At 45.8% G+C, this 49267-nt stretch carries 46 protein-coding genes, 1 tRNA gene and 1 pseudogene (1 of these 48 running past the window's edge); 41 read left to right on the forward strand and 7 right to left on the reverse strand.

The annotated features are described in order from the left end of the window. The 3 genes from BMZ71_RS03725 to BMZ71_RS03735 all read right to left on the reverse strand — a co-directional run. Window positions 1-42: the start of a flavin reductase family protein gene (locus BMZ71_RS03725; protein ID WP_086988217.1), read on the reverse strand. It extends 576 nt beyond the left edge of the window; 42 of the gene's 618 nt are visible here — the first part of the coding sequence; the start codon lies at window positions 40-42; the stop codon falls past the left edge of the window. Between the two features lie 4 nt (window positions 43-46). Then, a complete protein-coding gene (locus BMZ71_RS03730) occupies window positions 47-949 on the reverse strand; it encodes a VOC family protein (protein WP_086988216.1) in 903 nt (300 codons plus the stop codon). Window positions 950-1089: 140 nt separating this feature from the next. Then, entirely contained in the window at window positions 1090-2121 is a 1032-nt protein-coding gene (locus BMZ71_RS03735) for a lactonase family protein (protein ID WP_068561701.1), read from the reverse strand. Between the two features lie 174 nt (window positions 2122-2295). On the opposite strand from BMZ71_RS03735, the gene BMZ71_RS03740 reads away from it, so the two are divergent. From BMZ71_RS03740 to BMZ71_RS03765, 6 genes are all read left to right on the forward strand, one after another. Next, a complete protein-coding gene (locus tag BMZ71_RS03740) occupies window positions 2296-2655 on the forward strand; it encodes a PTS glucitol/sorbitol transporter subunit IIA (RefSeq protein ID WP_177187484.1) in 360 nt (119 codons plus the stop codon). An 11-nt stretch (window positions 2656-2666) separates the two neighbouring features. Beyond that, the gene (locus BMZ71_RS03745; protein WP_086988214.1) at window positions 2667-3863 is read left to right on the forward strand and encodes an AI-2E family transporter; all 1197 of its coding nucleotides are present in this window, start codon (window positions 2667-2669) and stop codon (window positions 3861-3863) included. Between the two features lie 24 nt (window positions 3864-3887). Then, the gene (gene sppA / locus BMZ71_RS03750; protein WP_086988213.1) at window positions 3888-4928 is read left to right on the forward strand and encodes a signal peptide peptidase SppA; all 1041 of its coding nucleotides are present in this window, start codon (window positions 3888-3890) and stop codon (window positions 4926-4928) included. Further along, entirely contained in the window at window positions 4928-5494 is a 567-nt protein-coding gene (locus BMZ71_RS03755) for an RDD family protein (protein ID WP_086988212.1), read from the forward strand. Before sppA ends, BMZ71_RS03755 begins: the two co-directional genes overlap by 1 nt. A gap of 306 nt (window positions 5495-5800) precedes the next feature. Then, window positions 5801-6202 carry a GntR family transcriptional regulator gene (locus BMZ71_RS03760; protein ID WP_086988211.1) on the forward strand — a complete coding sequence of 134 codons (402 nt, stop codon included), beginning with the start codon at window positions 5801-5803 and terminating at the stop codon, window positions 6200-6202. Continuing rightward, on the forward strand, window positions 6189-7325 hold the full coding sequence (locus tag BMZ71_RS03765; RefSeq protein ID WP_086988210.1) for a DUF1648 domain-containing protein: 1137 nt from the start codon (window positions 6189-6191) through the stop codon (window positions 7323-7325). Before BMZ71_RS03760 ends, BMZ71_RS03765 begins: the two co-directional genes overlap by 14 nt. 58 nt (window positions 7326-7383) lie before the next feature. Here BMZ71_RS03765 and BMZ71_RS14795 read toward each other — a convergent pair whose 3' ends face one another. Both BMZ71_RS14795 and BMZ71_RS14800 read right to left on the reverse strand, forming a co-directional pair. After that, entirely contained in the window at window positions 7384-8046 is a 663-nt protein-coding gene (locus BMZ71_RS14795; protein ID WP_086988209.1) for a type 1 glutamine amidotransferase, read from the reverse strand. Beyond that, window positions 8047-9399 (reverse strand): Mur ligase family protein, encoded by a 1353-nt coding sequence (locus tag BMZ71_RS14800; protein ID WP_086988208.1) that lies wholly within the window; start codon window positions 9397-9399, stop codon window positions 8047-8049. A gap of 375 nt (window positions 9400-9774) precedes the next feature. Between BMZ71_RS14800 and BMZ71_RS03775 the strand changes: the two genes are divergently transcribed. The 18 genes and pseudogenes from BMZ71_RS03775 to BMZ71_RS03860 all read left to right on the forward strand — a co-directional run bounded on the left by BMZ71_RS03775 (window position 9775) and on the right by BMZ71_RS03860 (window position 25959). Continuing rightward, the gene (locus BMZ71_RS03775; RefSeq protein ID WP_068561753.1) at window positions 9775-10347 is read left to right on the forward strand and encodes a thymidine kinase; all 573 of its coding nucleotides are present in this window, start codon (window positions 9775-9777) and stop codon (window positions 10345-10347) included. 40 nt (window positions 10348-10387) lie between these two features. Then, a complete protein-coding gene (gene prfA / locus BMZ71_RS03780) occupies window positions 10388-11467 on the forward strand; it encodes a peptide chain release factor 1 (RefSeq protein ID WP_086988207.1) in 1080 nt (359 codons plus the stop codon). Further along, window positions 11454-12302: a peptide chain release factor N(5)-glutamine methyltransferase gene (gene prmC / locus BMZ71_RS03785; RefSeq protein WP_086988206.1), complete on the forward strand. Its 849-nt coding sequence runs from the start codon at window positions 11454-11456 to the stop codon at window positions 12300-12302. Before prfA ends, prmC begins: the two co-directional genes overlap by 14 nt. A gap of 197 nt (window positions 12303-12499) precedes the next feature. After that, window positions 12500-13519: an L-threonylcarbamoyladenylate synthase gene (locus tag BMZ71_RS03790; RefSeq protein ID WP_086988205.1), complete on the forward strand. Its 1020-nt coding sequence runs from the start codon at window positions 12500-12502 to the stop codon at window positions 13517-13519. 159 nt (window positions 13520-13678) lie between these two features. After that, window positions 13679-14917, forward strand: a complete 1239-nt coding sequence (gene glyA, locus BMZ71_RS03795; RefSeq protein WP_086988204.1) for a serine hydroxymethyltransferase — start codon at window positions 13679-13681, stop codon at window positions 14915-14917. Between the two features lie 130 nt (window positions 14918-15047). Further along, window positions 15048-15683, forward strand: a complete 636-nt coding sequence (gene upp / locus BMZ71_RS03800) for a uracil phosphoribosyltransferase (protein WP_086988203.1) — start codon at window positions 15048-15050, stop codon at window positions 15681-15683. A gap of 600 nt (window positions 15684-16283) precedes the next feature. Beyond that, complete coding sequence (gene atpB / locus BMZ71_RS03805; protein ID WP_068561688.1) at window positions 16284-17000, forward strand: F0F1 ATP synthase subunit A; 717 nt, start codon at window positions 16284-16286, stop codon at window positions 16998-17000. 62 nt (window positions 17001-17062) lie between these two features. Beyond that, window positions 17063-17275 (forward strand): F0F1 ATP synthase subunit C, encoded by a 213-nt coding sequence (gene atpE, locus BMZ71_RS03810; RefSeq protein ID WP_068561687.1) that lies wholly within the window; start codon window positions 17063-17065, stop codon window positions 17273-17275. A 39-nt stretch (window positions 17276-17314) separates the two neighbouring features. After that, on the forward strand, window positions 17315-17818 hold the full coding sequence (gene atpF / locus BMZ71_RS03815; RefSeq protein ID WP_068561686.1) for a F0F1 ATP synthase subunit B: 504 nt from the start codon (window positions 17315-17317) through the stop codon (window positions 17816-17818). Beyond that, a complete protein-coding gene (locus BMZ71_RS03820; RefSeq protein WP_086988202.1) occupies window positions 17811-18338 on the forward strand; it encodes a F0F1 ATP synthase subunit delta in 528 nt (175 codons plus the stop codon). Before atpF ends, BMZ71_RS03820 begins: the two co-directional genes overlap by 8 nt. A gap of 22 nt (window positions 18339-18360) precedes the next feature. Beyond that, on the forward strand, window positions 18361-19872 hold the full coding sequence (gene atpA, locus BMZ71_RS03825; protein ID WP_086988201.1) for a F0F1 ATP synthase subunit alpha: 1512 nt from the start codon (window positions 18361-18363) through the stop codon (window positions 19870-19872). A gap of 37 nt (window positions 19873-19909) precedes the next feature. After that, window positions 19910-20830 carry a F0F1 ATP synthase subunit gamma gene (locus BMZ71_RS03830; protein ID WP_086988200.1) on the forward strand — a complete coding sequence of 307 codons (921 nt, stop codon included), beginning with the start codon at window positions 19910-19912 and terminating at the stop codon, window positions 20828-20830. A gap of 18 nt (window positions 20831-20848) precedes the next feature. Continuing rightward, a complete protein-coding gene (gene atpD, locus BMZ71_RS03835; protein WP_086988267.1) occupies window positions 20849-22282 on the forward strand; it encodes a F0F1 ATP synthase subunit beta in 1434 nt (477 codons plus the stop codon). 1 nt (window position 22283) lies between these two features. Continuing rightward, window positions 22284-22709, forward strand: coding sequence for a F0F1 ATP synthase subunit epsilon (locus BMZ71_RS03840; protein WP_086988199.1), 426 nt, complete (start codon window positions 22284-22286; stop codon window positions 22707-22709). 256 nt (window positions 22710-22965) lie between these two features. Then, window positions 22966-23220 carry a DUF1146 family protein gene (locus BMZ71_RS03845; RefSeq protein ID WP_086988198.1) on the forward strand — a complete coding sequence of 85 codons (255 nt, stop codon included), beginning with the start codon at window positions 22966-22968 and terminating at the stop codon, window positions 23218-23220. A 119-nt stretch (window positions 23221-23339) separates the two neighbouring features. Then, window positions 23340-24653 (forward strand): UDP-N-acetylglucosamine 1-carboxyvinyltransferase, encoded by a 1314-nt coding sequence (murA, locus tag BMZ71_RS03850; protein ID WP_086988197.1) that lies wholly within the window; start codon window positions 23340-23342, stop codon window positions 24651-24653. Between the two features lie 64 nt (window positions 24654-24717). Further along, window positions 24718-25689 (forward strand): annotated as a pseudogene (mreB, locus tag BMZ71_RS03855) (rod shape-determining protein MreB); the annotation flags it as partial. 81 nt (window positions 25690-25770) lie between these two features. After that, on the forward strand, window positions 25771-25959 hold the full coding sequence (locus BMZ71_RS03860) for a DNA-directed RNA polymerase subunit beta (RefSeq protein WP_068561070.1): 189 nt from the start codon (window positions 25771-25773) through the stop codon (window positions 25957-25959). A 380-nt stretch (window positions 25960-26339) separates the two neighbouring features. Here BMZ71_RS03860 and clpP read toward each other — a convergent pair whose 3' ends face one another. Next, entirely contained in the window at window positions 26340-26987 is a 648-nt protein-coding gene (gene clpP, locus BMZ71_RS03865) for an ATP-dependent Clp endopeptidase proteolytic subunit ClpP (protein WP_256957849.1), read from the reverse strand. A 253-nt stretch (window positions 26988-27240) separates the two neighbouring features. Continuing rightward, window positions 27241-27312: transfer RNA gene (locus BMZ71_RS03870), tRNA-Arg, on the reverse strand. Between the two features lie 225 nt (window positions 27313-27537). Between BMZ71_RS03870 and BMZ71_RS03875 the strand changes: the two genes are divergently transcribed. The 17 genes from BMZ71_RS03875 to carB form a co-directional block, all read left to right on the forward strand. After that, window positions 27538-28632: an RNA polymerase factor sigma-54 gene (locus BMZ71_RS03875; protein ID WP_177187485.1), complete on the forward strand. Its 1095-nt coding sequence runs from the start codon at window positions 27538-27540 to the stop codon at window positions 28630-28632. Between the two features lie 368 nt (window positions 28633-29000). Further along, a complete protein-coding gene (locus tag BMZ71_RS03880) occupies window positions 29001-30038 on the forward strand; it encodes a sugar-binding transcriptional regulator (RefSeq protein ID WP_086988193.1) in 1038 nt (345 codons plus the stop codon). Between the two features lie 39 nt (window positions 30039-30077). After that, the gene (gene gap, locus BMZ71_RS03885; RefSeq protein ID WP_086988192.1) at window positions 30078-31079 is read left to right on the forward strand and encodes a type I glyceraldehyde-3-phosphate dehydrogenase; all 1002 of its coding nucleotides are present in this window, start codon (window positions 30078-30080) and stop codon (window positions 31077-31079) included. A 110-nt stretch (window positions 31080-31189) separates the two neighbouring features. Then, a complete protein-coding gene (locus BMZ71_RS03890; RefSeq protein WP_086988191.1) occupies window positions 31190-32380 on the forward strand; it encodes a phosphoglycerate kinase in 1191 nt (396 codons plus the stop codon). Window positions 32381-32406: 26 nt separating this feature from the next. Beyond that, window positions 32407-33162, forward strand: coding sequence for a triose-phosphate isomerase (gene tpiA, locus BMZ71_RS03895; protein WP_068561076.1), 756 nt, complete (start codon window positions 32407-32409; stop codon window positions 33160-33162). After that, on the forward strand, window positions 33162-34694 hold the full coding sequence (gene gpmI / locus BMZ71_RS03900) for a 2,3-bisphosphoglycerate-independent phosphoglycerate mutase (protein WP_086988190.1): 1533 nt from the start codon (window positions 33162-33164) through the stop codon (window positions 34692-34694). Before tpiA ends, gpmI begins: the two co-directional genes overlap by 1 nt. A 94-nt stretch (window positions 34695-34788) precedes the next feature. Next, window positions 34789-36087 (forward strand): phosphopyruvate hydratase, encoded by a 1299-nt coding sequence (eno, locus tag BMZ71_RS03905; protein ID WP_068561078.1) that lies wholly within the window; start codon window positions 34789-34791, stop codon window positions 36085-36087. A 322-nt stretch (window positions 36088-36409) separates the two neighbouring features. Next, entirely contained in the window at window positions 36410-37495 is a 1086-nt protein-coding gene (gene serC, locus BMZ71_RS03910) for a 3-phosphoserine/phosphohydroxythreonine transaminase (protein WP_086988189.1), read from the forward strand. Continuing rightward, a complete protein-coding gene (locus BMZ71_RS03915) occupies window positions 37495-38664 on the forward strand; it encodes a phosphoglycerate dehydrogenase (RefSeq protein ID WP_086988188.1) in 1170 nt (389 codons plus the stop codon). The genes serC and BMZ71_RS03915 overlap by 1 nt, the downstream gene beginning before the upstream one ends. Before the next feature lie 336 nt (window positions 38665-39000). Further along, complete coding sequence (secG, locus tag BMZ71_RS03920; protein WP_068561081.1) at window positions 39001-39240, forward strand: preprotein translocase subunit SecG; 240 nt, start codon at window positions 39001-39003, stop codon at window positions 39238-39240. Between the two features lie 235 nt (window positions 39241-39475). Further along, entirely contained in the window at window positions 39476-40234 is a 759-nt protein-coding gene (locus BMZ71_RS03925; protein WP_086988187.1) for an alpha/beta hydrolase, read from the forward strand. A 2-nt stretch (window positions 40235-40236) separates the two neighbouring features. Next, complete coding sequence (gene rnr / locus BMZ71_RS03930) at window positions 40237-42603, forward strand: ribonuclease R (RefSeq protein WP_086988186.1); 2367 nt, start codon at window positions 40237-40239, stop codon at window positions 42601-42603. 25 nt (window positions 42604-42628) lie between these two features. Then, the gene (smpB, locus tag BMZ71_RS03935) at window positions 42629-43087 is read left to right on the forward strand and encodes an SsrA-binding protein SmpB (protein WP_086988185.1); all 459 of its coding nucleotides are present in this window, start codon (window positions 42629-42631) and stop codon (window positions 43085-43087) included. Window positions 43088-43522: 435 nt separating this feature from the next. Next, window positions 43523-45508 carry a fructose-1,6-bisphosphatase gene (locus tag BMZ71_RS03940; protein WP_086988184.1) on the forward strand — a complete coding sequence of 662 codons (1986 nt, stop codon included), beginning with the start codon at window positions 43523-43525 and terminating at the stop codon, window positions 45506-45508. A 99-nt stretch (window positions 45509-45607) separates the two neighbouring features. After that, entirely contained in the window at window positions 45608-46360 is a 753-nt protein-coding gene (locus BMZ71_RS03945; protein ID WP_086988183.1) for a histidine phosphatase family protein, read from the forward strand. 346 nt (window positions 46361-46706) lie between these two features. Further along, a complete protein-coding gene (carA, locus tag BMZ71_RS03950; protein WP_086988182.1) occupies window positions 46707-47807 on the forward strand; it encodes a glutamine-hydrolyzing carbamoyl-phosphate synthase small subunit in 1101 nt (366 codons plus the stop codon). Further along, the coding region (gene carB / locus BMZ71_RS03955) for a carbamoyl-phosphate synthase large subunit (RefSeq protein ID WP_093234114.1) at window positions 47800-49267 on the forward strand (1468 nt) is incomplete at its 3' end. The genes carA and carB, both read left to right, overlap by 8 nt.

Genomic DNA, 49267 nt, shown 5'->3' on the forward strand with positions numbered 1-49267 from the left:
CATTTGTTTTGTGTTGAGTTCTTTAGTATTGAAATGCTGCATATGCTCACTTCTTTCTTTTAAGGATATTGGCTTCGATTGCCTTTCGCTTTGGTTCCAGAAAATCAGGGAGAGCGAACGTTTCCCCGAGTTTTTCCAAAGGTTCGTCAAGTGTGAAGCCTGGATAATCGGTCGCTATTTCGATGCGTAATCCGTTTGGTTCCCGTAAGTAAAGACTTTGGAAATAACCGCGGTCGATGATTTTTTCAACGGTGATCTGCCTGTATTTTGCCTTATCCAGAATCAAATCAAGGTCTTTGCGTTCAGGCACGCTGTAGGCGATGTGGTCGATGGCGCCTTTGCCTAAACGGGAACGCCTCAGTCTAGTGGACTGGATCAGCCGACTTTCCCCATCCAATGCAGAAATCGGGCGAGCAACATGATCCAACAGGCTCATGCCGAGCACGTCACGAAAAAAAGCCTCCGTTGTTCCGAGGTCGGCCACAGTGTAATGGATGCCCAGTATACCGATGATCTGGTATTGGGCGGGCACGTCGCTGTGGCGTGTCGCCTGCTCGAGTGCTATCACTTCAGCTGCTTCAACCAGAGTGATTTTCATGTCGTCCGGGTCCAAGAAAGAACAGCTTACTTCATCGTTTGCAATCAAACGAACAGCCTTTGACGTAAGTCGTTTTTTCCAGAACGGCAGACTGCCTTGGGGGATTTTCAGCAGCACTTCATGGATGAAGCTGTCTTCTTCGTGGCGTTGGCCGACTCTGGGCAGCTCGAAAAAAGTCAAAATCGTACCAGGAGTTCCCTTGTAGTCCCCATAAAAAAAGTGAGGATCGGTCAAGTTTTCCTGATTGACCGTCTGTTTGACGAGACGCAAACCCAGGGTATCGGTGTAAAAGGTTTTGTTCTTCTCCGCATCTTTGGTGATGGCGGTGAGATGGTGAAAACCGGTAATCATATAAGCTCCAACCTCCGTTCAAAAGATACATATAACGAGTATACAGGAGAGCGCCTCAGCGAGGTAACTATTTTGCTCAGCTGTGCCAATAACCAAAAACCCCCCAAGTTCATCCGAACGTGGAGGGAAATGTATGAAGTCTAGTAGAACACGCAAACGCACTCAGGCGCGTAGACGTCCTTTTGCAGCAACGTCAATTTACCTGTTTCTGCATCGCGCTCGAACAAAGTCAGGTTATCGGAATCCTGATGAGCTACAATCACGAATTGGCCGCTTGGATCCAGGTTGAAGTCACGGGGGATGTTTCCTTCGGTAGGGACATATTCCACTAACGACAATGTTTCGCCGTCTTCGGATACCGCATAGACGACCAATGAGTCATGACCACGGTTGGAAGCATAAACGAATTTTCCGTCTGCGGAAATGCGGATAGCCGCGCCACCGTTGAAACCGGTATGCTCTTCAGGGATGGTCGTGATGACTTGCAATAACGAGAACGTGCCTGTTGTTGCATCATAAGCCAACACCTCAACATCGCTGCTCAACTCACCGAACATGTAAGCCACTTTACCGTTTGGATGGAAAACCAAGTGACGCGGGCCTGTCCCTGGAGTCGCTTTATAACGGGCAACTTCCGCCAGTTTGCCTTCATCAGAAACCGTGTAGGTGTAAACTTCGTCGGTACCCAAATCGCAAGCCAACAAGAATTTCTTGTCTGGAGATAGCGCGCTGTAATGCACATGCGGAATTGTTTGATTTTCATGGATGCTCGAACCCTCATGTTGTGCGCGGTCTGTCATTGTGAATGAACCATCAGCGTTCTCTTTGTAGACAGTCAAGTAACCACCGTGGTAATTGGCAGTGAAGATCAATTTTTTGTCTTCGTCGAAGTAGATATAGCAAGGCGCAGATCCTTCAGCAGAAATTTCAGCCACCTTGTCATAGCTTCCGTTTTCATTTTTTTTGAAAGAAGTGATGCCACCACCTTCATCCGTTTTGGAAATCGCGTACAGCGTTTCTTTGTCCGCAGATAAGTCCAGATAAGTAGGGCTGTCGACTTCCGCAATCAAGCGATAATCACGTAATTCTTTTTTATCGGTGTCCAAAATGATTTGATGAACCCCTTTACTCTCTCTTTTTGTGTAAGAGCCAAGATATAAAACTTGTTCCATCCAAAGACCTCCTAAATATTATGATAATTCCATTATAACAAATGCCCTCCACAATGACAGGGAAAAAACCTTGCGAAGTAAATAAAGTTAGATTCAACGGCATAATCGATGGTTTGCCAAAAAAACTGTGATAGAATAGAAATTGTAAAAAGTGTCTGAAAAGGGGAAATGTACATGCAAAGCAAAGTAATTCAAATTGGAGAAAAAGCAATAGATATAAAAGAACCAATGATCATTCTGTTCGATGACAGCGCAACGGAGCCCTTGCAGCAAGTTTCCGTCATCCATCGTTTCATCGAACCCCAGGAATGGTTCGAACTGGCGGACGGAGACCGGATTTTGTTTGATGAACAGGAATACCGCATATCCTATATCGGTAACCATGTCCTCAGAAATTTACAGTCAATCGGTCACACCACCATGATTTTCAAAAATTGGGATGAAGAACGCCTGGAAACAAGCATTTATTTAACCCCTCACATTTTACCGACAATAACGGATGGCACGATCATTTCCTATAGGAAGAAAGATTGAAGGTGAGTCCAATGGAAAGAGCCCCACGTAAAGGAACGTCTAGGAATCGTTTGTCGTGGTTCGAAAAATGGTTTCTGAACAACAAGTTCGTGACTGTTCTATTGATTACTCTGCTCATTCTTCTGATTGTTTTGGTATTTTCAAAAATCTCTTATCTTTTAGGGCCAATCGGCAGCTTCTTCAGTGTCATCGGCTTTCCGCTGGTAATGGCGGGTATTTTCTTTTACATGCTGAACCCTTTTGTAACGCTGTTGGAGAAGAGAGGGATAAAACGATTCGTAGGTATTTGGATTGCCTTCGTGCTGGTGCTGTTGATGATGATTTGGGGTTTTGCAATCCTGATTCCGATCATCCGCGATCAGACGATAGGGATAGTCCGCGAATTTCCTACTTATTGGCAGGCAATCGAGAGCATGACGATTGAATTGATCAACTATGATTGGTTCACTTCCTTGCAGGAACAGATCAGCGAAATCAATGCAGATATCTTCAATAGCGTCTCCGAGAAGCTGAACGAGGTGTTGTCGAACACGGTCAGCGGATTAGGCAGCGTTGTGGGACTTTTGACGAATGCGTTTGTAGGAATCGTCACGATGCCTATCATCTTGTATTATCTACTGAAGGAAGGAGATAAATTGCCAATGACTTTTCTGCAATTATTTCCTACAAACCTACGGGAGTCGATCGGGGACTTGCTGAAGAAAGTCAACACGCAGATCAGCCAGTATGTGCGCGGTCAGATTACGGTTGCGTTCTTTGTCGGGTTGATGTTCGTCATCGGTTATGCCATCATCGGAATGAAATTCGGAATCGTGCTTGGGATATTCGCCGGATTCCTGAACATCATTCCTTATATGGGTTCCTTCATTGCGATGGTGCCCGCGGTGATTGTTGCGATAGTGGATTCTCCGCTGATGCTGGCAAAAGTGCTGCTGGTTTTCTCAATCGAGCAATTCATTGAAGGACGCGTCATTTCACCGCATATACTCGGCAGCAATCTCGAGGTCCATCCCGTCACGATCATCTTTGTATTGCTTACGGCAGGAAAACTGTTCGGTCTGACCGGTTTTATCTTGGGTATTCCCGGCTATGCTGTTCTTAAAGTGCTGTTCATGCATATTTTTGAATGGTACAAGGAAATATCCGGATTGTATTTGGATGAACCTGAAATCGAAGAAGATTCTGAGGAGGATTATCTTCAAGAATAATCGAAATGAAAAGGGGAATGCTTGATGAACAAAAAGAGATGGATTGCGGTAGCGATCGCGCTGATTCTTTTCGTGGCATCGCTTGGTTCACAATTTCTGTCGACCCGGTTGGCTGACCAAACGGAAGACTCCCTCAGCCAGCTTACCGGCAATCTGATACCAGGAACGAACTTGCAGGAAAACGTTATGGAAAGTGGCGATGCCAGCAATCGGATTGCGGTTCTGCATATCGAAGGGACGATTCAATCAGGTGCGGGCAGTGTGCTGACGGACGGCTCCAGTTACGATCATGACCTTTTTTTGGAGCAGTTGAAAGCCATCGAAGAGGATGACACAATCAAAGGGATCTTCTTGATAGTCGACAGCCCGGGCGGCGGGGTCTATGAAAGTGCGGAGGCGCACGATAAATTGTACCGCATTGCTGCTGAAAAGGAACTTCCGGTCTATGCATCCATGCAAGCAACTGCTGCAAGTGGGGGCTACTACATTTCCGCTGGTGCGGACAAGATTTATGCCACTGCTGAAACGACTACCGGTTCGATCGGCGTCATCATGCAGGCGATCGAATACTCAGGGCTGCTTGAAAAGCTGGGTATCGAATACAACACAATCAAGTCGGGCAGCCTCAAGGACATCGGGTCGCCGGATCGGGATATGACAGAGGAAGAACGCGCGTTGCTGCAAGCCTACGTCGATGAGGCTTATCAGCGTTTCGTCACTGTCGTTTCAACGGGAAGGGATATGCCGGAAGAAGAGGTCCGCGCTGTTGCGAATGGCATGATTTATTCCGGCACACAGGCTCAAGCACTTGGATTGGTGGATGAGATAGCCTACACGGATGATGCACTGAAAGCGATGAAAACCGCTTATGGCCTCGAGGATGCGGAAGTATTCGACTATACTTCGACACCTGGCCTGTTTTCCGATTTTTCTTGGTTGTTCGCTCAAGCGGCTGCCAAACTGACGAGCCAGGAAAATCAGACGCTTTCTGAACTGCAGTTGCTACGCGACACTTTCGGGACAACCGCCGCGCCGAGATTGCTTTATCTCTACGGAGGTGAGTGATGATGGAAGAGCAAACCACTACGCATGAAGAACGTTTGGAAGAAATCCGCAAAAAGAAAATAGCCTGGGAGGAAGCCGAACGCTATTCCGACCAGCAGGAACGCCCGTTTCACCGCTATCCGGATTACGTATTCGCCGGTTTTTGGATCAGGTTGTTTGCCTACCTCGTCGACTTGCTGATTGTGCAGGCATTGGTAGGGATTTTGATCAAGCCGATTTTCGCTTTGGGCGGCATCAGTATGCTAGGGAACAATCCCTTGACCTTATTCGGATTTCTTCAGTTGTTGATCCTTGTCGGATATTTCATGCTGACGACGAAATATACAAACGGCCAAACAGTTGGGAAAATGATTTTCGGCATCCGTGTCGTCTGCTTCAAGGAAGAAAACCTCAGTTGGCAGACCGTCTTGATCCGCGAAGGCGTTGGCCGCTACATTGGCAAAACTGTGGCAGTCATCTATCTGGTCGCTGCTTTCCAAAGCAAGAAACAACATCCGATCGATTTGCTTTGCGATACTTCGGTCGTGACGGAAAACAGTGTCCGTGCGTTGCAAGAAAGTTACTAGTAGAGAGAACAAATGTGGAAAAACGGCATGCGACCGGTTTTTATCGGTCGCATGCCGTTTTTTGTGTTGTGTTTGGGGCCGTATAATAATGTGGAACTCCGGCGACGCCGTCGTTCGCCGGAGTAGAGCGGTAAACCGCAGAATGTCCTCCGGTTAGGACCTGCTCATCGGAGGATACCTATCCATCTTACCGACTCCTCCGGGGGAAGACTGCCTTAACCGGAAAAGACGGCAGCACACCTATTCCGGCTTGCAAATTCCGCCATATTTGTTATACTTGTTATATAACGGACAGGAGGGGTAAATATGTTCATCGAAATTCTTCCGAACAGCGATACGCCGATCTACACGCAATTGATGTACCAGATCAAAATAGGCATCCTTAAAAGGGAATGGTCATTTGGCGATGGATTGCCGAGCGTGCGGAGTTTGGCCAGTGAATTGGGCATCAACATGCACACCGTAAATAAGGCATACAATCTGTTGGCGGACGAAGGCGTCCTGGTTAAAAATCAGAAAGGCTATTTTGTCAGTGAGCGTGCAATGATAGCGTCCAATGAGGCCACGAAAGCGGCGATGCAGGATAAGCTCAAGGAGATCTTGATCGATAAACAGATTTTTGAGGTCACTGACGAAATATTCCGTGAATGGCTGAATGAAATCGAGAAAGCGTTGAAAGGAGAGGGGAAGACACATGCTGATCTTTAGTTGGTTTATGGTGATATTATTTTTGATTATTGGGGTCGTCAACGGCATTACGCCCTATTATAGCAGGTTAGGTACACCGTTTGGAGTGACGGTTCCGACCTCGCATCAGAAAGACCCTTATGTTTTGAAGCTGAAAAAAGCCTATTTTTACCAAAATGTGATTGGGAGCATCCTGCATGCTGCGCCAATATTTTTCTTTCTTTTCTGGGAAGATGGAGAGAAAGTGGAGATGGTCACCAGCATCTATGTGACGGTCGCGATGTTTGCCTTCATCTTCCTTTCCTTCCTGCTGTATCTGCAGAAACGGAAACAGATCCGTAGTTGGAAAATAGCCAACGATATCAAAATTGAACCTAAAAAAGCCAAAATCGTCATCGATACCGCCTATCAGAAAGATCTGAAAGTAGTCTCCCATTCGGTTTTCGTTTCGGCTCAATTGTTCATCTTGTTGGTGACGGTAGCGGTCACGCTCTATTTTTATGACCTGATACCCGAGCGATTCCCCGTTCACTGGAACAGTTCGAATGAACCGGATCGGATCGTTGATAAAACGTATGTGAATGTATTCATGCTGCCTGCGATACAATTGTTGATGATTCCGATGATGTTTTTCAGTCATTATTCCTTCATCAAATCGAAACAGAAGATTTCCCCTTATCTGTCCGATCTTTCCAGCAAACAGAGTAAATTATTCCGCCAGGCTTGGTCTTATTACTTCCTGATCGTGACGGTGCTGACGCAACTTTTGCTGAGCGGCATTCATTTCTTCTCCTTGTTCTTCGCAGACAAGGGAGCCCAGTGGATCATCGGTATGACCATTCCGTTCGTGGTCATCATCGTTGGGTACAGCGTCTATCTGACCTGGAAATACGGCCAAGGAGGCGAAAAATTGTTTCTGAATGAAGCGGGCGAATTACCGGATGAAGTGACGGAGACGGACGAAGAGCGCTTCTGGAAATGGGGCGTATTGTATTACAATCCGGAAGATCCGTCGCTATTTGTCGAAAAACGTTTCGGCATCGGCAGCACGTTGAATATGGCCAGATGGCAAGCCTGGTTGTTCATCGCCGGCCTGTTGGCATTCGTAGTGCTGACGATCGTGCTTTCGTTCATGATGGAATAACAGTAAGCATAGACAAAAACAGAGGCCAGGACATTTGTCCCGACCTCTGTTTTTCGATTTATTTTTCAAGCTTTTTGTTATGCTGGGCAATGGCCATATCAACGATGCGGTTAGCCAAGTGGATGTTGCGGACCAACAGGGGACCATGGAAATAGGAGCAGAAGACATTTTTATAGCGGGCGCCCTCGGTTTTGTCTTCTCCATTGTTGCCCATGCCTTTTTCGACTTTTCCGAGCGGACGCATGTTTTCGCCAAGGAAGGTGCGTCCGTTATGATTTTCGAATCCTTCGTAGGTCTCGTTGAATTCTTCGCTGCGGATGGTGATGTCGCCGATGAACCGGTTATTGTCCTGGCTCAGGGTATAATGGTCGAGCGCGCTGATGCCGGATATTTTATTGCCGGACGCATCCATGTAATAGTGTCCCAATAATTGGTAGCCGCCACAGATGGCCAACAGAACGCCATCGTTTTCGATGTATGCTTTGATTCCTGCTGCTTTAGCCTGAATGTCTTTGGAGACGATGAACTGTTCGTAATCCTGACCTCCCCCAAAAAAGACGAGATCATACTTATTGGGATCGAACGGTTGGTCCAAGCTGATGATTTCGGTTTCGAAATCGACGCCTTTTTCCCGGGCGCAGTACTGGAGCATCAAAAGATTGCCATTATCGCCGTATGTATTCAGTAGGTTGCCGTACAAGTGGCAAATACGTAGTCGCATTTATTTCATCCTTTCCGCTATATAGCCCTGGTTCGCCAGCTCTTTACGGAGTTGCAGCACAGCGGTATAAGTTGCCATCACATAGATTTTTTTCGTTGGAGCATTTTTGAAAGTTTTGATGACATCGGAGATTTCCGGAACCACTTCCAGCTTATCTTCCGGAATGCCGGCAACCTTCATCCGTAGGGTCAGCTCTTTTTGGCGGATGCCGCTGACGGTCACTTTCGGGATATCAAAATCCAAAAATTTCTCGTAATTTCCGTCCCAGATCCAGCTGACATCGGTTCCGTCTGCCGGGCGGTCATTCAGGATCGACACGACGCTGAATGGTTCCTCTTCGTAGTGCAAGAGATCGATTACCTGATTCAGGCCGACTGGATTTTTGATCAGATTCAGGATGATTTCCTTGTCGTTCACGGTGATCGTTTCTTGACGTCCAAATTTTTGTTGTGCCGCCGAGAAACCGGCCTGGATCTCTTCGGGTGTCAATCCGAAATGCTTGCCGACCGAATAAGCAGCCAAGGCATTGTAGACATTGTAGAGTCCCGCAACATTTGTCTGGAACGGATGACCATCGATCTCAAAAGAAGAGCTTTTGTGCGTCAGCTTATCGACTTTGGTGACAGCATAAGTCAATTCTGGCCGTTTGAAATCGCAATGCGGGCAGTAGTATTTCCCAAGGTTGCTGTAGGTATTGAATTTATAGCGCAAAATGTGTTGGCATTTCGGACAAAGCACGCCGTCCGTGTTGTAATGCGCCAAGGTGTCTCCATCCGGTTCATGATTGAAGCCGAAATAGATTTGTTTATTGACCAACTCTTTTGAGTTGAAGATCGGGCTGTCCCCATTCGCGAGAATGACGGCATCAGGTGCCAATGCAGCGCCATCGACCATCTTCTGGTAGATTGTATAGATTTCTCCGAATCGGTCCATCTGATCGCGGAAAACATTCGTATTGACGATGACTTTCGGCTTGATGAACTTCGTAACCTTAACGAGGCTGGCTTCGTCGACCTCAAGGACAGCAAAGGCTCTTTCCTTTTTGACTTTGCGCGAATATCCTTCCAAGAAAGAGGAAATGATGCCTTGCTCCATGTTGGCCCCCGTTGGATTCGTCAAAATATGCGGATACTTTTGCTGCAGAACATGATAAGTCAAAGATGTCGTCAATGTTTTGCCGTTCGTGCCGGTGATGATGACAACATCAAAATTTTCGGAAAGATGTTGTAATACGTCGGGATCCAATTTGACGGCCAGTTTGCCGGGCAGACTTGTTCCGCCTTTGGTGAATGTCTGAAGACCCCACTGGGCGATCTTGCCGATATTGATTGCTAGTGAACCGCGGATAGTCAAATAAATTCGCTCCTTACTTATATTTCTCTTGCCATCATAGCATATAACAAGGCTTTTTTCGATAGCGTTAGTATAGCAGAATTTACCGGGAATGAATATTTTTAGATTACGCCTCGTGTCAGAAACAGGGCTTTCGATTGCTGAAGGACAGTCGGTAATCGTGAATTTTATTGACTTTGCAGCCATTTCCTACTATCATTATACGGGATGTTATTCAGTTTTTTCCGCTCCGGTAATCTTGATCGGAGCGGAATGATGAAGGTGAGATAATAGCGGGGTCGGAAGCAGGATGACATAAGTGCATCCTTTCTTTTTGCAAGGAATTCCGATCGATGGATGAAAAGTAGGCAAGAGGCTGTTTGAAAGGTGGACATGATGGCACAGTTATTTTTTAAATACGGGGCGATGAACAGCGGTAAATCGATCGAGATCCTGAAGGTCGCCTATAATTATGAAGAGCAGAACAAGTCGGTAATGATTTTCACAAGCGCGCTTGATGATCGTGATGGTATCGGATATGTTTCTAGTCGGATCGGATTGAAGCGCGAAGCTATCCCGATTGCAGATGATATGGATGTATTCTTGGAAGTCGCCAAAAATCCGAAAAGACCCGCTTGTATCTTGATAGATGAATCCCAATTCCTGTCCAAAGCGCATGTCATCCAACTGGCGCGCATCGTCGACGAACTGGCGATTCCGGTGATGGCGTTCGGATTGAAGAATGATTTTCAGAACGAATTGTTTGCAGGCTCGAAATATCTGTTGCTTTACGCGGATAAGATAGAAGAGATAAAAACCATCTGCTGGTATTGTCATAAAAAAGCAATCATGAATATGCGTGTCGTGGATGGAAAACCAGTATATGCAGGTGAACAAATCCAGATCGGCGGAAATGAATCCTATCTTCCCGTCTGTCGCAATCATTACCATCATCCGCCATTGGCCTAAAACAAATAATCAGAAACAAAAAAAGGGGTTTGAAAAAGTTATGTATGATCAATTAGATGCATTCATTATCCGTTATGAAGAACTTTCCGAATTGTTGAGCGATCCGGAAGTTCTTTCTGATACAAAACGATTCCTGGAATTAACTAAAGAAGAAGCAGGGCTGAGGGAGAAAGTTGCGACCTTCAAGCGTTACAAAGAAGTGGAAGGCGAAATAGCCGATACCGAAGAGATGTTGTCGGAAAATTTGGACGAGGATATGGCGGCTATGGCTAAAGAAGAATTGAGCGACTTGAAGAAAGAAAAAACGGAACTTGAGGAGCGCATTAAAGTCTTGTTGTTGCCTAGCGATCCGAACGATGACAAAAACATCATCATGGAAATCCGAGGGGCTGCCGGAGGGGATGAAGCTGCACTGTTCGCGGGTACGTTATTCACGATGTACAGCAAATTTGCAGAAAGCCAAGGGTGGAGAGTCGAGGTCATGGACGCGAATATCACCGGCATCGGTGGTTACAAAGAAATCATCCTGATGATCAGCGGCCAAGGAGCTTACTCCAAACTGAAATATGAGAGTGGCGCGCACCGTGTCCAACGTGTTCCGGAAACAGAATCACAAGGGCGTGTGCATACGTCAACTGCTACCGTAGTCGTCATGCCGGAAGCGGAAGATGTTGAATTGAACATCGAAGATAAAGATATCCGCACAGATATCTACCATGCCAGCGGAGCCGGCGGGCAGCATGTCAACAAGACTGCATCGGCTGTCCGTTTGACCCACTTACCGACAGGCATTGCCGTTGCGATGCAGGACGAACGTTCCCAAATCAAAAACCGCGAGAAAGCGATGAAAATTTTGCGTACGCGTGTATATGACAAAATCTCTTCGGAAGCACAATCCGAATATGATGCAACGCGTAAATCCGCAGTCGGGACGGGTGATCGTTCTGAACGGATCCGTACCTACAACTTTCCGCAAAACCGCGTTACGGATCACCGGATCGGCTTGACCCTGCAAAAATTGGATACGATTTTGAGCGGAAAGCTGGACGAAGTCATCGATGCGTTGATAATGGCCGATCAGACGCAAAAATTGGAGTCCCTGAACAATGGATCAATCTAACGAGCTCAGTTACCAGCAAGCTTTGCAGAATGGTGCGCTTTTTTTGGAACAGCATGAAAAAAGTCCGTTGGCCGCTGAAAGATTACTTTTGGATCGTTTAGGCTGGACAAAGACGGATCTGTTGATGCGTTTTGCCGATCCGATCACGGATCAGGAATACAAGCAGTATTTCAGTGACATCAAAGAGTATGTTTCGGGCAAACCGATACAATATATCGTAGGTGTCGAATGGTTTTACGGATACCCTTTGAAAGTCACGGAAGCTACATTGATTCCACGTCCGGAAACGGAGGAGCTTGTGCAGCGGGCTTTGAAATGCCTGGAGGGGAAAGGTCCCCGGAAGGTCCTGGACATCGGGACGGGATCCGGAGCTATCGCCATTGCGATGAAAAAGCAACGTCCGCAGGATGAAGTGACCGCCACTGATCTTTCTCAAGAAGCCCTGGTCGTTGCTGAGGAGAACGCGGATCAACTGGATGCGCAAATCCGCTTCCTGCAAGGGGATCTGCTGGAGCCGGTACAACTGGAGACGTTCGACTGCATCCTCAGCAATCCTCCCTACATCAGCGAAGATGAAATTAGCCTGATGGACAGTTCTGTTTTGGAGTACGAACCACATTCGGCGTTGTTTGCTGATCATGACGGATTGGATCTATACCAAAAGATGGCCTTCACGCTGCCGTTCCATTTGAAAACGGACGGATGCCTATTCATGGAAATCGGCTTCAACCAAGGTGAAAAATTGTTGGAACTCTACAAAAAAGCTTTCCCGGATAAAACCGTCACGATCGAAAAGGATCTGTCCGGTCTCGACCGCATGCTGATAGTAAAATAAGAAAAGCTGAACAGGTTTCTTTGTTCTTTCCGAAGGGATGAACCGTGAAGCTAGCCATCAGGTTTATTGTGAATAAGATGAAAAGAGTCGCCTGATATCCATGGGCAAAAAATGGCTGCGGGCAATTGCCCCGGCTATTTTTTTACCTGATCAGCGTCTTCGCCAGCCAAAACATTGAGAAAGGAGCATACAGTATTATGGAAACAAAAATATACGACGCCTCAACAATCGATGAGGCAGCCGAGCTGTTGAAAGCCGGAGACTTGATTGCTTTCCCGACCGAGACTGTCTACGGCCTAGGCGCCATTGCATCAAATGATGAAGCCGTAAAAAATGTATACAAAGTGAAAGGAAGACCCAGTGATAACCCCTTGATCGTTCATGTATCCGATCGCGAGATTGCGAAATATGTGGCCTTTGTTCCGCAACAGGCAGAAATTTTGATGGAGGCTTTTTGGCCAGGTCCTCTGACTTTGATTTTTCCGATGAAGGAAGGGATATTTGCACCGACCGTCACTGCAGGGCACAATACAGTCGCGCTGCGGATGCCGGACCAAGAACAGACGCTGGAATTGATCAGAAAAACCGGTTTTCCCTTGGTTGGACCGAGCGCAAATACTTCAGGCAAACCGAGTCCGACGACTGCCCAACATGTGCTGCACGATCTTTCAGGCAAAATTGCCGGCATCCTCGATGGAGGAGAGACGCAAATTGGTTTGGAATCAACCGTTTTGGATTTGACTAACGCAGTCGGACCCATCATTTTGCGTCCGGGTGCCATCACGGAAGCGCAGTTGGAGCCGGTCATCGGCAAACTGGCAGCAAATGCCGGGACAGCAAACGAGACAGAGGCTCCGAAAGCGCCAGGAATGAAGTACCAACACTATTCTCCTACTCAACCGGTCATCCTGATTGATGGAACGACTGCCGATTGGAAAGCCGCCATCGAGGAGTGTCACGATCAAGGCAAAGAAATCGGTATTTTGGCTTCCGAAGAAAAGCTGACTGCGCATAAGGAAGCAGTGCGCGCTACTTTCTCATTAGGACCGAAGGCGGATGTGACGGTGGCATCGCAACGCCTATATGCGGGGCTGAGGTATCTTGATGAGCAGCCTGTCGATGTGATTTTGGTAGAAGCCTACGATCCGAATGGCCTCGGCAAGGCATTCATGAATCGTATGGAAAAAGCGGCTTCAGCGAAATATCCGAAAAAATAGCCGGAATTATCGCCTATTATCCGTCTTTAGCTTACTTTTTGTAAAAAATATTCAATTCCAGGAGCTTATATGCTTTATTTCCTGAAAATTTATGCTATACTCAACTTACATTTTTTAATTGATTTAAATTTTGGAATAATGTGATGGAAGGGTGCAAACATGGATAAAGAATTATTTGCAGCAATTGATAAAGAACGCGAAAGACAAGAGAACGGGATCGAACTGATTGCTTCCGAAAACTTTGTATCTGAAGATGTTATGAGAGCGCAAGGCAGCATCTTGACAAATAAATATGCTGAAGGCTACCCTGGTCGTCGTTATTATGGCGGTTGCGAATTTGTCGATGTCATCGAAAACTTGGCCATCGATCGCATCAAAGCAATCTTCGGTGCGGAATATGCCAATGTACAACCACATTCCGGTTCACAAGCGAACATGGCTGCTTATCGTGTTTTGGTCCAGCCCGGCGATAAGATTTTGGGGATGGACTTGAGTCACGGGGGACATTTGACTCATGGTGCGTCTGTGAATTTCAGCGGTCAGACTTATGAGTTCGTGGCTTACGGCGTAGAAAAAGAATCCGAAACGATCAACTATGACACAGTCAGAGAGATCGCTTTGAAAGAACAACCAAAATTGATTGTTGCCGGTGCCAGCGCTTATCCGCGCGCAATCGATTTCAAACGTTTTAGAGAAATCGCCGATGAAGTCGGTGCTTATCTGATGGTGGATATGGCTCATATCGCAGGACTTTGTGCAACAGGACATCACCAAAATCCGGTTGAATATGCCCACATCGTAACTACGACGACACATAAAACACTTCGCGGTCCTCGTGGAGGCGTCATCTTGGCAAAAGAAGAATTCGGCAAAAAGTTGAACAGTGCTGTCTTCCCTGGAATCCAAGGCGGACCTCTTGAGCACGTTGTCGCTGCTAAAGCGGTATCCTTCTTTGAAGCTGCAACACCAGAGTACACTGAATACATCGGGCAAGTCATCAAAAATGCCCAAGCAATGGCTGATGTTTTTAATGCATCCGACTTGCGCGTCATCAGCGGCGGAACCGATAACCACTTGTTGCTGTTGGATGTAACCAGCAGCGGTTTGAACGGAAAACAAGTAGAAAAACTGTTGGATACCGTTGAAATCACTGTCAATAAAAATACGATTCCTTTTGAAACGCTGGGCGCAAACAAAGCCAGCGGCATCCGTATCGGCACTCCTGCCATCACAACTAGAGGCCTTAAGGAAGCGGAAGCTCGTAAGATTGCTGAATTGATTGTGGAAACGATCCAAAACCACACGGATGAAGCAAAATTGGATGAAATCCGTGCGGCGGTCCATGCCATCACAAAAGCGTTCCCATTGCACAAAAAACCAGTTTCAACAGAAGCTTAAATAGATTATTAAGAGCTGTCTCCCAATGAGGCAGCTCTTTTAGGTTTTTCTCATTGTTTTATTTCTGGTATTTGTATCGGTTTTCAATTACAATAGACTGAGCAAAAAAACGAAAGTGGGGCAAAAGTATATGGGAGAATTCCATGTAATGAATCATCCGTTGATTCAACACAAATTAACAATTATCCGCGAGAAAGAGTGCGGAACAAAAGTATTTCGTGAAGTAGTAAGTGAAATCGCCATGTTGATGGCTTATGAAGTAACAAGGGACATGCCTTTGGAAGACATCGAGATCGAAACGCCATTGGTAAAAACGACTCAAAAAACATTGTCAGGTAAAAAAGTTGCCATCATTCCAATTTTGCGTGCAGGATTAGGGATGGTCGATGGTTTCTTGGCGATGTTGCCGGCAGCAAAAGTTGGTCATATCGGAATGTACCGTGACCACGAAACCTTGGAACCGGTTGAGTATTTCGTCAAATTGCCGACTGATATCCAGGAACGTCAATTATTCATCGTTGATCCAATGCTGGCTACAGGCGGATCAGTTATCGCAGCTATTGAAGCTTTGGAAAAGAGAGGCGCATCGCCATCAGCCATGAAATTCATTTGTCTTGTGGCAGCTCCTGAAGGAGTGGACGCGTTGCATGCAGCTTATCCGGATGTGGATATCTATGCAGCTTCGTTGGACGAAAGATTGGACGAAAACAGCTACATCCTTCCTGGTTTGGGAGATGCTGGTGACCGACTGTTCGGCACAAAATAATGGTTCAAAAAGACGTTCAGGCAAATGTGTCCGTAAATGTCAAAACATCAATATTATAATGATATCGTCCTTCCGATTTACATCATACTGAAAAATGAAAACAAAGAGCTGAGCCAGAAATCCAAAGAGGGTTTCTGGCTCATTTTTATTGTTCAAGTTAAGTTTGTTATACTTTAATTGGATAAGGCTACAGTATCGAAGGTTTTCAAACATAGCGTTAGGAGCAATAAAGTTGCTTTTATTTCCACTGTAAAATCACTTTAGCGTTAATTTTCGGATTTTCAGAATCCTATAATTATATTTACACTTCGAGTATCTTTGGTTGTGAAGGCGGTATCTTTTCATCATTTTCATAAAAAAACCGAAAATATACTTATAATATGTAGATTTGCTTTGAATTTCGATAAACTTGGTGTTATGATTAGCGATGTTGAACAGATGTGCAAAGAAACTTATGAAATAGCCACTTATTGTGACTAGAGTATGGGAGGTCCAGCTGAATTAGTTGTCTACTTTTACGAATGTCTTTTAAAATAATGTAGCGTGGACTAGGTTTGGCATAGCTGTTTTTTTTATTTGTATTGAAAAGAGGTGAAAATATTGGAAGCTGAATCTAAAGTCATCCATTTTATGGGATTGGGTTTCAGTTTGAATATCATCATAAGTGTATTGGCGACATGCATCATTGTTTTTTTATTTTGTTTTATTGCTACCCGGAAACTGGCGGTGAGGCCAACATCCAAAAGCCAATTGGCTATTGAATATTTAGTTGACTTTATCCGGAACATGATTTCCAGCTCGCTTCATTGGAAAGTTGGGCAACAATTCCACTTGTTGGGATTCACTTTGTTCCTATTTGTATGGGTTGCCAATATGTTAGGACTTGTGTTCATTTTGAACATCGATGGCCATTCCTATTGGAAGAGTCCGACAGCCAGTCCGATCGTCACATTAGGCTTAGCGTTAATGGTGATTTTGCTGACGCATTATTTCGGTATTAAAGAAAATGGGTTCAAGGAATATTTCATGAACAGTTATATTCGTCCGGTCGCACCGCTCATGCCGATCAAACTTTTGGAGGAATTCACGAATACATTGACATTGGCGTTGCGTCTTTACGGAAATATTTATGCTGGTGAAATTTTGTTGGGGTTGATTGCTTCATTAGCGAATTCATATGGCTTATTGACTTGGGTGGTTGGGATTCCTCTCCAAATGGTTTGGCAAGGATTTTCCATCTTTATCGGATCCATCCAAGCTTTCGTCTTCACTACGTTGACTATGGTTTACCTCGCCCATAAGATCGAAGCGGAATAAAACTGCTGATCCATGAGCTTAATAAGTATGTATTAATATATGAGAAAAAGGAGATTATTATTATGAACTTTATAGGAGCTGCTATTGCGGTTGCCGGCGCGGCCATCGGAGCATCATTAGGAAATGGAAAGGTTATTTCTACTACAATCGAAGCGATCGCAAGACAACCAGAATTGCAAAGCAGATTACAGACTTTGATGTTCATTGGTGTCGGTTTGATCGAAGCTGTTCCCATCATGGCGGTAGTTATAGCTTTCTTACTGATTTTCCAATAATAGGGACCAGCAAGACCGATAACTACAGGAGGGATGAGAATGACAGCCAATCTCGTATTGGGAGAGATTACCGCATTAGGTGATACGATTGTTACGCTACTGTCATTTCTGATATTGATGGCTCTTATCAAAAAATTCGCATGGCAGCCTTTGATGAAGATCTTAACGGATCGTGAAGAAATGATACATGCAAATATTGATAAAGCGGCAGCTGCGCGTGAGAATGCCGAGAAGAAACATGCGGAAGTCGATGCGCAATTGATAGAAGTCAGAACTACAGCGAGCGATATTTTGAACAGGGCTCAAGCGGAAGGCAATGAAATACAAAAGAACATCATTAAAGAAGCAAAAGAAGATGCATTACGGATCAAACAAGTGACCCAAAAAGAGCTGGAACTCGAAAGAAAACAGGCTCTTGAAGGTTTGCGTGCCGAAATCGGAGTCATATCAGTAGAAATCGCTGAAAAGATCCTCGGCAAGGAAATCAAGCAAGCAGACCAACAAACATTGATTGAAGCTTTCATTGAAGGGCTGGATGATTGATATGGTTAAGGACGGCAAAGCAATCACAACTGTAGAAGCCTATGTACAAGCCTACTATAACCGCCTGACTGACTCGAAGACTGCGGACAGACTCTATCTTGATCTTTCGCAGTTGAAAGAAGCCTTCAATCATGCAGATTCAGATGCAGGAGAGCAACCAAATCTTGATTTGGCTGTGAAGTATCTTGCTCCTGATACGCTTCGGTTTCTAGAGGGACTCCAAGATAATCTTGATAACGAAGGTATCTTGGCTTCCATCAAAGCGTTCAATGAGCTGTATGAAAATAAAAAAGTACTCGTGAATGTGAAGTTGACTTCTGCGGTTCCTTTAACAGCGGAACAAAAAATGCGCATCATGAACAAAATGGAAAAAAGAATCGGGGAAGCGACCTTCTTTGTGAAAGAGGTGGTCGATCCCACTGTGATTGGCGGCGTCCGGTTGGAGTCGGAAAACCATTATTTCGACAATACCATCGCTACGAAGCTGAAAGAAATGAAGAGACATATCCTAACAGATTAATAGGGTTGAAGAGGTGAATAATATGGCTACTGAAAACGAAGATTTGAGTTCATTGATCAAAAATAGGATCAACACTTTTCAATCTGTATCAGAGTTTGAAGAAATTGGAAAAGTTACCTACATCGGTGATGGAATCGCCCGCGCGAAAGGTTTGGAGAACGTAATGTCCGGTGAATTGCTGGAATTCTCCAACGGTTCCATCGGTATGGCCCAAAACCTGGAGATGACCGATGTCGGTATCATCATTTTTGGAACTTATGAAAATATCCATGAGGGCGATATCGTCAAACGTACAGGCAAAATCATGGAAGTACCGGTCGGTGATGCTTTGATCGGGCGCGTTGTGGATGCATTAGGCAGCCCGGTGGATGGCTTAGGCAGCATCGAAACCACCGGCACAAGACCCGTTGAAAATGCAGCACCAGGCGTTATGGATCGTCAATCCGTCAGACAACCTCTTCAGACCGGTCTAAAAGCATTGGATGCTTTGGTTCCGATCGGTCGAGGCCAACGCGAGCTGATCATCGGTGACCGCAAAACCGGGAAAACCAGTATTGCAATCGATGCAATTCTGAATCAACGCGGAAAAGATGTTATCTGTATCTATGTCGCCATCGGGCAAAAGGAATCGACAGTCCGCAATATGACGGAAACGTTGAAGAAGCATCATGCAATGGACTATACGATTGTCGTGACCGCAAGTGCTTCACAATCTGCGCCGATGCTCTATATCGCCCCTTACGCCGCTACCGCAATGGCGGAAGAGTTCATGCACAACGGCAAGCACGTTCTAATCGTTTATGATGATCTTTCCAAACAGGCGGCTGCTTACCGTGAAATGTCCTTGCTTTTGCGTCGTCCGCCAGGCCGCGAGGCGTATCCAGGGGATGTCTTCTACTTGCATTCCCGTTTGTTGGAACGTTCAGCAAAATTGAACGATGAATTGGGCGGTGGCTCCATAACCTCCTTGCCGATTGTTGAAACACAAGCCGGGGATATCTCCGCTTATATTCCGACGAACGTCATCTCCATCACGGATGGTCAGATTTTCTTGGAAAGCGACCTGTTCTTCTCAGGAATCCGTCCGGCTCTATCTGCGGGTCTCTCCGTTTCCCGTGTCGGAGGATCTGCTCAAATCAAAGCCATGAAAAAAGTATCCGGTACATTACGTATCGATTTAGCCAGCTATCGCGAGCTGGAAGCATTCACCCAGTTCGGTTCGGACTTGGATGTTTCCACGCAAAAACGTCTTGGCCGCGGCCGCAGAACCGTGGAAATACTGAAGCAGGACTTGCACAAGACCTTGGATGTCGAAAAACAAGTTCTCATTCTCTATGCATTGACCCACGGATTTATTGATTCGATTCCGGTGCAGGATATCGAACGATACGAGTCTGAACTGTTCAAATTCGTCAAAATGTCTTATCCGAATCTGTTCTCCATCATCAAGGAGACAAAAGACTTACCGCCTACGGAAGACTTGGATGAAGCGCTGAAAGCATTCGCGGGAATCTTCATTCCGCACGTCGAGTAGAAGGGTCAGCATGAACAGATAATATTGAGGTGATAATATGGCAGAGTCTTTAATAGACATCCGGAAACGCATTGCTTCCACAAAGAAGACAAGTCAAATAACAAGCGCCATGCAAATGGTATCTGCCTCCAAACTGATCCGCGCCGAACAAAAGGTGCGGGGATATCAGCTTTATGCAGCAAAAATACGCGAAATCGTAACACATATTGCCAGCACGCAATTATCTTTGCTTGAAGAGCATGGTCATGTGTCGGCGAGCGATCAGGTTCTTGTCGATTTTCACGATATGCTGATCGAACGGCCGGTCCGCAAAACGGGCTATCTGATCATTTCCTCAGATAAAGGCTTAGCCGGAGGATACAACAGTTCGATCCTGAAAGCGACAAAAGATATGCTTACGGTCGACCACGCTTCGAACGATGAGTTTGTTGTGCTGTCGGTCGGTGGAGCTGTGGCTGATGATCTCAGAAAAAGTGGGATCGAAGTCGCATTCGAAATCAGGGACTTGAATGACCAACCAAGTTTCACGGAAGTCAGCGATATCGTAGTTAAGGCAATCCAACTTTATCGTGATGGGGTTTTTGATGAGTTGTACGTTTGTTACAAACATCATGTCAACGCTCTGATTTCAGAATATCGAGCTGAAAAAATGCTGCCGTTGACGGACTTGGATTCCCAAGAAGCGGTTGGTTACGAAGTCGATTATCTATTTGAACCGAACAAAGAAGAAATATTAGAAATATTACTGCCGCAATATGCGGAAAGTTTGATTTACGGTGCCATTATCGATGCTAAATCATCCGAGCACGCTTCCCGCATGACGGCCATGAAGAGTGCTACTGATAATGCGACCAATATGATCAATGATATGACGATTCAGTACAACCGAGTGAGACAGACTGCAATCACGCAAGAAATCACCGAAATCGTCGGTGGAGCTTCTGCTCTGGAAGATTAGAAAATGGGAGGAAAAGGCATGAAAAAAGGTCATATTGTACAAGTAATCGGGCCGGTAGTCGACGTTGGCTTCCCATTGGAAGAAGGTGTGCCGGATATCCGTAATGCGCTTATTGTGCATAAGGCAGCCGCAGCTGGAAGTAATGAAGAAGGGGAAACCATCGTTTTGGAGGTTTCACTTGAATTGGGAAATGGTGTGGTTCGCGCAATCGCGATGGAATCGACAGATGGCCTGCAAAGGGGCTTGAGTGTTGTTGATACCGGTGCGCCCATCAAAGTACCAGTTGGTTTAGGCACCCTTGGCCGTGTGTTCAATGTTTTGGGTGAAGCCATCGATTTGAAGGGAGCTGTTCCTGATGATTTCCGGCGTGAGTCCATTCATAGAAAAGCACCGACGTTTGATCAGTTGAGCAGTAATTTTGAAATCCTGGAAACAGGCATCAAGGTCATCGATTTGCTGGCTCCTTATCTGAAAGGCGGAAAAATCGGGCTTTTCGGTGGGGCCGGTGTCGGAAAGACGGTCCTGATTCAAGAATTGATCCACAACGTAGCGGAACAGCATGGCGGCATATCTGTATTCACGGGTGTCGGCGAGCGTACGCGTGAAGGAAACGACCTCTATCACGAAATGCAAGAATCTGGAGTCGGCAAAAAGACAGCCATGGTATTCGGTCAGATGAACGAGCCACCAGGTGCACGTATGCGCGTCGCCTTGTCCGGTTTGACGATGGCAGAACATTTCCGTGATGAAGAAAAACAGGATGTGCTGTTGTTCATCGATAACATCTACCGGTTTACTCAAGCTGGTTCAGAAGTTTCCGCACTATTGGGCCGGATGCCTTCAGCAGTAGGCTATCAGCCGACGTTAGCAACTGAGATGGGCCAACTGCAGGAACGAATCAGTTCCACTAAAGATGGTTCAATCACTTCGATTCAAGCGATCTATGTGCCAGCGGATGACTATACCGATCCGGCTCCTGCAACAACATTCGCCCATTTGGATGCAACAACGAACTTGGAGCGTAAACTGACGGAACAAGGGATTTATCCTGCCGTTGATCCATTGGCTTCCTCTTCCAGCGCGTTATCTCCGGAAATCGTCGGAGATGAACATTACGAAGTGGCCACCAAAGTACAACGCATTCTGCAACGTTATCGTGAACTGCAGGATATCATCGCTATCCTTGGGATGGATGAACTGTCCGATTCTGAAAAAATTACTGTTAACCGCGCAAGACGAATCCAATTCTTCTTGTCCCAAAACTTCCACGTAGCCGAAGCGTTTACCGGAGTACCGGGATCGTACGTCCCTGTAGCGGAAACTGTCCGTGGCTTCAAAGGGATTGTTGAAGGTAAATACGACGGAGTGCCGGAAGAAGCTTTCCGCAACGTCGGTACGATAGAAGAAGTTCTGAAAAAAGCGAAAGAACTAGGCTACAAAGGAGGGGAATGAGATGGCATACCTGCAAGTGAATGTGGTGACGCCTGATGGTATCGCTTTTCAGCATCGTGCTAAGGCGGTGACCGCAACGACAACGGATGGCGGCATTACGATCATGCCAAACCATACCCCGATCATTGTTCCTCTGGCGATCGCTGACCTGATTGTAACGCGTGTGACCGATGAATTGGCGCAGAACCATATTGCCGTCAATGGCGGCATCATGGAAGTGCGTGATAATGTGGTGAACATCATTGCCAACAGCGCGGAACGCGCACGCGACATCGATATCGACCGTGCGGAAGTCGCGAAAGAACGCGCCGAAAAACGGATGGCAGAAGCGCGTGATTTCAAAAATGAAAAAGAATTCCAGCGCGCGAAGATTTCGTTATCGAAAGCGATCAACCGTATCGGTGTTTCGAAAAATAGATCCAATTGAAAAAAAGAGGCCATCGTTGGCCTCTTTTTTTGATTCCGTTTATTTCCTGACATTTAATTAGTGAAGCGGATAATATGCATAGATTATCTACAGAAATAGCCCGCAATTTCATTTCGATGTATTGTAACATATTATTATACCTGATAAAGAATATGAATGTAAACGATTTTCTTAGTAAATTCTTAGGCGATAGTCTGACAAAAAACAGCTTGTTGGTTTTTTTTTCAAAATATTTATGTTAGTATAGTTTGAGAATATGGGAGGAGTGCGTCACTTGGACTTAACGCTGTTTAACGGTATAATAGTATTGCTATCCCATATGATATTCATTTTCATTTCTTTTTGGTCGTTAAAAGCCATCAGACTGGAGAAATGGATCAGAAAGGGACACATACGCGAAGCAAGGGTGCTCTATTTCTTTCTGTCGATTGCTTTAGGCTTTACGGTAAGTACGTTTCTGCTTGAGTTGGTGACAACCTCGCGTAATATCAGTTACTTACTGTTCTCATGATCCCGCTCACAGTTGCACAATAGAATGTGCCTGTAAAGGCAGATCAGAGTTCCATTTTTACAATAGTTGCAATACAAACATACAAATGAGATCACAATTGACTTTCGGAGGGATTTTTAATGGAAAAAATAATTGTTCGCGGCGGTAACCGTCTTGAAGGAACAGTTAAAGTTGAAGGCGCAAAAAACGCAGTTTTGCCGATTTTGGCTGCTACACTTTTGGCAAGCGAAGGGCAATCTGTATTGACGAACGTTCCGATACTGTCTGATGTTTTCACAATGAATAATGTTCTGAAACATCTGAATGTCGGCGTTGAATTTCAAGAAAAAAACAACACCATCTTAGCGGATGCATCAAACGACATCAATTTTGAAGCGCCCTTTGCTTATGTCAGCAAAATGCGTGCGTCAATCGTCGTTATGGGTCCGCTATTAGCACGTCTGGGTCACGCGCGTATCGCTTTACCTGGTGGCTGTGCCATCGGAACACGACCTATCGACCTTCACTTGAAAGGTTTCGAAGCAATGGGAGCTGACATCAAAATCGAGAACGGTTTTGTTGAAGCGAAAGTCGACAGATTGGTCGGTGCACGCATCTATTTGGACTTCCCGAGTGTCGGTGCTACTCAGAACATCATGATGGGCGCTACTTTGGCGGAAGGGACCACCATCATCGAAAACGTCGCACGCGAACCTGAAATCGTCGATTTGGCTAATTTCCTGAACCGTATGGGCGCGAAAGTGGTCGGAGCCGGAACAGAAACAATCCGTATCGAAGGCGTTTCGTCCATGAAGGCAACAGAACATTCGATCATCCCGGACCGAATTGAAGCAGGAACATTCATGATTGCAGCAGCAGTCACGAACGGGAATGTTTTTATCGAAGATGCGATTGCCGATCATAACAAGCCGCTGATTTCGAAACTGAAGGAAATGCACGTTGCTTTCCAGGAAGAAGAAAATGGTCTGCGTGTCATCGGTCCACGTTCTTTGAAAGCGACCGATGTCAAAACGATGCCACATCCAGGGTTTCCTACCGACATGCAGGCACAAATGACGATTGCGCAATTAGTATCCCAAGGAACCAGCACGATGACCGAAACGGTATTCGAAAACCGTTTTATGCATTTGGAAGAGATGCGCCGTATGAATGCTGATTTCAAAGTCGAAGGGCAGACGGTCCTGATTCATGGCAATACTGATCTGCAAGGCGCTGAAGTAGCCGCATCGGATCTGCGAGCGGCAGCTGCTTTGATTATCGCTGGCCTTGTTTCCAAAGGCTATACACGCGTCACGAATCTGTCGCATTTGGACCGTGGTTATTATGAATTCGATAAAAAGCTGCAGGCTTTGGGTGCTGATGTTGAACGTGTAACCGAAGATGAAAAAAATGTTTTCAGCGATGCGGAAGTTGAAGCACTTTTCGTAAAATAAGTCGGACAACTGTCGTCCGCAAGATAGCTATCGCTAAATGATGAATGTTTGAGAGGGGAACAACGTGGCCAGAGATATAGGAATCGATTTAGGTACAGCAAATGTACTGATTCACGTTAAGGGGAAAGGTATCGTCTTGAACGAGCCTTCCGTTGTCGCAGTAGACACAAAAACCGGAAAAGTTTTAGCAGTTGGGGAAGAAGCCTATATGATGGTTGGGCGTACGCCGGCAAACATCAGAGTCATCCGTCCGCTGAAAGGCGGCGTTATAGCAGACTTTGACATCACAGAAGCAATGCTGACCCACTTTATTGATCGCTTGAATGTGAAGGGTTTTTTGACTAAGCCGAACATTTTGATCTGTTGTCCGACGAACATCACAACGATTGAACAAAAAGCGATCATCCAAGCCGCAGAAAAGAGCGGCGGCAAGAATGTGTATCTGGAGGAAGAACCGAAAGTTGCTGCTGTCGGAGCCGGGCTTGATATTTTTCAGCCGAACGGTAATATGGTCATCGATATGGGTGGCGGAACGAGTGATATCGCAGTATTGTCTTTGGGCGGTATCGTAACGAGCAGCTCGATCAAAACAGCCGGTGATAAACTGGATGCCGACATCATGAATTTCGTCAAAAGAGAACACAAATTGTTGATCGGTGAACGGACTGCTGAAAAAATCAAAATAACGATCGGAACCGCTTTGGAGCCTGAGAAGGAAGAGAAGATGGAAATCCGTGGCCGAGACATGGTGACGGGACTGCCGCGCACTATTTACATCACTTCGAAGGAAGTATATGAAGCGATGCACGAGACTTTGGTTCTGGTCGTGGAGCAAGCGAAGGAAGTTTTGGAAATGACGCCTCCTGAGTTGGCTGCCGACATCATCAACACCGGAATCGTGTTGACAGGTGGGGGTGCCTTGATCAGCGGAATCGAGAAACTCTTCTCGAACGAGTTGAAAGTTCCGGTATTTGCTGCTGAAAAACCATTGGATGCAGTTGCTTTGGGAACGGGTATCCTACTGAACAACATCGATCAAAAGAATCGTCCGTCCAGCGGACTTTTCGGTTTGTTGGCGCGACTGATCCAAAAAACAAAAATAAAAAAAGGAAGATAGGTGATCGCTTTGAAATTTGATTTCAAACCTGTACTGTCAACGGTGATGTGGGTTTTGATATTCATGTTGATGGCTTTCATTCTCTTCGGAGCCGGATTGATGGTCGGATACGGTGTTCTGGGTGACGGCAATCCGGCCCTCGTCTTCAGCAAGCAGACCTGGGAACATATCTTTGATTATATCCGTTAAGGAAATAAGAAGGGCAGACAGGAACGATTGCGTTCCGTCTGCCCTTTTTTGATTTTTTTCCTTAATAGGTGCGAGCGGGTGGGGTTTCGGATTATTTCTTTGTTCTTCATTTGCTGTGCTCCGGTGAGCGAAGGCTTCGCCGGAGCACAGACGCAATTAGATGAGCGAACTCCTGAAAGGATGGCCTCGCTGGAGTTTGCACCGATATCAATCGGTCTCCGCCGGTAAGCGGGCGCCTCACCGGAGCTGCGAACTCGTATCCGCTGTTGTGCCAATGAAAAAGGTCAAATCTTTCTACCCATGCTCCACAAAATCAGCCATATAAAAACGAGGACGGCCAGCATCCTTCTGCTGGTCGTCCTCGCTTTTGTCGCATATTTTTATTTCAATGATTTTGAGTTGACCATGACTTCGTCAATCAAGCCGTAATCTTTCGCTTGCTGAGCAGTCATGTAGTTATCGCGGTCGGTATCGCGTTCGATGACTTCCATCGGTTGTCCTGTGCGTTCAGCCAAAATTTTATTCAGGCGTTCGCGTGTCTGCAGGATATGGCGGGCTGCGATTTCAATTTCGGTTGCTTGACCTTGTGCACCGCCAAGCGGTTGATGGATCATAATCTCTGCATTCGGTAATGCAAAACGTTTGCCCTTCTCGCCGGCAGTCAACAAGAAGCTGCCCATCGAAGCTGCCATACCCATAGCGATTGTTTGAACGTCCGCCTTGATGAAGTTCATTGTATCGTAGATGGCCAGTCCGGCAGACACGCTACCGCCTGGAGAGTTGATGTAGATATAGATATCTTTTTCGGAATCTTGGGCATCCAAGAATAGCAATTGCGCGATGACTGAGTTCGCCGTATTATCGTCGATAGGGCCGCTCAACATGATGATGCGGTCCTTCAGAAGACGGGAATAAATATCATATGCACGTTCACCACGGGATGATTGTTCTATTACTGTAGGGATTAAGTTCATATATGTTTCCTCCTCGTTCGTTTTGAATGAACAGTTTTTCTTTACATGGTTTATTTTAACTCATTGGTCAGGAAAGGTCAATTGTAATGTTTGTCCATAAGTCTGACGATTTCTGGTGAAATATACCTTAGTCAATCATATCGTTTCAGTCAGCAAATGTCCAAAAATAGATAGCAGAAATGCGGATTGTATTCAGGGTGAATAAAAAATCGAATAAAAAAATCTCCTCTTCCGCGGGGGAAAGGAGATTTTTTGCATTTGCTTTGCATCCAAATGCTGGGAACGTTGATGCATCAATAAAATAATACGTCTCCTGAGGGAATCGAACCCCCATCTCAAGAACCGGAATCTTACGTGATATCCATTACACTAAGGAGACAAGCAACATTAAAATTATAACCTATAGCGTGAAAGATGGCAAGGGGGAAATTCAATTTCAAATTCCAGAGTTGTCTGGGACGTCTCTTTAAGTCGGAAGAACGTCCTTTAAACTACTGAATCACCAATCCTGCTGCGATTGAAATCCAATCCCTTTAACTGAAAACGATTTCAATAAATGCTTGTGTGTGATAAAATGATTCTAAAAGGGGGAGGAGGGGTTGATGTGTTAGTTATATCAAGTGTGCATATGGATAAGGAAAGCTTAGAGGAATCGCTGAAGCTTGTGGGATACGACAACGAGGAGTTGTTCGCTTATCTTCAACAAAAAGCGTTGGGCAATCCTTTGATCGAAGTGAAAATAAATAAAGAATTCGACGAACGCGCTGTAAAAGAAAAAACGGTTGTATACAAGCCGGATAAGGACGACCCTATGGACACTGCTTCCGCAATGGATCAAGTGTCTGAAGAAGTGCCGGCGTTGGATACTTTTTTATTGGAACAAATCTATGCAAGTATGCGGGATACACCCTTGCGCGATTTGGTGTTATTCTTGGTGGCGTTCATCAATCCGGAGGGGTACGTCACCATCAATCTGAATGAAGCCGCGGAACAGAAGGGCGTCGAACCGATTGAGATGTTGGATGCATTGACGCTTCTGCACCAATTGGATCCCCCAGGTGTGGGTGCCCGGAATCTGCAGGAATGTCTGATGCTGCAGACGGAGCGGGATGAATACGCGCCGGAAATCGCCTATTATGTCTTGGAAAATTTCTTCACTGCTTTCAGTGATAAAAACTGGCAAGAAATAGCGGATGAAATGGCAGTTGATCTGGCTGACGTGAAAAGTGTATTCGAGTATGTCCAATCGTTGGACCCGACACCGGGATCCGCATTCGGCGATGACAATCTATTTTTGCCGAGACCGGATCTTTATCTGCAACTGCTGGATGGGCACCTGACTGTGAAATACAATGAGTGGGCTTCTCCATTTGTTGTTTTTCAAAAAGAATATTATGAAGAGATGCTGCAGCATGATGATGAAGACGTACAACAATTTTTGGCAGCGAAGAAAACGGAAGGGGAGCAACTGCGGTCGGCGCTGGCATTCAGAAAAGAAATGTTGCTTGCGGCGGGAGAATTGATCTGTTCCTTGCAGAAAGGCTTTTTCCTGGAAGGCCGAGAACTGGGGCCGCTCGATGTGACTCGCTTGGCTGAAGATTTGGCGGTTCCGGTCACTGTGATGCGCGAAGAAATATTGGAGAAAATGATTGAAACGGACCGTGGGACATTTTTGTTGCACCAATTATGCGGTGAATAGCCACGAAAAGCGGTTAAGATAAGTAAAAAGATGCGAAGCGCTAAACAATGACGGGACATAAAACGACCCTTTTTGAATGGTTGTTGTATCAAGGTTTTTTGAAAGCGTACATCCGAAAGGCAATCGGATTATAGGCTACTCGTGATATATTGAACGAATCCTTTTTGAAGGAATTTGAATTAATTTATCAAAACTCTTGAAACGTCTAGTGTTTACTGTTAAAATAATGAAGTAAAGACGAGGGAGAATAGACGGAAGTAAAAAAATATTTACAGTCTTATTACATCTCTCCTGACATGAAATAAACGAGGACCGCCTGAGATTGCAGCGGGGCGAAAAGCGTCCACGTGCAAATGAAGAGGGTTGTTATGGAAGAGTCTATTTCAGTCTTGCAGCAAATAGTCCCGGATATTATGTCAGTCCTTCAAAATCGTTACCATATCATGCGTAATATCCAAATGTACGCTCCAGTCGGAAGACGCGTCCTGGCCGATAAAGTTTCCTTATCAGAAAGGACTTTGCGGACTGAGACAGATTTTTTGCGGAAACAAGGTCTCCTATCGAGTTCCAAGAACGGAATGGAGTTGACCGAGGAAGGCGAAAATGTTTTCCGTCACCTGGAAAAATTCATGCGGTTATTGCTGAATATGAATGCGAAAGAGAAGGCCTTAGCGGATTATTTGAACATTCAGTTTTGTAGGATTGTTCCTGGTGACAGCGATGAAGATGCATCCATTCTGGATGAAATCGGAAAAACTGCAGCCAAAGAACTGCATGCGTTATTGCCGGCAGGCGAATTTATCGTTGCTGTGGCTGGTGGGAGTACAATGGCACGGGCTGCCGAACATTTTTCACCTGAATTGTCCCAGAACAGGAATTTTATTTTTGTTCCGACACGAGGTGGTTTAGGCGAATCGATGTCGATACAAGCCAACAGTGTCAGCGATCGTATGGCGCAATTGGTCGGCGGTGAGAACATGGCGCTTTTCGTTCCCGATAACTTGAGCGAAAAAGCTTATGCATCAATGAAATCCGAGCCATCGATCAAACATACTTTATCCGTCATGAAAAAGGCAAATTGCTTGTTATATAGCATCGGTAATGCTAAAGTAATGATGGAAAGACGCAGGATGTCGCATGGGTTGATTTCGTCCCTAGAAGCGCATAATGCGGTAGGTGAAGCCTTTGGTTGTTACTTCAATGAAAATGGAGAAATCGTCTATCGATTGTCCCGCTTCGGGCTTCAGATTGAAGAAATCGAAAAGATCCCGTACGCAATGGCCATTGCAGGGGGAAGCACGAAAGCCAAGGCTATTAAAGCGTTCATGAAATATGCCCCGCATCAAACATGGCTGATTACGGATGAGGGCGCAGCTAATCTGATTTTAAAAGGGGTAACCCTTTAAAATAAAAATTTTGACTTATCCTAAGGAGGAAATCTCAGTATGACAGTAAAAGTTGGTATTAACGGTTTTGGACGTATTGGACGTTTAGCATTCCGCCGTATTCAAGAAGTAGAAGGAATCGAAGTTGTAGCAATCAATGACTTGACTGACGCTAAAATGTTAGCTCACTTATTGAAATATGATACAACTCAAGGCAGATTCAATGGTGATGTAGAAGTTAATGACGGATTCTTCACTGTAAACGGAAAAGACATCAAAGTGTTATCACAACGTAACCCAGCAGATCTTCCATGGGCAGAACTTGGCGTAGAGTTCGTATTGGAATGTACTGGTTTCTTCATGAGCAAATCAGGCGCTCAAGCTCACGTTGATGCAGGCGCTAAACGTGTTCTTTTATCTGCACCAGCAGGTAGCGACGTTAAAACAATCGTTTATAACGTTAACCACAACGAATTGAGTGCTGACGATGTTATCGTTTCAGGCGCATCTTGCACAACTAACTGCTTAGCTCCAATGGCTAAAGTATTGAACGATGAATTTGGAATCGTTGAAGGCTTAATGACTACAATCCATGCATACACTGGCGACCAAAACACTTTGGATGCTCCACATCCTAAAGGTGACTTCCGTCGTGCGCGCGCTGCTGCAGCAAACATCGTTCCTAACACAACTGGTGCTGCTAAAGCTATCGGTGACGTATTGCCTGAATTGAAAGGCAAATTGGACGGAGCTGCTCAACGTGTTCCAGTTCCTACCGGTTCATTGACTGAATTAGTTACTGTATTGGAAAAAGCTGTAACTGTTGAAGAAATCAATGCTGCAATGAAAGCTGCTGCTAACGAATCTTATGGCTACACTGAAGATCAGTTGGTTTCAACTGATATCGTAGGAATCAACTTCGGTTCTTTATTCGATGCTACACAAACTAAAGTTATGACTGTTGGAGACAAACAATTAGTTAAAACTGTTGCTTGGTATGACAACGAAATGTCTTACGCTTCACAATTAGTTCGTACTTTAGTAGAATTTGCTAGCTTATAAGATCACATCTTTCATCTAATGAAAGCTGAATCGTAGAAGATATCAAAAGCGGGGAGGCAACGCGCTTCCTCGCTTTTCTTATGTAGATACACATATCAGGAGGCGACGTAATGACAAAGAAAGTTGTAACAGATTTAGATGTAGCTGGAAAAAAAGTATTGGTTCGTGCTGATTTCAATGTTCCTATGAAAGATGGAGCAATCACTAACGATAACCGTATTGTTCAAGCTCTTCCTACAATCAACTACTTGATCGAAAATAACGCAAAAGTCATCCTTTTCTCTCACTTAGGAAAAGTAAAAGCTGAAGAAGACAAAGCGAAGTTGAGCTTGAAGCCTGTAGCTGACCGTTTGGCTGAATTGTTGGGCAAAGAAGTCACTTTCGTTCCTGAAACACGTGGCGAAGCTTTGGAAGCTGCAGTTGCAGCTTTGAAAGATGGAGATGTTTTGGTATTCGAAAACACTCGTTTCGAAGATGTTGACGGCAAAAAAGAAAGCAAAAACGATGCTGAATTGGGCAAATACTGGGCTAGCCTGGGCGACCTGTTCGTAAACGATGCATTCGGTACGGCTCACCGTGCGCATGCTTCAAACGTCGGAATCGCTTCTAACCTTGAAAGTGCTGCTGGATTCTTGATGGAGAAAGAAATCAAGTTCATCGGCGGAGCTGTTGATGAGCCTGTTCGTCCGTTCGTAGCTATCTTAGGCGGAGCGAAAGTCAGCGACAAAATCGGCGTCATCAAACACTTGTTGAACAAAGCCGACAAAGTACTTATCGGTGGCGGCATGGCTTACACATTCATGAAAGCACAAGGACTTGAAATCGGTAAATCCTTACTGGAAGCTGATAAAGTGGAATTGGCTAAAGAATTGTTGGAGAGCGCTGGCGATAAATTGATCTTGCCTATCGATGCTAAAATGGCTCACGAATTCGGCAACGATGTGGAAATCACAATCGCGAAGAACGAAGAATTCCCTGCTGATCAAATGGCATTGGATATCGGACCTGCTTCCGTAGAATTATTCGCTAAAGAGCTTGAAGGCGCGAAAACTGTCGTATGGAACGGACCTATGGGTGTGTTCGAATTATCTAACTTTGCTCAGGGAACAATCGGTGTTTGCGAAGCAATCGCTAAATTAAGCGATGCTGTAACAATCATCGGTGGCGGAGACTCTGCTGCAGCTGCTATGCAATTAGGCTTTGCTGATGATTTCACGCACATCTCAACAGGTGGCGGAGCGTCATTGGAATACCTTGAAGGTAAAGAATTACCAGGTGTAGCATCAATTTCTGACAAATAAGCAACCTATCTTAAGGAGTGATTATATTGCGTAAACCGATTATTGCCGGTAACTGGAAAATGAACAAAACAGCTAAGGAAGCACAAGCATTCATCGAAGCTGTAAAAACTAAGGTTCCTGCTTTTGACAAAGTGGAAGCTGTTATTGGATCACCGGCTTTATTTTTAGAAAACATGGTAGCAGCTACAGAGGGAACTGATTTGAAGGTTGCCGCGCAAAACTGTTACTTTGAAGAAGAGGGTGCCTTCACAGGTGAAATCAGCCCGAAAGCTTTAGGCGACTTAGGCGTCGACTACGTCATTATCGGACACTCTGAAAGACGTGAGTACTTCCACGAAACAGATGAAGATATCAACAAAAAAGCGCACGCTATTCTTCGCAATGGTATGACACCAATCGTTTGCTGCGGCGAAACGTTGGAACAACGCGAATCAGGCGTAACAAACGAGTGGGTTTCAGGACAAATTACAGCAGCCTTGAAAGATTTGACTGCAGACCAAGTAGCTAACCTGGTTATCGCTTATGAGCCAATCTGGGCAATCGGTACAGGGAAATCTTCTACTGCAAAAGATGCGAACGACACTTGCGGCGTAGTGCGCGCAACTGTAGCTTCAATCTTCGGCCAAGAAGTGGCTGACAAAGTCCGCGTTCAATACGGCGGCAGCGTTAAACCTGAGAACATTGCAGAATACATGGCTGAAGAACATATCGATGGCGCTTTGGTCGGTGGTGCGAGTTTGGTTTCTGATTCATTCTTAGCATTATTGGAGGCTATTAAATAATGAGTAAAAAACCGGTAGCGATAATTATTTTGGACGGCTTCGGCTGGAGAAACGAAATGATGGGCAATGCGGTTAAGCTAGCAAAGAAACCGAACTTTGACCGTTATTGGAACAATTTTCCGCATGCAACGATGCTGGCTTCCGGATTGGCTGTAGGACTTCCTGAAGGCCAAATGGGTAATTCTGAAGTAGGGCATACAAACATTGGTGCCGGACGCGTTGTCTACCAAAGTTTGACAAGAATCGACAAAGCTATCCAAGATGGCGAATTCTTGACGAACGAAGCGCTTGTCGGTGCTTACGATCACACGACTGAAAATGATTCTGCTTTGCATCTTTTCGGCCTGCTTTCCGACGGTGGTGTGCACAGTCACATCAACCATGTCATCGCTTTGATCAAGAGCGCTAAAGAAAAAGGCGTCAAAAAACTGTATCTGCATGCTTTCCTTGATGGCCGCGACGTGGATCCTCACGCTGCACCAGGCTACATCGAAACAGTGGAAAAAGCGATGGAAGAGATCGGACTGGGCGAAATTGCGACTGTTTCCGGTCGCTACTACGCAATGGACCGTGACAACCGTTGGGAACGTGTTGAATTGGCATACAACGCCATCGCACACGGCGAAGGCGAGAAGTTTGAGTCTGCACAAGATGTCGTAAAAGCAAGCTATGCAGACGGTAAAACGGATGAGTTCGTACTGCCGACTGTCATCGTTAAAGACGGCAAGCCAGTAGGACCGCTGCAAGACAATGATGCGATCATTTTCTTCAACTTCCGTCCGGACCGCGCGATTCAATTGTCGAATGCCTTCACTAACGAAGAGTGGACGAATTTCGATCGCAAAGAGCGCGCAACAAACGTGAAATTTGTGACAATGACTTCTTACCAAGACACAGTTATTGCGGATATCGCCTTCAAGCCGATCCCGATGACGAATGTGCTGGGTGAAGTGTTGGCACAACACAACCTTTCACAACTGCGTATCGCGGAAACTGAAAAATATCCGCATGTAACTTTCTTCATGAACGGCGGACGTCACGAGCCTTTCGAAGGCGAAGGACGCATCCTGATCCCTTCACCGAAAGTTGCAACCTATGATTTGAAACCTGAAATGAGTGCTTATGAAGTGGGCGAAGCATTAGTGAAAGAGATCAATGACGACAAATACGACGCCATCATCCTTAACTTTGCGAACCCTGACATGGTAGGCCATTCAGGTATGTTGGAACCTACAATCAAAGCGATTGAAGCAGTGGATGAGAACTTGGGTGCTGTCGTTGACGCTATCCATGCAAAAGGTGGCTATGCCATCATCTTCGCTGACCACGGTAACGCGGATACTATGTCCACTGAAGACGGACAACCGCATACTGCGCACACAACCGTACCGGTTCCTGTGATCGTAACCAAAGAAGGCGTTACGTTGCGCACCGACGGCAAATTGGCCGACGTTGCTCCAACTATGCTTGATTTATTGAACGTAGAAAAACCAGCAGAAATGACAGGCGAATCGCTGATCGTTAAAGCGTAAGCAAAACGCTTCAGCTATTGCATAAAGTAAGAAAATTGTCTAAAATGATACTTGGTAACACAAGTAATTCAGTCAACTAAAAGGAGAGAAAACCATGCCATACATTACAGATATTTTAGCTAGAGAAGTACTTGATTCACGCGGAAACCCAACTATCGAAGTTGAAGTTTACACAGAGAGCGGCGCTTTCGGACGCGGAATGGTTCCATCAGGAGCTTCTACCGGCGAACACGAAGCAATCGAATTGCGTGATGGCGACAAAGCGCGTTACCTTGGAAAAGGTGTTTTGAAAGCTGTAGCCAACGTAAACGACATCATTGCTGATGCTATCCTAGGTTTCGACGTACGTGACCAATTAGCTATCGACAAAACAATGATCGACTTAGATGGCACTCCTAACAAAGAAAAATTGGGCGCTAACGCAATCTTGGCAGTATCAATCGCAGTAGCTCGCGCTGCAGCAGATTACCTGGACGTACCTTTGTACCAATACCTAGGCGGATTCAACGCTAAAACATTACCAACTCCAATGATGAACATCATCAACGGTGGATCACATGCTGACAACAGCATCGACTTCCAAGAATTCATGATCATGCCTGTAGGCGCTCCTTCATTCAAAGAAGCTCTACGTATGGGTGCTGAAGTATTCCACGCATTGGCTGCAATCTTGAAATCTAAAGGTTACTCTACTGCTGTAGGTGACGAGGGTGGATTCGCTCCTAACTTGGGTTCAAACGAAGAAGGTTTCGAAGTAATCATCGAAGCTATCGAAAAAGCTGGCTATGTACCTGGTAAAGACGTTGTTCTTGCTATGGATGCTGCTTCTTCAGAATTCTACAACAAAGAAAAAGGTGTTTACGACTTAGCTGATTCAGGCGAAGGCGAAAAAACTGTCGATGAAATGATCGAATTCTACGCTGACCTATGCAAAAAATACCCAATCATCTCAATCGAAGATGGCTTGGACGAAAATGACTGGGAAGGTACTAAGAAATTAACTGAAGTTTTAGGCGACAAAGTTCAAATCGTTGGTGACGACTTGTTCGTTACAAACACTGAAAAACTTTCTAAAGCTATCGAATTAGGCGTTGCTAACTCAATCCTGATCAAAGTTAACCAAATCGGTTCATTGACTGAAACTTTTGAAGCTATCGAAATGGCTAAAAAAGCTGGTTACACTGCAGTTGTTTCTCACCGTTCAGGCGAAACAGAAGATGCTACAATCGCTGACATCGCTGTTGCAACAAACGCTGGACAAATCAAAACTGGTTCATTGAGCCGTACTGACCGTATCGCTAAATACAACCAATTGTTACGCATCGAAGATCAATTAGGTGAATTGGCTGTATACGATGGTTTGAAATCTTTCTACAACCTAAAAAACAAATAATTTTAATTGATTAACAGGAAGGCAGTGCTTGGAACACTGTCTTCACATAAAGACCGTCTGGGATGACCAGACACGAGAAAAGTCCGGCGCTTGGAACGCCGGACTTTTTTTGTTGCGTAAAGCTATAACGTTCGGTTTTTGGTCGATAAATTCGATTTAGGTTCCAATATTATGATATTTTCGAGGTTTGTTCCTAACATCCGTATGTAATTATTTTTGGAAAATAGGCATTTTCGCTTTCATTCGTAGCATAATCTGCTATAATAAGATTAAATTATTATTAGTAAATAATGAGGACAATTGATAAGGGGGAGACAAAAGGATGAAAAGAGCAAGAAATTTTTCCGCTGGTCCAGCAATATTACCAGAATCAGTCTTAGAGAAAGTACAGAGTGAAATGCTATCCTATAAAGATAGTGGCATGTCAGTTATGGAGATGAGTCACCGCTCCTCCTTGTTCGAAGAAATCATTCAGGATGCAGAACAATTATTAAGGGAATTAATGAATATTCCGGATGGATACAAAGTTTTGTTCCTGCAAGGTGGTGCAAGTCTGCAGTTCTCCATGATTCCGATGAATCTTGGAAAAGGCGGCAAAGTCGGTTACATCAACTCCGGATCATGGGCTAAGAAAGCCATCTCTGAAGCTAAGATTTTAAAAGTGCCCAATATTGAAGTATTGGCAAGTTCCGAAGCGGATAATTTCACTTACATTCCTGAAATTCCGGAAACAGACGAAGCATATGACTACATCCATATCACAACCAACAACACAATCGAAGGAACAGCATTCCAAACAATCCCTCGTTTCGTGAATGCACCGATCGTTGCCGATATGTCTTCCAACATTTTATCCAATCGTTACGATGTCAACGACTTCGGATTGATCTACGCTGGAGCACAAAAAAATATCGGGCCTGCAGGATTGACGATTGTGATCGTGAAAGAAGACCTGATCCAAACCGAGAATGCATTACCAAGCATGCTTGATTACCGTACACACATCAAAAACGATTCTCTTTACAATACACCACCAAGTTTCTCTATCTATGTAGCTAAATTAGTCTTCGAATGGTTGAAGGATTTGGGCGGCGTGGAAGCTATGGTAAAAATGAACGAAGAAAAAGCTGGCTTACTGTACCGTACGATTGAAGAATCAGATTTATTCTCTTCTCCAGTTGCTGTCAATTCCCGATCATTAACGAATATCCCATTCGTTACCGGAGATAAAGAATTGGATGCGAAATTCGTCAAAGAAGCTACAGCGTTAGGCTTCCTTAACCTGAAAGGCCACCGTTCTGTCGGCGGTATGCGCGCAAGTATCTACAACGCATTCCCGTACGAAGGTGTCAAAGAATTAACAGAATTTATGAAAGCTTTTGAAGCTAAGGAAGGGAATTTCAAATAATGTTCGAGATTAAAACTTACAACGCGATTGCCCCAGAAGGTTTAAATTTACTGAATGCAGATCAATTTGTCCTTAATTCAGGCGCAAATCCTGACGGCATCATCCTCCGCAGTGAAAAACTGCATGGCATGGAATTCCCTGAGAGCTTGAAAGCCATTGCCCGTGCCGGCGCCGGCGTCAACAACGTACCCGTTGAAGAATGTTCCGAAGCAGGCGTCGTTGTCTTCAACACACCAGGCGCGAATGCCAATGCGGTCAAAGAGCTTGTGTTGGCAGCTATGATCATGGCTGCCCGTCCAATCAAAGAAGGACTGGATTGGGTCCAAACATTAAGTGGTGACGATGTTGAGAAGCAAGTTGAAAAAGGCAAAAGCCAATTTGCGGGGACGGAAATATCCGGTAAAACATTGGGTGTCATCGGCCTTGGTGCTATCGGCGCGATGTTGGCCAACGATGCATTCCGTTTAGGCATGGAAGTCATTGGTTATGACCCATATGTTTCAGTGGAAACAGCATGGAACATCAACCGTCGTGTCCAAAAGGCAGCTTCAATCGCAGAAGTATTGGCTAAAGCTGATTACATTTCCATCCATGTGCCCGTCAATGCCGAAACAAAAGGTATGGTTGATGCAGCTTTCCTGGCTCAAATGAAAGACAATGCTGTTCTTTTGAATTTTGCCCGTGGCGAATTGGTCAACACAGCTGATATGCTGGCAGCATTGAAAGAAAAGAGCATCCGCAAATATGTTACAGATTTCGCTGACGAAGCTTTGCTTCATAATGATGACATCATTGTAATGCCTCACTTGGGCGCTTCTACTGAAGAAGCTGAGGTGAACTGCGCAATCATGGCAGCCCAAACATTAAAATACTTCCTGGAAACAGGGAACATCGTGAATTCCGTAAACTTCCCGGGAGTCGATATCGCGATGCATTCTCCTATCCGCATAACGGTCATCAACAAGAACATCCCGAACATGGTCGGACAGATTTCATCCGGTTTGGCTAAATACTTCATCAACATCGAAGATATCCTGAACCGCAGCCGCGGCAACTATGCCTACACTGTCATCGATATCGCCGAAACTGACCAAGCAGTACTGGATGAAGTTGTCGAGAATTTCAAAAAAATCGACGGCATCGTAAACGTCCGCGTCATCAGAAGATAAGAGTGTGATGATTCGCGTTTAGACACCCGTACGTTGGAGAAACCAGCTGTCGTTCACCTCTTTTGTGAACGACAGCTGGTTTCGAAACGGTAGTGGTGTCTGCGAATCAGAACACATTTCAAAGAGAGTGTGATGATTCGCGTTTCAAGAAGAGCGTGATGGATCTCCGTTTTAAACGTGGGACATCCCCCTAAAAAAGAACGGAAAAAGTGTCCGGACAGTTCTCTTCGTTGGAGGCGGCAGGTCCGGGCGCTTTTCTTTTCTGAAATTGCTAGCAAAACCCTATAATTTGTGCTAAAGTTAGTAGTAGAAAATTATTATAGGGAGGTCCATCCTTTGTCATTATACGATGTACTATTAACGGCCCTGTTGGTTGTTTCTGTGCTGTTGATCATTGTTGTGCTGATGCAACCGTCAAAAACAAATGCAGCCAGTACACTTACAGGTGGAGCAGAGCAATTATTCGGAAAACAAAAGGCAAGAGGTTTTGAAGCGGTATTGCGTCAGATCACAGTCGTTCTCGGAGCGCTGTTCATCCTGATCGCCCTGGCTTTGACCTATCTATCCTCAAATTAACTATTGCAGGCAGAGACCCACTATCCGGTTTCTGCTTTTTTTAGTTAAGGCACGCAAACAGACCAAAATTCCCGGCGAGGAGCAGTTCACCGAGAATTTCCAGAGCGGGATCGACATCGGGCAAAATATTTTCCCAATGGACAAACGGTCAAAATTATTTATAGTCAGATTGGATATATTAGGAAAAAAGCTGTAAATACAGTAAAATGAAGATGAACGAGTTGGGAGGAATATTATGAAAGCAATCCATTTACCAGAACCCTTTTTCTTCGAAGCAGGCCCGCGCGCCGTCCTTTTGCTGCATGCCTACACCGGCAGTGCAAATGATGTGCGTTTGTTGGGACGGTTTTTGGAACGGAATGGGTATACTGTATATGCACCGAATTTTACGGGGCATGCAACCGACCGATTTGAGGATATCCTCGATTTAGGCGGCCCTGATATCTGGTTCGCTGATGCCATGCGTGCAAAAGCAGAACTGATGGAAAAGGGATACGACCAGCTTGCCGTTTTCGGACTGTCGATGGGAGGCATTATGGCAACAAGAGCCATCGAAACAGGCGGATTTATCGGTGGCGGATCTTTCAATTCACCAATCATCAGTTTTGAGGATTCCCGCGTGCCGATCAGTTTTATGCATTTCGCCAATCTGTCGAAAAAGAAACTCGGTATGGCGAATCTGGAAATCGAGCACGAATTGGCGCTGATGAAGCCAAAATTGAATGCCCAGCTTGCCCAATTGGATGAGTTTACGGAACTGATCAAGGCGAATCTTGCCGACATCACAGTTCCCTATTACATCGCACAATCCGGCAAGGATGAAATGATCAGCGCCGACTGCGGGAAATTGTTGGCGGATCGCCTCGTAAATGCAGAAGTGGATTATCATTTCTTCTCTGAAGCAACGCATGTTATTACTGTCGGGAAAGACAGAAACGTATTTGAGGAAACAGTTTTGGCATTTTTGAACCGACTATATTGGAATGAGGGATAAGTATGAGAAAGATAGATCAGATCCAAATTGACGTTCTAGCCTATTTTCAAGAGCATGCCGCAAAGAGCATGACCTTGAAGCAAGTAAGTGAAGCGTTGGGTTACACGGAATCCGATGAATTCAAAGCACTAGTAAAAGTCTTTGCTCAGTTGGAAGAAAGAGGGATTCTGGTACTGAACAAAACCGGACAATTCCGTCTTAAAACGCAAAGTGCCACAATGACAGGTACTTTCAGAAGCAACGATCGTGGTTTCGGCTTTGTGACGATCGATCCGAATGAGAGTGATCTCTTCATCCCGCGCGGCAAAACCGGCAGCGCGATGGAAGGGGACACGGTCGAAGTTAAAATCACCCGTGAGGCCGAGCCTTGGAATGACAGAGGTGTCGAAGCCGAGGTAACTGCTGTTTTGACGCGCAAGTCGAATCAGGTCGTCGGTGAGTTTGTTCCATACGATTCGGACCGTCGTGAAGAAACTGGGTTTTTGGGGTTTGTCATCCCACAAGATACTAAAATCAACAGCATTGTTGTCTACATCAAGCCAGAAGGCCTTCATCCTGTGGAGGGCAGTGTCTGTCTGGTTGAAATCACCAGCTATCCGACACCGCAGAATCCAATCAAAATGGAGGGGCTGGTCACGAAAGAAATCGGCCATAAGGATGCGCCTGGTGTGGACATTCTGGCCATCTTGTATAAGTTCGGCATCCCTTCCGAATTTCCGGAGGAGGTGTTGGCCCAGGCCGAAAATATCCCGTTGGAGATTCCGGCCGAAGCGTTGGAAGGCAGACGTGATTTGCGCTCGGAACAGATCGTCACGATTGATGGCGCCGATGCGAAGGATTTGGATGATGCGATTTCTCTGAAACGACTGGAAAACGGCAATTATCTGTTGGGTGTACATATCGCGGATGTTTCCTATTATGTGACGGAAAATTCTCCAATCGATCGCGAAGCTTATGAACGCGGCACCAGTGTCTATCTGACGGATCGGGTCGTTCCGATGCTTCCCCAAAAATTATCGAATGGTATCTGTTCCTTGCTGCCGCATGAAGATCGTTTGACATTATCCTGTGAGATGGAATTGGATGCGGATGGGGAAGTGGTTGCTTATGATATTTTCCCGAGTGTCATCGAGTCGAAACAACGGATGACCTACTCCGACGTCAACGCAATCTTGATGGATAACGACAAAAAACTACGTGATAAATACAGCGATTTTGTGTCGATGTTCGAAGATATGGCAATACTCCATGAAACCCTTTTGAAAAAACGTCAAAAACGCGGGGCCATCGATTTCGAATCCGATGAAGCGAAAATCATCGTGGACGAAAACGGCCGCCCGCTGGACATCTATGTGCAAGACCGCGGTGTCGGCGAGCGCCTCATCGAATCTTTCATGTTGAGTGCGAATGAAACGATCGCCCATCATTTCACGAAGGCAAATCTGCCTTTCATCTACCGGATCCACGAGCAACCGGACCCGACCAAAATGATGCGCTTCCTGGAATTTGTGACGACCTTCGGCATTCTTGTGAGCGGTACGCATGAAAACGTAAAACCGAAGCAACTGCAGGCTGTCTTGGCGAAAGTCAAGGACGAGCCCTACGAAGCCGTTGTTTCGACCACGCTGTTGCGCAGCATGCAGCAAGCGAAATATGATGCAGTTCCCGTGGGCCACTACGGGCTGGCTGCAAAAGATTATACTCACTTCACTTCACCGATCAGAAGGTATCCCGATCTGATCGTTCACCGGTTGATCCGCACGTATGGAAAAGGTATCGTCGATCCGAAGGTGGTTGAGAAATGGAAGGGGCAATTGCCGGATATCGCTGTTCAGAGTTCGCAGATGGAACGCCGCTCCGTAGATGCGGAACGCGAAACCGAGTCGCTTAAGAAGGCAGAATTCATGATGGACAAAATTGGACAAGAGTTCGAAGGCGTCATCAGTTCCGTTACAAAATTTGGTATTTTTGTGCAGTTGCCTAACACCGTGGAAGGCCTCGTGCATATCTCGAAAATGGCGGAAGATTACTTTAACTACATCGAAAGTCATATGCTTTTGATGGGTGAACGCACCGGGGTCATGTACCGCATTGGCCAAAAAGTCAAAATCAAAGTAGAAAATTCTGATCCTGTCACGCGCGCCATCGATTTCTCATTGGTCATCGATAAGGATAAGACTCAGAGCCAAAGCGATCAGGATCTGGTCAAACAGATCCGCTCGAAGATTCCGAAGGGCAAAAAACGGAAACCGGGCCAATCCGATCGCGACAGCGGGCCGCGCAAAAAGACCGCAAAAGGAAAAGAGCCATTCTATTCCCGTACAGGCAAAAAAACCAAAGGGAAAAAGGACAGAGGCAAAAAGAAGTAAGCTAACGAAATGAAGGTGTCGAAGTATGCCAAAAGGCGAAGGAAAAGTTTTAGCGCAGAACAGAAAAGCCAGTCATGATTACATCATCCTGGATACGATAGAAGCTGGGATGGTGCTGACAGGAACGGAAATCAAATCCGTCCGCAAAGCGAAAATAAACTTGAAGGATGGCTATTCAAGTATCCGGAACGGGGAAGTATTTCTCCAGAATGTGCATATCAGCCCATTCGAACAGGGCAATATCTTTAACCACGACCCGCTGCGTACCAGGAAATTACTGCTGCATAAAAAACAAATCAAATATTTGATTGAAGAGACCAAGACGACAGGCGTCACGTTGGTGCCGTTGAAAGTCTATCTCAAAAATGGAGTTGCGAAAGTGCTCATCGGGCTGGCAAAAGGGAAAAAGAGCTACGATAAGCGCGATGCATTGAAACAAAAAGATATGAAACGTGAAATCGACAGAGCAATGAAGGAAAGATAACCGTATATGCGCACCAACAAAAACGCGCCTGCATTCCTGATGGAGTGCGGGCGCGTTTTTTCGGTATGAGTGGTAAATTACTGACAGCTCCGGCGAAGCCGTCTTTCGTCGGAGGAGAATTTAGAATCCGCACCCAGCTCCGACGAAGCAGGCTTCGCCGGAGGAGCGGATCATGTTGTCTTCGCCAACTCCGATGAGGCAACCCTCACCGGAGCAGGCGCACTCCGGTTTGGACTACAGCAACCATCGGACAGGTACACTGTCGAAATTGTGACCAATTGTGTAATTTTTGTATCTTGTCTATCATTTTTTTTAAATTCAAGCTATGATAGAAGTAATCATCTTGTCACGAAAAATAAAGATAATCCTGTAAGCAACGTTTGCCTTGCGGGGTTCCATTCTGAGTGAAATGAAAAAAGTAGGGGTGTAATTGTAATGATAACGAAAGACAAGTATCTTCGATTGCTGGCAAAAGAATATCCGACAGCAGCAAAAACAGTAACCGAAATCATCAACTTGGAAGCCATCATGAACTTGCCGAAAGCAACCGAGCACTTCATCAGTGACCTGCATGGGGAATACGATGCCGTGCAGCATGTACTCAGGAATGGATCCGGGAACGTCAAAGAAAAGATCCGCGAGATTTTCCAAGGGCGCCTGAGCACCCGTGAAATGAACCAGCTTGCGACAATCGTCTACTACCCGGAAGACAAAATCGACATGATTGTGGACAGCTTGGAATCCGAAGAGGAAATCAATGAGTTTTATTCGTTGACCTTGTTGCGCATCACGGAACTTTGCGCGTTCACCGTTTCGAAATACACGCGATCGAAAGTCAGAAAGGCGATTCCGGCCGATTATGCCTACATCATCGAGGAACTGCTTTTCAAAGACACGATCATGACGAACAAAGAGGATTATTACGAAAAGATCATCAAAACCGTCATTTCCTTGGACCGCGCCACCGAATTGATCGCTGCCATCTCGCATGTCATCCAGCGTCTGGTGGTAGATCACCTGCATGTTGTCGGGGACATCTACGACAGAGGGCCGTTCCCTGACAAAATCATCGACACCTTCATGGACGGACACGAGTTGGATATCCAATGGGGCAACCATGATGTCCTCTGGATGGGTGCCGCTAGCGGGTCAGCAGCCTGTATGGCCAATGTCATCCGTATCTGTGCCCGTTACAACAACCTTGAAATCATCGAGGATGCCTACGGAATTTCTTTGCGTCCGCTGATCACGTTTGCGGAAATGGTCTACAAGGAGGACCGCTACGAACCGTTCATGCCGAAAATCAACACCGAAGATGAAAGTAAAATTTTCCCGGAAGAACTCCGCCAAATCGCTAAAATGAACCAGGCGATTTCAATCATCCAATTCAAGCTTGAAGGGGAAATCATCAAACGCCATCCGGAATTCGATATGGCCGATCGGATGGTGCTGGATTTCATCAATTACGAAACAGGAACGGTGAAATTGGATGGGAAAGAATATCCGATGCTGTGCGATTATTTTCCGACAGTCGATCCAGCTGATCCCTACCGCTTGACCGAAGAGGAAAGATTAGTTGTAGAAAGACTCATGACTGGCTTCTTGAATTCGGAAAGACTGCAGAAGCACGTCCAATTCCTTTTCAGCAAAGGCAGCATGTATTTGAGCTACAATGATAATCTTTTGTTCCATGGGTGTGTGCCGCTGAATCCGGACGGCAGCTTCATGGAGTTGCCGATCGCGAACGTCAAGTACAGCGGCAAAGCCCTCCTGGACAAGTACGAAGAAGTATTGCGCAAAGGCTATTTGAACCGCGAAGGAAAGAAACATAATGTGCGTATTCTGGATTTGATTTGGTATCTATGGGAAGGAAAAGCATCGTCCTTGTTCGGCAAGGATAAGATGACGACTTTCGAGCGTCTTTATGTCGCGGAAAAAGAAACGCATATCGAGAAGAAGAACCTGTATTACGAGCAACGCGACAATGTGGAACTATCACACAAAATACTGAAGGAATTCGGACTGGATCCAAATAAAGGCCATATCATCAACGGGCACACACCGGTCAAAGAAAAAATCGGTGAGAATCCGCTGAAGGCGGATGGCAAGCTGATCGTCATCGACGGTGGCTTTTCGAAAGCCTACCAGAACACGACGGGGTTGGCCGGTTATACATTATTGTACAACTCTTTTGGGATGCAGCTGGTTTCGCATCAGCCGTTCACTTCCCGTCAGGATGCCATCGAGAACGAAAAGGACATCGTTTCAACCCGACGCATCGTCGACAAGGAATTGGAACGCAAGACGGTAAGGCAGACGGATGTCGGCAAGAAGCTGACCCAGCAAGTCACTGACCTGCACCAGCTGTTGCGCGCCTATAAATCCGGTGAAATCGTGGAAGATCTGCTCAGCGACAAATAGTTGCACGAAATAGATGCAATCGGCCGCCGGAATTGTTAAGATAAGGGAAGGAAAGCAAGTATCCAAAAGCGAAAATAGCTTAAGAGAGGCGGGTTAACCTTGAAAAAGGGAGTAACGTTTTATTTTATGCGACACGGAGAAACGTATCTTAATAAATACAATCGGATGCAAGGCTGGTCCGATACCCCACTGACGCCCAGAGGCAGACGCGATGTCATGAGAAGCGGAGCAGGCTTGGGCGATGTCAAGTTCGATGCGGTCTACTGCAGCGACTTGAGACGGACATTTGAAACAGCACAGATCATTTTGAAAGAAAATCAGCATGCCGATCATTTGAAAGTAGTGGCTATGCCTGAGTTCAGGGAGATATTCTTTGGCTCTTTTGAAGGGCTGGATGCGAGCGAAACCTGGGGGAACCTGAATAAATTCCTTGGAAGCGCGGATGGCGAGCCGAATTATGATGCCCACCGTTCCGTCATCGAAGAGTTGAACGGATTGAAGGAAATGGATCCTTACCATGAAGCTGAAGACTACATGACTTTCTGGCTGCGCGTCGAACGCGGTTTGATCAAACTGATCGGCGAGCACCGTGATTCCGAAAGAAACATTCTGATCGTTTCCCACGGGATGACGATCCGCAACATGATCCACGCTGTCATTCCTGATTTCTCGATCGACCGCCATCTGGATAACGCCAGCATTTCGGTCGTCCGCTATGAGGATGGCTTTTATCACTTGGATCTATATAACGGCACCGATCATTTTGTCGATGACTTCACGCCTGCCGATGAGCAGGAACCGGAAGTACACAAAGTGACGCCTGCCGATAAAACCGAAGAGGACGTAAAATAAATTATGGTCAGTACCCTTGGAACAAAAGCCTTTGGTTCCAAGGGTATTTCTATGTTTAAAATTCAAAAACAATTAAAAATCACATCTTTTTTTCCTTTTTGGGAAAAATCAATTGAAAATCTTATCCAGATAGTCTAAAATTAACGTAATCCACAATACTGTACGGGATACAGCGTGGCCAGAACGTCTTTAAATTAGCACAGAGAGGCTAACAAGGCATGTGAAACGATTAATGTAAACAACCGTTGAAACACGCCCAATAATAGGTGTGTTTTTTTTACATTTTCCTATTTTTCATGCAAGCGTGAGGTATGAACCTTGTCAATCAGAAATCAGGAGGAAGAACATGAAACAACGTAGATTTTTAGTTTTAGAAGATGGTAGCTGCTATCCAGGATATGCTTTTGGCTCAGAAAAGGATGCAATCGGGGAGATCGTATTCAACACAGGGATGACGGGTTACCAAGAAACGTTGTCCGATCCTTCCTACACAGGCCAGATCATCACGTTCACATATCCGTTGATCGGCAACTACGGCATCAACGAAGATGACTTTGAAGGCTTACATCCAGGCTTGAAAGGAATGGTCGTGCATGAGTTGGCGGAGCATCCGAGCAACTTCCGCTGCACCAAAACGTTGGATGTCGCTTTGAAGGAATTTGATGTCCCTGGAATCTACGGTGTCGATACACGCAGCATCACCAAAAAAATCCGCAACGCCGGCGTTATGCGCGGTACAATGGTAAAAAATGCGGACAACTTGGATGCGATTGTGGCATCATTGAAAGCCTATGAATTGCCGGTTGACGAAATCCAAGTGAATTCTACAAAAGAAATCAAGAAATATGCAGGTGAAGGTCCAACCGTTGTCTTGCTTGACTTCGGCTTCAAAGACAACATCCTTGCTGAATTATTGAAAAGAGGCTGCGAAGTCATTCTGGCTCCTTGGAATACAAGCGCAGAAGAAATTTTGGCCTACAAACCGGATGGCATCATGTTAAGCAATGGACCTGGAGATCCGACATCCGTTCCGGAAGCAATCGAAACAATCAAGCAATTGATTGCCCAGGATAATCTGCCGATGTTCGGTATTTGCTTAGGCCACCAGTTGATCTCATTGGCGAGCGGCGCGACAACCTACAAATTAAAATTCGGTCACCGCGGTGCGAATCATCCGGTGAAAGATCTCGAAACCGGCAAAATCAGCCTGACGAGTCAAAATCATGGCTATGCCGTGGATGAGGAAAGCCTGAGCCAAACAGATTTGCTCGCAACGCATCGTGCTCTGAATGACGGTACGAATGAAGGCGTCAAACACAAAACCAAACCGGTCTTCTCGGTTCAATACCACCCGGAAGCAGCGCCGGGACCGCACGATGCCAATTACTTGTTCGATCATTTTGTAGATATGATGAAAGCAGTCCAAGGAGGAAAACAACATGCCTAAACGTACCGACATTCAATCCATTTTAGTGATCGGCTCAGGCCCAATCATCATCGGCCAAGCCGCTGAATTTGACTATGCCGGAACGCAAGCATGCTTGGCGTTAAAAGAAGAAGGATACAAAGTCATTTTAGTCAACTCCAACCCTGCTACGATCATGACGGATGTTGAAATCGCCGATAAAGTCTACATGGAGCCACTCTCTGTGGAATTCATCACGAATATCATCCGAAAAGAGCGTCCGGATGCTTTGCTGCCGACTTTGGGCGGACAGACCGGTCTGAATATGGCTGTGGGATTGGATAAAGCAGGCGTGTTGGAAGAGTTCAATGTCGAGTTGTTGGGAACCAAATTGAGTTCCATCCAACAAGCCGAAGACCGTGATCTGTTCCGTCAATTGATGGCGGAATTGCATCAGCCGGTTCCGGAAAGCGACATCATCCATACGGTGGACGAAGCGCTTCGCTTCGCAGCCGAAATCGGATATCCTCTGATCGTCCGTCCGGCCTTCACAATGGGCGGTACCGGCGGCGGCATCTGTCATAATGAAGCCGATCTGCGCGAAATCGTCGCCAATGGCTTGCGCTACTCACCGGTGACACAATGTCTGTTGGAAAAATCGATCGCCGGCTTCAAGGAAATCGAGTACGAAGTAATGCGCGACAGCAACGACAACGCCATCGTCGTCTGCAACATGGAAAACATCGACCCGGTCGGCGTCCATACAGGCGATTCCATCGTCGTGGCGCCTTCCCAAACCTTATCCGATAAAGAATACCAAATGCTGCGCGACGTCTCCCTACAGATCATCCGTGCCCTGAAAATCGAAGGCGGCTGTAATGTCCAGTTGGCATTGGATCCGTACTCGTTCGACTACTACATCATCGAAGTGAACCCGCGCGTCAGCCGTTCTTCGGCTTTGGCGAGTAAAGCGACCGGTTATCCGATCGCGAAGATGGCGGCGAAGATCGCTGTCGGCTTGACTCTGGATGAAATGAAGAACCCGGTCACCGGCACTTCCTATGCGGCTTTCGAGCCGGCTTTGGATTACATCGTCTCCAAAATCCCGCGTTTCCCGTTCGATAAATTCGAAAAGGGCGACCGCACTCTCGGCACACAGATGAAAGCGACAGGCGAAGTCATGGCCATGGGCCATACGTTCGAGGAATCGATGCTGAAAGCCGTCCGCTCTTTGGAGTATGGCGTCAACCATTTGGCCTTGCCGAAAGACCAAGGCCAGACCGTGACGATGGCAGAAATCGAACAGAATATTCGCGTTGCTTGCGACGAGCGTCTGTTCTATCTGGGAGAAGCGTTGCGCCGCGGCGTGACACCGGAAACGATCCACGAATGGAGCGAAATCGACTACTTCTTCCTGTACAAATTCAAGCACATCATCGATCTTGAAAAAGAAGTGGCAGCCAATGTGAAGGATCTGGAGACGTTGCGCGAAGCGAAGAAAT

The sequence above is a fragment of the Trichococcus flocculiformis genome, from assembly GCF_900113645.1.
Classification (GTDB): Bacteria; Bacillota; Bacilli; order Lactobacillales; family Aerococcaceae; genus Trichococcus; species Trichococcus flocculiformis.

Excerpts from the sequence above, each read along its gene's own strand:
- BMZ71_RS03730 (WP_086988216.1), bottom strand. The coding sequence starts at position 949 with ATGATTACCGGTTTTCACCATCTCACCGCCATCACCAAAGATGCGGAG.
- BMZ71_RS03735 (WP_068561701.1), bottom strand. The coding sequence starts at position 2,121 with ATGGAACAAGTTTTATATCTTGGCTCTTACACAAAAAGAGAGAGTAAA.
- BMZ71_RS03740 (WP_177187484.1), top strand. The coding sequence starts at position 2,296 with ATGCAAAGCAAAGTAATTCAAATTGGAGAAAAAGCAATAGATATAAAA.
- BMZ71_RS03745 (WP_086988214.1), top strand. The coding sequence starts at position 2,667 with ATGGAAAGAGCCCCACGTAAAGGAACGTCTAGGAATCGTTTGTCGTGG.
- sppA (WP_086988213.1), top strand. The coding sequence starts at position 3,888 with ATGAACAAAAAGAGATGGATTGCGGTAGCGATCGCGCTGATTCTTTTC.
- BMZ71_RS03755 (WP_086988212.1), top strand. The coding sequence starts at position 4,928 with ATGATGGAAGAGCAAACCACTACGCATGAAGAACGTTTGGAAGAAATC.
- BMZ71_RS03760 (WP_086988211.1), top strand. The coding sequence starts at position 5,801 with ATGTTCATCGAAATTCTTCCGAACAGCGATACGCCGATCTACACGCAA.
- BMZ71_RS03765 (WP_086988210.1), top strand. The coding sequence starts at position 6,189 with ATGCTGATCTTTAGTTGGTTTATGGTGATATTATTTTTGATTATTGGG.
- BMZ71_RS14795 (WP_086988209.1), bottom strand. The coding sequence starts at position 8,046 with ATGCGACTACGTATTTGCCACTTGTACGGCAACCTACTGAATACATAC.
- BMZ71_RS03775 (WP_068561753.1), top strand. The coding sequence starts at position 9,775 with ATGGCACAGTTATTTTTTAAATACGGGGCGATGAACAGCGGTAAATCG.
- prfA (WP_086988207.1), top strand. The coding sequence starts at position 10,388 with ATGTATGATCAATTAGATGCATTCATTATCCGTTATGAAGAACTTTCC.
- prmC (WP_086988206.1), top strand. The coding sequence starts at position 11,454 with ATGGATCAATCTAACGAGCTCAGTTACCAGCAAGCTTTGCAGAATGGT.
- BMZ71_RS03790 (WP_086988205.1), top strand. The coding sequence starts at position 12,500 with ATGGAAACAAAAATATACGACGCCTCAACAATCGATGAGGCAGCCGAG.
- glyA (WP_086988204.1), top strand. The coding sequence starts at position 13,679 with ATGGATAAAGAATTATTTGCAGCAATTGATAAAGAACGCGAAAGACAA.
- upp (WP_086988203.1), top strand. The coding sequence starts at position 15,048 with ATGGGAGAATTCCATGTAATGAATCATCCGTTGATTCAACACAAATTA.
- atpE (WP_068561687.1), top strand. The coding sequence starts at position 17,063 with ATGAACTTTATAGGAGCTGCTATTGCGGTTGCCGGCGCGGCCATCGGA.
- atpF (WP_068561686.1), top strand. The coding sequence starts at position 17,315 with ATGACAGCCAATCTCGTATTGGGAGAGATTACCGCATTAGGTGATACG.
- BMZ71_RS03820 (WP_086988202.1), top strand. The coding sequence starts at position 17,811 with ATGATTGATATGGTTAAGGACGGCAAAGCAATCACAACTGTAGAAGCC.
- atpA (WP_086988201.1), top strand. The coding sequence starts at position 18,361 with ATGGCTACTGAAAACGAAGATTTGAGTTCATTGATCAAAAATAGGATC.
- BMZ71_RS03830 (WP_086988200.1), top strand. The coding sequence starts at position 19,910 with ATGGCAGAGTCTTTAATAGACATCCGGAAACGCATTGCTTCCACAAAG.
- atpD (WP_086988267.1), top strand. The coding sequence starts at position 20,849 with ATGAAAAAAGGTCATATTGTACAAGTAATCGGGCCGGTAGTCGACGTT.
- BMZ71_RS03840 (WP_086988199.1), top strand. The coding sequence starts at position 22,284 with ATGGCATACCTGCAAGTGAATGTGGTGACGCCTGATGGTATCGCTTTT.
- BMZ71_RS03845 (WP_086988198.1), top strand. The coding sequence starts at position 22,966 with ATGGGAGGAGTGCGTCACTTGGACTTAACGCTGTTTAACGGTATAATA.
- murA (WP_086988197.1), top strand. The coding sequence starts at position 23,340 with ATGGAAAAAATAATTGTTCGCGGCGGTAACCGTCTTGAAGGAACAGTT.
- BMZ71_RS03880 (WP_086988193.1), top strand. The coding sequence starts at position 29,001 with ATGGAAGAGTCTATTTCAGTCTTGCAGCAAATAGTCCCGGATATTATG.
- gap (WP_086988192.1), top strand. The coding sequence starts at position 30,078 with ATGACAGTAAAAGTTGGTATTAACGGTTTTGGACGTATTGGACGTTTA.
- BMZ71_RS03890 (WP_086988191.1), top strand. The coding sequence starts at position 31,190 with ATGACAAAGAAAGTTGTAACAGATTTAGATGTAGCTGGAAAAAAAGTA.
- gpmI (WP_086988190.1), top strand. The coding sequence starts at position 33,162 with ATGAGTAAAAAACCGGTAGCGATAATTATTTTGGACGGCTTCGGCTGG.
- eno (WP_068561078.1), top strand. The coding sequence starts at position 34,789 with ATGCCATACATTACAGATATTTTAGCTAGAGAAGTACTTGATTCACGC.
- serC (WP_086988189.1), top strand. The coding sequence starts at position 36,410 with ATGAAAAGAGCAAGAAATTTTTCCGCTGGTCCAGCAATATTACCAGAA.
- BMZ71_RS03915 (WP_086988188.1), top strand. The coding sequence starts at position 37,495 with ATGTTCGAGATTAAAACTTACAACGCGATTGCCCCAGAAGGTTTAAAT.
- BMZ71_RS03925 (WP_086988187.1), top strand. The coding sequence starts at position 39,476 with ATGAAAGCAATCCATTTACCAGAACCCTTTTTCTTCGAAGCAGGCCCG.
- rnr (WP_086988186.1), top strand. The coding sequence starts at position 40,237 with ATGAGAAAGATAGATCAGATCCAAATTGACGTTCTAGCCTATTTTCAA.
- smpB (WP_086988185.1), top strand. The coding sequence starts at position 42,629 with ATGCCAAAAGGCGAAGGAAAAGTTTTAGCGCAGAACAGAAAAGCCAGT.
- BMZ71_RS03940 (WP_086988184.1), top strand. The coding sequence starts at position 43,523 with ATGATAACGAAAGACAAGTATCTTCGATTGCTGGCAAAAGAATATCCG.
- carA (WP_086988182.1), top strand. The coding sequence starts at position 46,707 with ATGAAACAACGTAGATTTTTAGTTTTAGAAGATGGTAGCTGCTATCCA.